This window comes from Leifsonia xyli, from assembly GCA_001647635.1.
In the GTDB taxonomy this organism is placed as follows: domain Bacteria; phylum Actinomycetota; class Actinomycetes; order Actinomycetales; family Microbacteriaceae; genus Leifsonia; species Leifsonia xyli_A.
Map to the genome: position 1 here is coordinate 2,171,301 of CP014761.1, position 57,450 is coordinate 2,228,750.

The window sequence follows — 57,450 nt, forward strand, 5'->3', positions numbered from 1 at the left end:
CAGGTGGGGGAGCGTGCGGCGGAGGGCGGCGGGGTCGCCGGACGCGGCCAGCCGTTCGCCGAGGTAGTCGCCGTGGGTTCCGGGGACGATCAGGAGGCGGGCATCCGGCAGCAGTGACGCCAGCTCCACGAAATGGGACGCCCGGACCACGTCGCGGTCGGCCCCGACGACGAGCACGGGCGCGTGGATGGACGCGAGCAGCTCGTCCGGGAAGTCCTCGAACCCGAGCATCAGCTCCCGGTCGAGCTCGAACATCCGCCGGGCGTGGTCGGGGTCCCGGCTGACGGCGCGGTCCGCATCGCGGTACGGCGCCGGCAGGTCGTCGAACGTGCCCCCAGCGAGCGCATCCCAGAACCCGTCGACCATCGCATCCCGTCGCACGGGCGTGGAGGCGGCGATCACCCGCCGAACCGCGCCGGGATGGCGTGCTGCGAGCTGCAGCGCGACCTGCCCGCCGTTGCTGAAGCCGAGGACATCCACCGGCCCGAGCCGCAGCTCGGTCAGCACCGCCGCGACGTCATCCGCCGAGCCCTCGAAGGACGCGGGCCGGTCACCGGATGCGGTGCGCCCGTGCCCCTGCAGCTCCACGCAGAGCACCGACCGCGTCGGCTCGACGAGCGGCAGCAGCAGCCCCCAGTTGGTCTCGATGGTCGAGCCGCCGCCGTGGATGAGCAGCAACGGCGGATGCGGCGAGTCGGGGTCTCCGTGCCAGCGGCGGTAGAGCGGGATGCGGTCCACGCCCCGCAGGCTAGCCGAGGGCGGGTGCGCTGTCGAGGGAGACCGTGTCGGCCACCGCGTCCCCGGCCTGGCCGAGGCGGAACGCCCCGACCGTGACGTCCGCGGCCAGGCGCTGACGCTTGCGGGGCGCGTCGCCGGCCCGCACGGCGAAGCGCAGCCGGACCGTTTCACCGGCCGCCGCCACCACCGACGCCGGCGACGGATCGCTCCACCCCTCGGGTGTCACGAGCCGGGCGACCACCTCGCGCGGCTCGTCGTACGGGTTCACGACGACGACCTCGTACTGGAGCGCCGCGCCGGGCTGAACGCGCTGGTAGAACGGCTCGACCAGCACCAGATTGCCGTCGGCCGGCGGGAGCATCCCGTCGTCCGGCAGCAGTCCGTTGTGGATGGCGGCGAGCTCGTCGCCCTGCTCGGTGAGCAGCTGCAGGTAGTCCTCATCCACCTCGCGGCCCTGCCAGTGGCCGGTGATCATCAGACCGGGAGCCACCCGGCGGTAGAGCGCCGCACTCTGGATGAAGTCATCGCGCCGGAACCGATTGCGGTACTGGTAGTTGAGGATCTCGCGCTGCACGCCGAGCCGCCCCTCGGCGGTCTGCTGGTCGCCGGTCGCGAGCACTCGGACGCCGTCGACCTCGAACTCGAAGGCGGCGGCGTAGAGCGTGTGCCCGGGCAGCTCGTGCGTGACGAACTCGTACTCGCGCCAGCGCACCGTCTCGCCGAGAGGGAGCACGCGGTCGGCCGGGATGGGCTCGAACCACTGGCAGGGCAGGTCGGTCCGCATCGGGTCGGCCATGATCGGCGCGACGTTCTCGGGCAGCCACACCTCGGTGCCCTCGACGTCGCGCAGCAGGTTCAGTCCGGCGATGTGGTCGTCGTGGTAGTGCGTGCCGAGCACGACCTCGATCGACGTCACCCCGAAGTCGCGCTTCAGCGCCGGGAGGCTGGCGAGCCACGGCCGCCTCGCCGCACGGTCGGTGCCGGCCGGCCATCCCGTCGACATGTCGTAGCCGTAGTCGATGAACAGCGCGGCTCCCGAGTCGCTGAGCAGCACGTACACGCAGGAGTTGGCGGTGCGGTTGAGCAGCAGGTGGTCGGTGAGGCGCACGAACGGCCGCTCCAGCCAGTCCCGCAGGTCCCACGGGTGCGTGCGGCGGGAGTCGACGTAGCCGGCCATCCGGTCGACCAGCTGCTCCAGCGCATCTATCGCGTCCGACATCGGCTCGCCGTGCGACGGCAGCAGGATGCCGGGCTGCTCCTCCTGCAGGATCAGGCAGGAGAGCACGTTCATCGCCGGGCCCTCGTTCTCGGTGTACGACCACTGGGTCGCCGCGAGCGACCAGACTTTGCCCGGCGCGTAGATGAGGTCGCCGGTGAAGGCGATCCGCTCGCCGTCGCGCTCGACCAGGTACGTGACCGAGCCCATGGTGTGGCCAGGAGTCGGGATGGTCTTCACGTCCACGCCGCCGAAGGTCGCGGTGCGGTACTCGGGCACCGTGCCCGCGACCGGCACGGGGTCCAGCAGCGAGAAGCGGTCCTGCCTCAGGTTGTAGTCGTTGTACAGCGCCCGCGACGACCACATCTCGTCGACGCGGGTGAAGAGGTCCTGCTCCACCGGCGGCACGTAGATCGGGATGCCGGCGGCCACCGCGCGCGGCAGGCCCTGGCCCTGGTCGCGGTGGTGGTGCGTCATCAGCACGGCGTCGAGCGTGTCGAGGCCGAGCTCGCCGAGATGGTCGAGTACGTCGCCCGACCCGAAGTCGATGGCGATGGCGCCGCCGACCGCCCCGGGCGGCGGGGTGACGACGTAGACGTTGCACGTGTCCGCGAACCGGTGGACGCCGGGGGCGACCTCGGTGAACGCGCTCATACCGTGCTCGGCTCCTTCGCGTGCTCGTCGTCGCGGGCCGCGCGGTACGCGCGCCACAGGGCGGCGATCTCGTCGAGGTCGCCGTCGGTGACATCTTCGCGGCTGTTGTCGATGGATTCCACGTAGTAGAGCGCCGGCACGCCGAGCTCCGGCTGGATGCGCGAGTACGCGAGCCACTCCTCCCGGCTCGGCATCGGCCACTGGTCGGTGTCGATCGGGTGGCCCGGGAGCGACGCCGCGGCGATGTCGTGGCGGAAGCGCAGCTGGTCGCCGACGGGCACCGGCTCGCCGTGCACCGAGTCCTCGAGGACGTCGTTGAGCCGCACCATGTCGGTGACGTCGGAGAACGAGGGATGCACGGTGTGCGTCACCACGAGCGCGTCGGGCTTCGCGGCCTTGGCGGCGTCGTGGATGGTGCGGACGATCGCGTGCAGGGCGCTGATGCCCCAGACGCCGTCGTCGTGCGTGCGGAGGGTGACGCCGGAGGGCGCGCGCTGCGTGAAGTCGACCTTGAAGCCGTCGGCGTCCAGACCGTCAGGGGACACTATCCGCGTCACCTGCTCGGCGAGCGCGTCGAGGTAGGCCGGATTCGACGGGTCGACGGCGACCGGGCGGCCGAACGCGTCGCGGACCGTCAGCTCCGGAGGGAGGCCGCTCGGGTCCCAGGCCTTGAACCACAGGAGGACGCGCTGGCCGGCGGCGTGCCGCTCGTCGATCCAGCCGCGCAGGTCGGGCCACTTCTCGGTGTCGACCGTGTTGGTGCCGTAGTCGGCCTGCCAACGGTCGTCGATGACGACGGTTCCCGGGTGGATGTCGCGCTCGGCGAGGCGGCGCAGCCACCGGTCGTAGAGGTACTGCCGGGCCAGGTCGGGAGCGAAGGCGGCACCGGAGGGCAGCACGAAGCCGTCGGCGTTGTCGGTGGCGAGCGCCTCGCCCTCGTGGCTCATGCGGACGGCGAGCGCGCACTGGGCGCCCCAGCCGCAGAAGATCGGCTCGTGCCACCATCCCACGGGCTCGGGAGCGGGAGCCGCCCATCCACGCGCCGCGAGGTCGTCGCGGTAGTCGCGGATGAGGGTGAGCGGGGCGCCGCCCGGCCGCAGCACGAACTCGGGCGAGACCCAGCCGCCCGCGCGGACGCGGGTGTGGCCCTCGTAGGTGAGCCGGAACAGGAAGCCCCCGTCGAGCACGTCGTAGCGGAAGGTCGTGAAGCCGAGCTGGGCGATCGGCGCGACGACCGAGACGCCGAGCCAGTCGCCGACGGGCATGTCGGTCGGTCCGTGCGGCGCGTCGGCCGCGATGGACGGACGCCCCAGCCCGAACACGAGCGGCGGCGGCGAGAAGATGCCGTGGAGGCGTCCGGGCTCCGCATCGCCCACGACGCCGAGCTGCGCCTGCGTGTTGGACGGCCGGACGACCTGGATGGGCTCGGTCGGCGTCGGTACGAACAGCGAGGGGAAGCGGATGCCCGAGCGGAACGTGCCCGCCGCGCCGGTCGGGAGCGCCGCCTGGCCGCCGAACATCGTCAGGTCGGTGATCCGCGCGTCGTCCTCCTCGGTGGTCACCTCGACGCGCGCACGGACCTCGGTGGGCGTGCAGTGCAGCACGATCGCCTTCGTCGCCCACGCGCTGGAGTCGGTGAGCACGGTGACGCGCACCGAGCCGTCGTCCTCCTCCTCGACCGTCACCGCCGTCGGGCCGGACGACTCGTCGGGCACGCCGAGTCGGTCGACGCTCGCGAGCAGGGAGAGGTCGCTCCACAGCTCGCCGTCCGGGCCGGCGATGGTCGCGCGCGGGCGTGCGAGGGCGACGCCGAGCGCGTAGGCGGGGGCGACGAGCACGACCTCGGTCGCGCTGCGGGTGACGGTGATGTCCTGGGTGGTCTGCATGGTCCTCGGGGGTGGGGGAAGGGTGAGGTCGCGGGTGGTTCAGAGGGCGGCGAGCGCGGCGACGGAGTCGGCGGTGAGCGGTCCGTCGACTCCCTCGAGGTGGATGCGGAAGCGCGGTTCGGGGGCGAACGCGACCTCGAGCGTGGCGCGCTCGTCGCCGAGCGTCCACTCGAGCACGAGCGCATCCGCCTCCACACGGTAGCCGAACTCGCCGGAGAAGGCGGGATGCGCCGACCGGAGCCGGACGAGCGCGAGCTGGGCGCGGGTCACGTCGCTCGCCATCGCCGCGTCGAACTCCTGCGGCGTGTAGACGTGCCGATTGACGTCGCGGCCCTGGCCGGTGCGCTGGAACAGGGCGACGTCGTCCAGGCCGCCGAGCAGTCCGACGTAGTACAGCTGCGGGCGCCCGGGCAGCCAGAGCTGGACGGCGCGGCACAGCAGGTAGGCGTCCGCGTCGGCGCCGAGGGCGGAGAAGAAGGTCGCGTTGATCTGGTGCGGCAGGCTCATCCACGCCGGGATGACAGAGGCGATGGTCGAGTGGCCGTGCGTGGCCTCTGCGGCGCGGGCGAAGATCGCGGCCATGTCGTCCTGGCTGATGAGGCCCGGGCGGTCGCCGGACGGACCCGCGTCGATGATGCCGATCCCGTCGTGAGTGTCGAGCACGGTGATCGCGTTCTGCGGGCGGATGCGCAGCCACTCCTCCAGGCGGTCGGAGGTGCCGGTGCCGAGGCTGTGCAGCAGCAGCGGCGCGAGCGCGAAGTCGTAGACGAGGTCGACGAGCGGCGCGATGGCGAGCTGCTGCGTGTAGTGCGCGTGCACCTCCACGAGCACCCGAAGGCCCTCCTCGCGGGCGAGCGCGACGATCTCCCGCACGAACTCCAGCGTTTCGGGCGTCATGAAGCTGTCCGAGCCGGGTGTCTTCACCGCGTAGCCCACCGCGTCCAGCCGGACCGTCGTCACCCCGCCGTCGTGCAGGGCGGCGAGGATGCGGCGGAGGTACGCGCGGGCGCGGTCGTTCGCGACGTCGAGGTCGACCTGGCTGGGCATGAAGGTGGTCCAGACCAGGCGGCGGCGGCCGTCCGCCATCCGGTACGCGGTGAACGGCAGTCCGGGTCGGGGGCGGTAGAAGGCGGTGATGTCGTCCTCGGAGGCCCGATCGGGGAAGACCGTGTCGAAGGTGAGGAACATGCCGTCGTGGGCGGACTCCTCCCCGAGCGCCAGCCAGTCCACGAACTCGGCGGACTCGCTCGAGACGTGGTTCACGATCAGGTCGGCGGTGACTTCCCGGTTCGCCGAGATGGCGCGGACGTCGTCCCAGGTGCCCAGCCGGGGGTCGACGGCACCGTGGTCGATCGGGTCGAAGCCCGCGTCGGCGCCGTCGAAGGGCACGAAGAACGGCAGGGTGTGCACGCCCGCGAAGTCGCGGAGCGGGCCGTCGAGAAGGGCACGCAGGCGCGGAAGGTCGCCGCCGAGGCGGTCAGCGTAGGCGAGGAGGTCGACGCCGGTCATGAGGTCGCTCCGTTCTCTGAGGAGGTTCCGCCGGATCCGGGGGCGGCCGCACGGTTCGCGCTGGCGTCCGGCGTCCCCGGATCCGACGGGGTCAAGGCCTCCGCGAGACGGGCGACGCCGCCCGCCGGGGAGGTGAGTACGGGGAGGGCGACGCCGGCGGACTCGGCGGCGGCCGCCATCGAGGCCTGGGCGAGGACGAGGACGGCGGCCGCGGCCCCGTCGTCGGCGGGGTTCGCGGCGGCACGGACGGCGTCGGCGATGAGACGGTCGTGAGCCGCCTGGTCTCCGGAGGCGCGGGCGGCCGCGGCGCCGTCGACGACGGTCGCGGTCACGGTTGCGGCGACACCCTGGGCCGCCGCCTCGCGCTCGATCAGCCGGGTGGTCGGGCCGAGGGTGGCCGTGTTGGTCGCGAGCACCGCGATGCGGGCCGGGGCACCGGAGCCGCGCGACGCGTCGGCGGCGAGGCGAGCGGCCTCGCCGGCCATGGCCGCATCCACCCGGATGACCGGCACCGCGAGGTCGGCCGCGGCCTCCTCGGCAGCCTCGCCGATCGAAGAGCAGGTGACCAGGATCGCGTCCACGCCCGAGTCAGCCAGGTGGCGCAGGTGGACGGCGACGCGGTCTCGCACGGCCGGGGTGACGCCCTCGGCGATGGCGGTCTCGAGCATCCACGCGTCGACGACGTGCTCGCGGTTCGTGCCTGCGATCGCGTCGGCGACCAGCGCGTCGAAGGTCGGCGCGAGAGCGGGGACGGTGTGCAGCAGTCCGGCGATCATCACGCCTCCCGCCAGGGACGCGCCTCGCGGTCGACGACGTCGATCAGGGCTTCCAGCCGCGGCACCGAGAGCTCGCGCAGTGCGCCGGCCACGTCATCGCGGCCGACCACATCGCTCCACAGCGCGCGGCCGGCGAGGAAGCCGCTCGCGCCGGCCCGGCACGCCGCCTCGACGGCGGGGAGGAACGCCGGACGGTCGACACCCTGCGAGAGCACCACCCAGGGCCCTGTGATGCTCGCGTTCAGCCGCTCGCTCGCCTCCCGCTGGGCGGCCGCGTCGCCGGTGCCCGACATCGGCACCTGGACCTTGTAGAGACTCTGGCCGGATGGGGACAGCTCGGCGGCGGCCTCGCGGATGGCGACGTCCAGGTCCCAGGTGCCGGCGTCCAGCTCCTCGGGCGTCGCTCGGACCACCGGCTCCAGCACCGACAGCACACCGCGAGCGCGGCACTCGGCGACGAACCGATGCACGAGCTGGACGCGCTGCTCGCGCTTGGCGTCGCGACGCCAGATGACGAGCAGCTTCAGCGCCGAGACGCCGTCGAGGTCCGTCTCGGTCAGCACGACCTCGTCAAGCGCGGTCTCCTCGACCGGACCGCCGTCCTCCTGGGTGAGGTCGTCGGCGGCCAGGATGAGGCCGGTGCCCGACGGCAGCGTGTCGCGGACCGCCTCCCAGCCGAAGTGCCGGTCGATCAGGAAACCGGATGCCAGCGGGCCGAGCGCCGCGGCGACGTCCAGCTTGAAGCGGATGAGGACGTCGTCGGCCGGTCGTCCGGCGCCGGCGAGGTCGAACATGTGGCGGAGGCTCTCGCGCTGATCCATCGCGACCATCGCAAGGGCGCCGGTCGTGCGGGCGATGGCGTCGAGGTCGAGTGCGGGACGGGAGGCGGTGTCGGTCATGCGGGTTCCTTGCTTCGGAGCGTCGCCGCCTCCACGAAGGCGTCCAGCAGGGCCGGATCGCCCGCGGAGGCGACGCTGTCGGCGCTGCCCGTATCGTGCGGGCGCACGGGCAGCGAGGTCGTGAGGCCGGCCACGCGGTGCGCGGCGAGCAGGGCGGCGCCGGTGGCCACCGGCTCGGCGGCGTCGACACGGCGCAGTCGGCCGGGGAGGAGGCGCTGCTTGAGGCGCCACCAGGCGGCGTTAGCGGCTCCGGGGCCGCCGAGCACGGTGAGGTCGAGATGACGCGCGCCGGTGAGTCCGGTCTGGGCCGCGTCCATCCAGGCGAGCTGGAGGGCGAGACCGGTCAGGACGGCGGTGAGCGTCGCGGCGGGGTCGGCGAGCGGGCCGGAGGAGTCTGCGGCCCGCTGCACCAGGCGGACGGAGGCCGTCCGGTCCGGGGCCGGGGACTGGCGACCCCGCAGGTAGGGGAGGAGGAACGTGTCGAGCGGACCGTCCGCGAGCGACCGGGCGCCCTCGAGCGCGGCGTGCCGGTCGGCACCGGGGATGAGCTCGGCGAACGCCCACTCGACCAGCCCCCCGGCCGTCGGATTGCCGGCCAACACCGTCTCGTACCGGCCGTCGACGCTCCGGGCGAGGCTCATCCCCTGGCGCCGGGCGGCATCGCGCGGCACACGCGCGGCGATCCGGAGCAGGGCCTCGGCGGTCCCGACGGAGTCGGCCGCGTCTCCCGGCTCGCGCACGCCGGCGGCCCAGGCGCCGACCGCGTGGTCGTGTCCGGCCGCGACCACGGGGATGCCCGCCGGCAGGCCGAGGGCGGCGGCCGCGTCCGCAGCGAGCGGGCCGGCGGTCTCCCCCGGGAGCGCCACCCGCGGGAAGCGGTCCGCCGTCAGCCCGACCAGCCCGACGAGGTCGCGGTCGAACTCGCGCGCGAGCGTCTCGCCCGGCGCCGGAAGCCGGTAGGCCATGGTGCGGGCAGCGAGCGTGTGGTCGGTCACCGCCTCGCCGGTCAGCGCCGCGATCACCAGCGCGTCGACGCCGAGCCAGCGGGCGTCGTCGAGCCGCGCATCCTGCTGGTCGGCCAGCCGCTGCCAGTGCACCAGCGGAGACTTGCGCGGCGCGGGCACGCCGGTCGCCTCGTAGAGGGCCTCGGCCCCGGTGGCCGCGACGAGCGTGTCGGCGGTGCCCGTGTCGCCGTCCGCCCAGCGCAACAGCTCGCCGCGGGGATGCCCGTCCGGTCCGGCGAGCGAGCCGGTCTCGCCCATCGACGCGACGCCGATGGCGACGATCGGATGCGGGCTGTCGGTCACCACGTCGCGCGCCGCCTGGAGGACCACCGATTGGAGCGCCGCGCCCGACGACGGCGTCGGCACCGACAGCGTCCTCTCCTCGCGCACGCCGTCACCGAAGACGGCCAGCACCACCTTCGTGTTGGTGGTGCCGACATCCACGCCGAGAGCGGCGAGAGGAGCGGAGGTCACGGACTCCATTCTGTTCACTTCCGAACATTCGCGTCAAGATTTGTCCGTTTGTTGACAAGCGCAGCGAGCAGCCGGTTGGATGGACGCCGTGCGCTACACCGATGCCCCCGCCCGCCGCGACGAGCTGCTCCGACGGCTGTCCGTCGAGGGCTACGTGTCGTCGTCGCGCGTCGCGGAGCAGCTCGGCGTCTCCGAGATGACCATCCGGCGCGACCTGCGCCAGCTCGAGGCCGACGGTCTCGCCCGGCGCGTCGTGGGCGGCGCCAGCCTCCCGAACCTCGGCCACGGCCGGCCTTTCGACGAACGCGCCGTGACTGGCGGCGCCGAGAAGCGCTCCATCGCCGAAGCCTGCCTCGACCTGCTCGACGGAGCGGTCACCGTGGCCCTCGACGCCGGGACGACGGTCGCCGGCCTGGCCGGGATGCTGCACGCGGGCACCACGATCATCAGCCACTCGGCGCCGGTCATAACGGCGGCGATCGACCGCGACGACGTGGAGCTCGTCGCCGTCGGCGGCGTCTACCAGGCCGAGACCCGCAGCTTCGCCGGCGCCACCGCCCGGCGCACCATCGCCGACTACTCGATCGACGTCGCGGTGCTGTCGGCGACCGCGGTGGACACGCGCGGCATCCTCTGCGCCAACGCGCTCGACGCGGAGCTCAAGCAGGAGCTGGCCCGCGCCGCCCGCACGACCGTGCTGCTCGTCGACCACTCGAAGCTCGGCGCCCGGGCCCCGATCCGCGTGGGGGGGCTCGACCTGGTGGACGCGATCCTCACCGACGCGGGCGCCGATCCCGACGACGTCCGCACGCTGCGCGAGGCCGGTGCGACCGTGATCGTCGCCGGGGAGCCGTTCGACCCGACCCTGCTCTCCGGTCGCGCGCAGACCCCCGCATCCGACGAGCCGGGGGTCGGCGTCTCGTGATGCGGCTCGGCGCCGTCGCCGACGACGTCACCGGCGCCTGCGACCTCGCGGGCCGCGTCGTCGAGGCGGGACTCCCCGCGACCGTCCTGCTCGGGACGCCCGATGACGCTCCCGGCGACCTGTTCGAGGCCGGCTCGGGATGCACTGTCGTCGCGCTCAAGGTGCGCACCGCGCCGGACGCCGAGGCGGCATCCGCCTCCGGCGCGGCGGCCCGCTTCCTCCTCGATGCCGGCGCGACGCAGCTCTACCAGAAGTACTGCTCGACCTTCGACTCCACGCCGTCCGGCAACATCGGTCCGATCGCCGACGCGCTGGCATCCGCGGTGGGGACGACCGCGACCATCGGCACCCCGGCGACACCCGGCGCCGCCCGCACGCAGTACCAGGGGACGCTGTTCGTCGACGGCGTGCCGCTCGCGGAGTCGCCGATGCGCGACCATCCGCTGACGCCGATGCGCGACTCCGACCTCGTGCGCCTGCTGTCGCCGCAGACCCCGGCGCCGGTCGGGCTGGTGCGCTGGCAGGACGTCCAGCGCGGGGCACAGGCGGTGGCCGCGCTGGTCGATGCCGGACACGTGCTCGTGGATGCGCTGACCGAGACCGATCTGGACGTCATGGCCGAGGCGATCGGCCGAATCGCGGCCGAGCGACCCATCGTCGCGGCAGGTGGCGCGGGCGTCGCGACCGCGCTGGCCCGCGCCGCGGTGACCTCGGACCCCGAGATCGCGCCCCCCACCGCGACGCTTCCGCGCGTCCCGCTCACCGGCCGCCTCATCCTCGCCGGCAGCGCCTCGGCCGCCACGCGCAGCCAGATCGCGGCCTTCCGCGGCGAGCGCCACATCCTCGACCCGCTCGAGCTCGCCCGCGGCCCGCACGCGCTGACGCGGATCCGGGATGCGCTGGCCGCGCACGTCGACCCGCTCGCGCCGGTCCTCATCCACGCCTCTCCGGAGGTGGCCGCCGCCCAGGCCGCGCTCGGCCCCAATCGTGCCGCCGCGCTCCTCGAGGACGCGCTCGCGGAACTGGCCGCCTTCGCGGTCCACGAGCTCGGACGCAGCCACCTCCTCATCGCGGGCGGCGAGACCTCGGGCGCGGTGACCGCGCGGCTCGGACTCTCCCGGCTCCGCATCGGCGCGCAGGCGGCACCGGGCGTGCCGTGGGCCGTGTCGTCCTCGGACGCCGGCGACGGGCCGCGCCCTGTCGCCGTCCTGCTCAAGTCGGGCAACTTCGGCGGCCCCGCCCTGTTCACCGACGCCTGGGAGGTTGCGCCGTGACGACCATCCGCACCGAGGCCGAGGCCCGCGCCGCCATCGTCCGCGCCTGCCGCCACCTGTCGGCGGCGGGGCTCTCGCCCGGCAGCTCCGGCAACGTCAGTGTCCGCGTCGGCTCGCGCATCATCGCCACGCCCACCGGGTCGTCGCTGCGGGCGGTCGCCGAGGACGAGCTGGCCGCCACGCCGGCGGACCAGGAGGGCGTGCCGCGTCCCACGAAGGAGCTCCCGCTCCACGCCGCGATGTACGCCGCGCACCCCGCCGCGACCGCGGTCGTCCACCTCCACTCGCCGCACGCGACGGCGATCGCGTGCCTGCCCTCGGGGGACAGCGGGTATGCGCCGCTGCCGCCGCTCACGCCCTACCGGGTGATGCGGCTGGGCGATGTGCCGCTCGTGCCCTACGCCCCACCGGGCAGCGCCGAGTTGGCCGCAGGCGTGGCAGCCGCCGCACCCGGGCATCCCGTGCTGCTGCTGGCGAACCACGGGCCGGTCGTCGCCGCCGCCACGCTCGACGCGGCGATCGACCTGGCCGAGGAGCTCGAGACGGCCGCCCAGCTGACCCTGTTGCTGAAGCAGGCGCCCGCGGTCGCGCTCGACGCCGCCGCCGTCGCGGCGCTCACGCCGCCGGGCCGCTGAGCCGCCTCCCCCTTCTCTCTCACCGCTCGATCCCCCAGGAGCACCCACGATGTCCAGCGTCCGCGCTGCCCCCCGTCGCCGCCGCGCACCCCGCGCGGGGCGCGCATCCCCTCCGTCCGCCCTGACGAGAAGCACCTGTCGTCCGTGCCGCGGTTCCTGCTCTGGCAGGCGGCACGCCAACCCGCGACCCTCAGCGCCGGCGTGCTGTTCGGCGTCGTGTGGATGCTGTGCCAGGCGGTCTGGCCGTACCTGCTCGGCCGCGCGGTCGACGAGGGCGTCTCCGGCGACCCGTCCGCCCTGTGGACCTGGTGCGGCGCGCTGCTCCTCGTCGCCGTGATCCAGGCGGTCACCGGGATGCTGCGCCACCGGATGGCCGTGTCCAACTGGCTGCGGTCGTCGCTCGGCGTCGCGCGGCTGATCGGCTACCACTCGGCCGAGACCGGACCGGCCATCACGGCGACCACCTCGTCGGGCGAGATCGTCGCGACCGTGAGCACCGACTCCCTCCGCCTCGGGGCGATGTTCGACGTGACTGCACGGCTCGGCGGCGGCGTCGTCGCATTCGTCGCGGTGTCGGTCATCATGCTCAACGCCTCCCTCCCGCTCGGCCTCGCCGTGGTGATCGGCGTGCCCGCCGTCGCGCTCGTGCTCGCGCTGCTGCTGCGTCCGCTCCGGACACGCCAGGCGGTGTGGCGCGAGGAGGCCGGCGGCCTGACGACGCTCGGCGCCGACACCGTGGTGGGCCTGCGCGTGCTGCGCGGGATCGGCGGCGAGCACGAGTTCGTCGACCGCTACGCGACGCAGTCGCGGCGGGTGCGCGCCGCGGGCGTCGGGGTCGCGAAGACACAGAGCTGGCTCGATGGGCTCCAAGTGCTGCTGCCCGGCGCCTTCCTCGTGTTCATCGTCTGGTTCGGCGCGCACCTGGCGCTCGACGGCACCATCACCCCCGGCCAGCTGACGGCGTTCTACGGGTACGCGACCTTCCTGGTGCTCCCGCTGCGCACGGCGGTCGAGGCGGCGCAGACCTTCACCGCGGGCGTCGTCTCGGCGCGACGGGTGCTGTCGGTCCTGCGCACGCAGCCTGCCGCCCGCGACGCCTCCGAGCCGGCCGAGGCGCCCGCGTGGGGTTCTGCCATCGAGGACCTCGCGTCCGGCGTCGTCATCGAGCCCGGCCGGTTCACCGCCATCGTCGACGCCGACCCGGATGAGGCGGCCGGCATCGCGACGCGCCTCGGCCGTTTCGACGACAGCGTCCACGACGAAGCGCCCGTGCTCTGGGGCGGCGTCGACCACACCCGCGTCCCGGTGCGGGAGGTCCGGGAGCGCATCGTGGTCAACGACGCCAACCCGCACCTCTTCGGCGGTCGGCTGCTCGACGGGCTGGACACCCTGCCGATCCGCGACGCGGAGTACACGGACACCTCCACCGGACGACTGCGCCGGGTCTCCGCTGCGCTCGATACCGCGGCGGCGAGCGAGACCGTCGAGGCGCTGCCGGAGGGCGTGCACGAGCGCGTCGCCGAGCGCGGCCGGACCTTCTCCGGCGGCCAGCGACAGCGGCTCAGCCTCGCCCGCGCGCTGCTCACCGACGCCGAGGTGCTGGTGCTCATCGAGCCGACGAGCGCGGTGGACGCGCACACCGAGGCGCAGATCGCCGAGCGGCTGCGCCAGGCCCGCGACGGCCGGACCACGGTCGTGGTGACCGCCAGCCCGCTGCTGCTCGACCGGATGGACACGATCGCCGTCGTCCGGAAGGGCCGCGTCGTCGGGACCGGCACCCACCAGTCCCTGCTCCGCGAGGACGACGACCTCGGCGACCTCTACCGGGCGATCGTCTCGCGGACCATCAGCGCAGCCGAGCCCGCCGACGGCGAGGAGCTCGACGCCGCGTGGACCGGCTCGATCGACGCCCTGTGGACGGCCACCCACCCGGTGACCGCGCAGCGCCCGGCCGGCGACCGCAAGCGCACGAAGAAGAACAAGAAGAAGAAGGCGAAGAAGGGGACGGACGATGCTGCTTCCGATCGCTAGCACCGCGACCGTGCGGGCGACCGGCGCCCGCCTCATCCGGCAGCACCGCGGCGGCCTCTCGGTCGTGCTCGTGCTGCACACGCTCGCCGCCGTGGCCGGCCTCGCGGGTCCCGCGCTCATCGGCCTCATCATCGACGGCATCACCGGCGGCAGCCTGTCGTCCGCGGCATCGACACCATCGCCCTAGTGCTCCTCGGCGCGATCGTCTGCCAGGCCGTCCTCATCCGCTTCGCGCAGCGGCAGTCGATGATCCTCGGCGAGGGCGTGTTCGCGCAGCTGCGGGAGGAGTTCCTGGCGACCGTCGCGCGGCTCCCGCTCTCGACGGTGGAGGCCGCCGGGACCGGCGACCTGCTCGCCCGCACGACCAACGACATCCAGTCGGTCGCCCAGACGGTGCGGTTCGGCGTGCCGCGCATCCTCGTCGCGGCGGTGACCGCGGTGCTGACCGTGGTCGCGGCGTTCCTGGTGAGTCCGCCGGTCGCCGTCGCCATGTTCGCCGGGGTGCCCATCCTGGTGTTCGCCGCGCGGTGGTACCTCCGGCGCTCCGGTCCCGGCTACCAACGGCAGCTCGCGTCGTACGCCACCCTCGGCGGCACGATCAGCGAGACCGTGGACGGCGTCCGCACGATCGAGGCGCTGAGCCTCGCGCCCGCGCAGCGCACGAAGATCGACGCCGCCCTGCGGGAGCGCCGCGAGTCCGAGTGGTACACGCTGTGGCTGCGCTCGTGGTTCTTCCCGAGCACCGACATCGCCTTCCTCCTGCCGGTCATCGTCGTGCTCGCCTGGGGCGCCTACCTCGTCGGTGCGGGCGTGGTCGGGATCGGAGCCGTGACCGCCGTCGCGCTGTACGCCATGCAGCTCGTGTCGCCGGTCGACGAGCTGATCAGCTGGCTGGACGAGATCCAGGTCGGCACGACCGCGCTCTCGCGGATCATCGGCGTGGCCGACGTGCCCGAGGACCGCCACGCGACCGGCGAGCAGCCGGCCGACGAGCACGTCGTCGCGGCGGACGTCCGCTACTCCTACCGCGAGGGCACCGAGGTGCTGCACGGCGTCTCGCTCGACCTCGCCGTCGGCGAGCGGCTGGCGATCGTCGGCCCGTCCGGATCCGGCAAGTCGACGCTGGGCCGCCTGATGGCGGGGATCACCGAACCGTCCGGCGGCCGCATCACCGTCGGCGGCGTGCGGTTGGTCGACCTCCCGCTCGACGACCTGCGCAGCCACGTCGCCCTCGTCACGCAGGAGCACCACGTCTTCGTCGGCACCATCGCCGAGAACCTGTCGCTCGCGAAGCCCGGCGCCGGACGCGACGAGCTGGCCCGCGCCCTCCGGGTCGTGGATGCGCTGCGCTGGGTCCGCTCGATGCCGAAGGGCCTCGACACGGTCGTCGGCTCGGGAGGGGTCGTCCTCACCCCGGCGCAGGCGCAGCAGCTCGCGCTGGCTCGGCTCGTACTGCTCGACCCGCACACGCTCATCCTGGACGAGGCCACCTCGCTGCTCGACCCCACCGCCGCGCGGGACCTCGAGCGGGCGATGAACCGCGTCCTCGAGGGACGCACGGTCGTGGCGATCGCTCACCGCCTCCACACCGCGCACGACGCCGACCGGATCGCGGTGGTGCGCGACGGGCACATCGACGAGCTCGGCAGCCACGAGGAGCTGGTGGCCGCGGGAGGCGCGTACGCCGAGCTGTGGTCGTCGTGGCACGGGGGCGGCCGGTGAGCGGACTCGCGTGGCGCGGCGTCGTCGAGGGCTTCTACGGCGAGCCGTGGTCGCACGCCGATCGGCTCACGTGGTTCGAGCGCGGGGGCGCCATCGGGCTGAACCACTACCTGTACGCACCGAAGGACGACCCCTGGCACCGCGACGCGTGGCGCGAGCCGTACCCGGCCGACCGCCTCGCCGCCCTCGCGCGGCTGAACCACGAGGCGGCCGCGCGCGGCGTCCGCTTCGTCTACGCGATCTCGCCCGGGCTCTCGATGAGGTTCGACGAGGACGCCGAGCACAAGGCGCTCGCGGCCAAGTGCCGACAGCTGCTCGACGCGGGTATCCGGTCGTTCGCGCTGCTGTTCGACGACGTGCCGATGGACGATCCTGAGGCGCTCGGACGCGCGCACGGCGCCACGGCGGCGCGGTTCCAGGAGGCGTTCCTCCGGCCTGCGGGGATCGACGAGCCTGTGCTGTTCTGCCCCACCGACTATGCGGGACTCGCGCGCACGCCCTACCGCGTCGGGCTCTCGGAGACGCTGCCCGTCGACGCGCGGGTGCTGTGGACCGGCCCCGACATCGTCGTCGGCGCGGTGACCGCCGACGATGTCGCGCAGGCCGCGCGCAGCTTCGGCCGCGACCTCGTGCTCTGGGACAACTTCCCGGTGAACGACTTCGACCGCTCCCGGCTGTTCCTCGGCCCGCTGTCCGGGCGGGAGGCGGCACCGGGTCTGGTCGGCATCGTCGCGAACCCGATGGTGGAGGCCGCGCCCTCCCGCTTCGCGCTGGATACGGTCGCGGAGTGGGCGGCGGATCCCGCTGCCTACGATCCGGCCACAGCGGCTTCGCGCGCGTACGCGGCGGTTGCCGGGACCGACGCCGGCCTGCGCACGCTCGTGGACGCGTGCAGCGCGTGGCCGCCCGGTGCACCGCGCTGGCCGCGACTCGACGACCTTGTCGCGACGGAACGCTGGCGCGAGGCGGCGGACCTGCTCGCCCGCCTGGCCGACACCCACCCCGGGCCCACGACGCCGGCCGACCTCGCCGCGCAGCTCGCGCCGTGGATCGCCGCGGCGCGAGCGGCCGGAGCCTCGGGCGTACTCGCCTGCCGCGTGCTCGCCGGCGACGAGCCGGCAGCGAGCGCCGACCGCCTCCTCGCCGCCCGCCGGGCCCTCGAGGCCGAGTTCGCCGACGTCGCGCGCGGCGCCGTGCTCGCCCTCGTCGATACGGCCCTCGAGGGCCTCGGCGTCGCGCCGCACCGCCTGCTGGGCGACGGCGCTCTCATCGCCGTCCTCACCGGCGCGAACCCCGCGCCGGGCGACCGTGAGCTGGTCGAATTCCTCGGCGGGGCCGGGATGCGTGCGCAGCTCGGCGACGATCCGGATGCCGACCTGATCATCGTCACACGCCAGGCATCCGAGGCGGTCGCGCGCGCCGCGGGCTTGCGCCCGGTGCCGCTGCTCGCGTGGGCGCACCTCGTGCCGCTGGGTCTGGCTTCCGCCGCCGCCGTCCCGCTCTCGGTGGACCGCGTCCACATCGCCGACCCCGCGCATCCGGTAGCCGCCGGGCTGTCCGGGGAGGTCGTCGTCTACCGCGGCCGGTCGAAGCTGACCGTCGCCGATCCGTCCGTGGAGACGGCGGTCGTCGCGCGCGAGCCGGAGTCGGGGCGGGCCGTCATCGGCCTGACGCCCGCCGGCGCGCGGATGGCCGACGGGACCGTGGCACCCGCCGCGCGCGCCACGTTCTTCCTTGCCGCCGACGGGTTCGCGCCGTGGCTGGTGACGCCGGAGGCGCGCTCGCTGCTGCTCGCGACGATCCGGGAGCTGCTCGGCTGACCCCGGCTGCCGGACCTCGGGCGGGCAGCGCGGCGCAAGCGGCCTAGAGTTAGGCATGTAATGGCTGAGCTTCCTCCCGCATCCCTGTCCGACCAGCCCGAGCCCGTCGTCGTCACCAGCGACACCGGCATCGGCGTGCGCCGGTTCGTCCGCGACGACATCGTGCTCCGAAAAGGGCTTTACACGCTGGTCAGCGGCCCGTTCACGCCGCGGGAGTCGATGATCGAGGACCTCCTCGCCGTGCGCGACGCCCTCGACGAGGCGCGGCTGGAGTACCTGCTGGTCCGCGACGACGACAACCGTCTGATCGTCGCCCTCGACCGCCGCAACCGCAAGCAGGCGGCCGTCGCGCTCGCGGAGGCGTTCGCCGACGAGCCGTTCTACGCGCGCAGCATCGACCCCGAGAAGGGCACCGACGACGGCGACCTCCTCATCGCCGACGGACGCCTCTCGCGCCGCAAGGCCGACATCCTGCGCATCTACCGCCCGCGCCTGGAGCCGATCGGCCGTCTCCGCTACGGCGCCGACACCGCGTTCCAGCTCGAGTTCTGGAAGTTCGGCGACGACGAGATCACCGCGCCGTGCCCCAACGCGCTGATGCGTCCGCGACTCCCCCGCAGCGAGGCCGTCGAGGCCGAGGTCGAGCTGTACGGTCGGCGCTGGCGCACGCTGCAGCACATGTTCGACCCGCTCTCCAGCGACGTCGCCTTCGACATCGACATCGTGTTCTCGTGGGTCGACGGCTCCGACACCGAGTTCCAGCGCCGGCGCGCGGCCCGGATGGCGTCGTACGTGGTCGGCGAGGGCGACGACAACGAGGCCCGCTACCGGCAGATCGACGAGCTCAAGTACGCGCTCCGCAGCGTCCACATGTTCGCGCCGTGGATCCGCAACATCTACATCGCGACCGACTCCCCCGTGCCGCCATGGCTGGATGCGCAGCACCCGCGCATCCACATCATGCGGAGCGAGGACTTCTTCTCCGACCAGTCCGGCCTGCCGACGCACAACTCGCACGCCGTCGAGAGCCAGCTGCACCACATCCCGGGGCTGTCGGAGCACTTCCTGTACTCCAACGACGACATGTTCATCGGGCGGCCGCTCTCACCCGACGTGTTCTTCTCGCCGGGCGGCGTGACCAAGTTCGTGGAGGCGGGCACGCGCATCGGCCTCGGCGAGACCGACCCGACACGGAGTGGGTTCGAGAACGCGGCGCGCGTCAACCGCCGCCTGCTCTGGGAGCGGTTCGGCGCGGTCACCACTCGGCACCTGGAGCATTGCGCGGCGCCGCTGCGGATCAGCGTGCTGCGCGAGATGGAGCAGGAGTTCCCCGAGGACTTCCGCCGGACGGCGACGAGCCCGTTCCGCTCGGCGACCGACATCTCGGTGACGAACTCGCTGTACCACTACTACGCGCTGATGACCGGCCGCGCGGTGACGCAGACGCAGGCGAAGGTGCTCTACATCGAGACGACGCTGCGCCAGGCGCCGGACATGATGCGCCGCCTGCTCAAGAAGCGCGACCAGGACATGTTCTGCCTCAACGACGGCTCCAAGCCCGAGATCGACCCCGAAGAGCGCACGCAGATCGTGACCGACTTCCTCGAGCGCTACTTCCCGTTCCCCGCCCCCTGGGAACTCCCCACCTGACCCCGCCCGACTCGGTCAGGCGAGGATGCTGATCGGCTCCGTCGGGGCCTCGCGGCGGGCGGCCGGCGGGATGCGGATGCCGTCGGCGGCCAGCCGGCGCGCCGACTCCTCCGCGTCGATGTAGTCGAGCGCCGGGTACTGGCCGAGCGGCACGACCGAGTGCAGCACCGTGTTCGGGTAGACGTGCACGAGGTTGAACGCCGCGGCGCCGTCGCGGCCGCGCGTGCCTCCGACGGGAACGTTGAGGTCCTGCGTGTAGCAGCTGGCCGACGCGACCGACACCGGGATGCCGGCGAACATCGCCGTCGACGAGTAGTGCAGGTGACCGGCCAGGATGCTGCGCACGTCGCTGCCCTCGAGCACCTCGCGCAGCTGGGACTGGTCGCGCAGCTCCACCGACACCGCGAGGTCGAGCACGCTCGGGATGGGCGGGTGGTGCATCGCGAGGATGGTGCCCTCGGGCGCCGCGGTCGCGAGTTCCGCCGCCAGCCAATCGAGCTGCGACTCGCTCACATCGCCGTAGTGGCGACCGGGGACGGTGGAGTCGAGCACGATGATCCGCAGGCCCCCGATCCAGTACACGTCGTCGACCGGCGAGACGTCGGGCAGCTCGTCGCGCAGGCCCTCGCGGAACGCCGCGCGCTCGTCGTGGTTGCCCATCACCCAGATGACGCGGGCGCCCATCCGCTCGGCCGCCGGATCGACGAGTGCACGGATGCGCTGATACGCGTCGGGCTGACCGCGATCGGCCAGATCGCCCGTGAACACGATGGCCTCCGGGCGCCCGCCGGACGCCTCGACCTCGTCGAGCAGGGCACGCAGGTGGTGCTCGCTGTCGACGGAGCCGTAGAGGCGTTCGCCACCCGCGAGCAGGTGGGTGTCGCTGATGTGCAGAAGGAAGTGGTCCGGCCGCGGGTACTCCGCGATTCGCGTCTTCACGGGGATATCTCACCACCCCGATCTGAACGCGCCGTGAACGGACGCGGTGTGCCGCCTGGATCGGCGGGATGCGCGTTCCACGTCTCCACCCGCACAGGGATGCCCGCCGACGCCGCCAGCCGCCGTGATTCTCCGGGCAGCAGGGGACGCGGATCGCCGCTCACGGACAGGATGCCGGGCTGGACGGACGGCCGCGCATCCACCACCCGAAGCGTCAGAGCGGCCACCCCACCGGTATTGCGGACCACCACCGTCCCGTCCTCCTCGCGGCCCGTCGCGAGGGTGGGCGCGGGCACGTCGAACAGGGCGGCGAAGTCGGACGTCGCCGTCGCGATCATCCGTTCGAGGTCGATCACAGCGTCAGCATGCCGCCATTCGCCCTCCCAGAGAAAGACCCCGTTCAGGGCGCTGACCGGCACCTCCAGGGTCCCGACCGGGATCGGATAGCCGACCGACGGCGCGACGACCACCTGCTCTGCCAGCACCGACCCGTCGAGCGAGCGGGCACGCAGCACGACGGTCGATTCGGCCCCGACCGGGTCCTCCGCCCACAGCCACGCCTCGACCGACGCGGAGGCCTCGCCGGCCCACACCGCTCGCGACACCTTCAGCGTCACGCGGCGCCGCTCGAACGCGCGCGCCACCGCGAAGAACGCCGGCTTCGGGTCGCCGCGGAAGTCGACCGCCGCGGTGCACCACGCGTTCGGGAAGCTCTCGTTCAGCTGCCACGGCAGCACCATGCTGCAGCGCGGCGAGCGCCGCCGGTCCGCCTCCACCGCGTACTGCAGCCCGGTCGCCTGGAGCAGCTGGGAGGCGCGGTTCAGGGTCTCGAGCGTATCGGGGCGACCGCCGAACAGCTCCACCACCTGGTCGGCGTTGTTCCACCACTCGCCGAGGTGCCGGTAGACCGGGTTGGTGCGGTCGGCGGGCCAGCGGTCGTCCGCGGGGACGAGCGCCTCGAGTGATCGCAGGTTCGTCATCCCCTCGACGCCGAACTCGGTGTGGGCGAGGCTCGTCCCGGCGTTCGCGAGCGTGTACTGCCCGACGAGTCCCTGGTGCTCCCACGGCCCGTGCACGTCGTGCTGACCGTCCGGGTCCGCGTGGATGCGGTCGAGCCGGTTGTGGAACTCCGGCCCCGTCGGCGACGTCGGCAGCCAGCCGCGGTCCGGGTCGAGGCGGCCGACGGTCTCGGACAACGCCGCGAGCACCGGCGACCGGTCGTCGGAGAGCGGGACGCCGGCCTCGTCGAGCTCGTTCCCTCCGCCCCAGAGGAGCAGCGACGGATGGTGCGCCCGCGTCGGCACCAGCGCCTCTGCCTCCGCTCGCATCAGGGCGACGAACGCGGCGTCCGTGCTCGGTGCGCTCTGCATCCCGGAGCTCGATTGCGAGAACTCCTGCCACACCAGCAGGCCGAGGCGATCGCAGGTGTCGTAGAAGTGCTCGGTCTCGATCAGCCCGCCGCCCCAGACGCGCATCAGGCGAGCGCCGGACGCGGCGGCCAGCTCGAGCAGGTGCTCCACCTTCGCCTCGTCGATCGAGCCGAAGAGGGTGTCGGCCGGGGTCCAGTTCCAGCCGACCAGGTCGACCGGCCGTCCGTTGACGACGGCGGTGTACGGGAGGGATCCGGCCGGAGCGCCGGGATTCGGCACCAGCTCCGCGGTGCGGAAGCCGACCGTGCGAGTGGTCGCGTCGGCGTCCCCGAGCGCGACCGTCACCTCGTAGAGCGGCTGGCCGCCGACGGTGTTCGGCCACCACAGCTCCGGGTCCGGGATGCGCACCTCCGCGGCCCCGTCGGACGCGGGGACGGACACCTCGGCGACCGCCCGCCCCTCCCGCGAGACGGTCACAGTGACGCCGTCGTCGTCGACGGCCCCCAACGGCGCCGCCCACGACACCTCCACCACACCGAGTGGTGACACCTGGTCGCCACTCGTCCCCGATGGGAGCATCGGCTCACCACTCGACGCCGTGAGGCGGGAGCGGACGACGACGTCGGCGAGCAGGGCGCGGGCGAATCGCACGCGAACGCCCTTCCACACTCCCTGGTGCCGCAGCCGCGGCGAGAAGTCCCAGCCGTAGCCGAGCCGCGGGGTGTGGACGCGCACGCGCTCCGTCCGCCCGACCTGCGGTTCCGAAACCGGCGCGGGATGCACGCGCAGTGCGAGCTTGTGCCGCCCCGCGGCCCGCTGCTCCGGCGTCAGCGCGAACCGGCCGCGGCGGTACAGCCCGTCGACCGAGCCGAGCCGCTCGCCGTCCCAGTACACGTCGGCGCCCGGGTCGACGCCGTCGAGCTCCAGCACCGCCACGCCCTCCGCAGCGGACGCGTCGAGGTCGACGGCGCGCCGATAGACCCACGACCGCTCGGCGACCCACTCGGACGCGCGGCTGTTCCGCCCCACCCGCGGGTCGGGCACCTCGCCGGCCCGGTGGAGGTCGTCGATCACCGCCCCCGGCACCCGCGCCGCCAGCCACCCGGGTGCCGCCGCGATCGCCGCGGACGCCTCCGCCACGTTGTTGCCGGCCTCCGGCAGCGGTGCCCCGAGGTACCACTCGGCGGTGTCGCCGAGGGCCTCGCGGATGGTCCAGTCGTCGCCGTCGAGCGGCATCGTCGCAGTGCACACCCCTCGATCATGGCTGATCTGGGAACGATTCCAGAAATTCCGCCTAGAGTCTTTCGACTGCTCCGGAGCAGAAGATACGCTGGCCGGGTTCGCGCGCATCGAATTCATCTGGCAAGGAGGCCTTGACAGGCATGTCCCCCCATCTCGCTGTCGCAGCGATCGGCTTCTGGCACGTCCACGCGGGCGACTACGCGCGCAACGTCCAGCAGCACCCCGACACCACCCTCGTCGCCGTCTGGGACGACGACGCCGACCGCGGCCGCGCCGCCGCCGACGAGTTCGGCGTGGAGTTCGTCGCCGACCTCGACGAGCTGCTCGCGCGTCCGGAGCTCGACGCCGTCACCATCACGACGGCGACCGACCAGCACCGTGACGTCATCGGCCGCGCCATCGCGGCGGGCAAGCACGTGTTCACCGAGAAGATCCTCGCCCCCACCGTGGCGGGAGCGGAGGAGCTGGTCGACCTCGCCCGCGAGGCTGGCGTCGCGCTCGTCGTCTCGCTCCCGCGCCTCTACGACGACTACACGGTCGCCATCGAGCGCGTGCTCGACGAGGGGACGCTGGGCGAGCTCACCTACTCGCGGGTGCGGCTGGCGCACGACGGCTGGGTCGCCGGCTGGCTGCCCGAGCGGTTCGCCGATCCGGACGCCGCGATCGGCGGCGCCCTCACCGACCTCGGCTGCCACCCGGCCTACCTCACCCGGCTCTACCACCGGGCCGAGCCGCTCAGCATCTCAGCGAGCTACGGCAGCGTCACCGGGCGCGCGGTCGAGGACAACGCGGTGGTCACGGCCGCCTTCCCCGGCGGTCGACTCGGCGTCTTCGAGGCGAGCGTCGCCACCACCCCGGGCGCCTTCACCGTGGAGCTGCGCGGGACGCAGGCCACGCTGACGTTCGGCTTCGGCGGCGAGCGCCTGCTCGCCAAGGGCGGCGCGTTCGGGAGGACTGGCAGGAGCTCCCGCTCCCCGAGCCGCGGCCGGGCGCCTTCGCGCAGTGGGTGCAGCACATCCACGACGGCACGACCGCCGACGACAACCTGCGTCACGCCGTCGAGCTGACCCGCACGATCGTCGCCTCCAACGAATCGGCCGCCTCCGGTCGCGTCGTCGAGCTCGCCCCCGCACCGGTCGCCTGACCCCTTTTCTCTCACCTTCTTCCTCTGAGGAGCACGTTCACCATGTCCACTGACACCATCCGCATCGGCCTCATCGGAGCAGGCGGCATCGCCGGCGCCCACGTCGCCGGGTACCTGCGCAACCCCGAGACGGTCACCTTCGCCGCCGTCGCCGACCCGGTCCGCGCGTCGGCGGAGAGCCGCGCGGGCGACTCCGGCGCCGCGATCTACGCCGACTACGCGACCATGCTCGCCGAGGCCGACATCGATGCCGTCGACATCTGCCTGCCTCACCACCTGCACAAGGACGCGATCGTCGCCGCCGCCCGTGCGGGCAAGCACATCCTGTGCGAGAAGCCGCTCTGCCTGAGCCCGGAGGAGGCCGCCGAGGTGGATGCCGCGGTCGCCGAGGCCGGCGTCACCCTGATGTGCGCGCACAACCAGCTGTTCCTCCCCGCCGTGGCGAAGGCGAAGGAGCTCATCGACGCCGGGGCGCTCGGCCGGATCTACGAGGTGCGCACAACCGACAGCTTCTTCAACGACTTCGACCCGTCGAACATGGGATGGCGTGCCCACGCCTCCACCAGCGGCGGCGGCGAGCTGATCGACACCGGCTACCACCCCACCTACCTGCTGCTGCATCTCGCGGGAGGTTCGCCGGTCGAGGTCACGGCGATGCTCGCGACGCACCGCCTGTCGTTCATGGAGGGCGAGGACTCCGCGCAGGTGCTCGTGCGCTTCGACAACGGCGTGATCGGCAGCCTGGTCACGAGCTGGGCGTACCAGCCGGCGGACGGCACCGAGAAGTTCTCGGTGGTCGGCGAGCGGGGCAGCCTGACCAGCGACGGCACGTCCCTCACCCTCCGCGGCCGCGGCGACGACGAACCGACCGTGTACGAGCTGGAGCCGGTGCACGAGTTCGGCGAGGAGATCGCCCACTTCGCGCGCAGCATCCTGGACGGGACGCGACCGCTGCACACGCAGAAGGAGGGCATCGAGGTGCTCGGCATCATCCTCGCCGCCTACGAGTCGGCGGAGCGCCGGACGATCGCGCCGGTCCGCTCCGCTCGCGAGCTGGTGACCGCGTCGGGCGAGTGACACCCAGGGGGCGTCTTCCCTGACGCGGGAATCGGGGGTATATCCAGCGGGCCTGCGCCGGAGTTACAGTTCGCACATGAGCATGCAGCGGACGGGGGCCCGCAGCGCACCGGAGCCCCACCGTCAAGATGATTTCGTCGCGGTCCCGTACCTGCGCCAGGGCCAGCTCATCTCCCTGATCCGATGGAATCTGGTCAACGGGGAGTGGAAGTACACCACCATCCTCGCCGAGTACCTCCATCGCGACGAAGGCTCGTGGTACCTCATCATCAACGGCAACCGCGCCCGGCTGGACCGATCGGAGTGGGCGATCTTCAACTGAGGTCGCCCACTCTCTGGGTACTCTGCCGATGTGACCCAGACCGAGAAGAGAGAGCGGACGGCGGAGCCTGAGCATCGCTGGCCCGCCGTGATCGCCACCATCGTCGCCCTCGCCGCCTACGCGTTCCTGCCGAGCGTCGTGCCGGCGATCGAGCGCTACGCGGTTGTCGGCATCTGCCTGCTCATGGTGATCGCCCTGGTGATCTACAACCCGCACCACCTGACGCGGGAGTCGGCGTGGTCGCGGCGCGCGGAGATCGCGCTCGCGATCTTCATCCTCGTCGCCAATCAGATCGCGTTCGCCGAGACGATCGTCCGGCTGCTCAACAAGAACGGGAACGGGTACGAGCTGCTGCTGGCCTCGCTGCAGGTGTGGGTCACGAACGTGATCGCGTACGCCCTCATTTTCTGGGTGCTGGACCGCGGCGGCCCGGTGGCGCGGGCGATGGTCCCGCGGCCGAAGCTGGCGCTGGCCGACTTCCGCTTCCCGCAGGACGAGGACCACGACGCGGTCGACGAGGTCGCCCGCGGGTCGAGCAAGAAGGCCGACTGGGTGCCGAACTACATCGACTACTTCTACTTCTCGCTGTCCAACTCGATGGCCTTCAGCCCGACGGACACCATGCCGCTCACGCACCGGGCGAAGCTCCTGATGGCGCTGGAGTCGTTCGCCGGCTTCGTCCTGCTCGCGCTGGTCATCGCCCGGGCGGTGTCCCTCATCGGCTGATGCGCACCATCCGGAGCACACGGGCCACGCGGGCGACCGCCGCGGCGATCATGGCCAGTGCCGTTCTGTGCCTGACCGCCTGCTGGGCGGAGAGCCCGCCGACGCCCGCTCCCTCCATCCCGGCAGGCCGGCAGTCCAAACCGGCAGCGAACTCGGGATGACGGGCGCCCACCGGTCCGAGCATCGTCTTCCGCAACACCGCCGCGGGCGCCGACTTCGGCAAGGTGTCGTCGGTCGCCCTGTCGGCGCCGGGTGGCGCGCGTACCGTCTCACCGCTCATCTGCGAGCGCGTCGCCGCTACCCGCAAGGCACTCTCCTGCCTGAGCCGGCTCGACACCGACCCGGTGGGGTATCGCGAGACGCTCTACGAGGCGGACGGATCCGAGAACGTCTTCTGGTCGCTCCCCGGGCCGCCGAGCCGCACGCGCCTGTCGCCTGACTCCCAGCTCGCGGCCTGGACCGGCTTCGTCGACGGGGAATCGTACGGGGGCGTCGCCTTCTCGACGCAGACGATCATCACCCGGGTGCACGGCACCTACTACGGCCCGCTCGACGCCTTCACTTTCCTGGTGGATGCGAAACCCTACGCCGCCGCCGACCTCAACTTCTGGGGCGTGACGTTCGCCGACGACGGCAACTCCTTCTACGCGACGGCCGCCTCCGCCGGACGCACGTGGCTGGTCCGCGGCAACCTCCGTGCGCGGACGCTCGTCGCGGTGCGCGAGGGCGCCGAGTGCCCGTCCCTGTCGCCGGATGGCACGCGGGTCGCCTACAAGAAGAACCTCGGCACGGTCGACGCTCCGCGGTGGACGCTCGCGGTCTACGACCTCGGGTCGAAGACCGAGACCGTCCTGCCGCTGAGGGGGAACGTGGACGACCAGGCGGAGTGGCTGGACGACCGGACCCTGCTCTTCGGCCTCCCGGTGGCCGGCTCCGACGGCGACTTCACCGTGTACTCGGCGCCGGCGGACGGTTCGGCGGCCGAGTCGCCGTTCCTCGAGCACGCGTGGTCGCCGTCGGTCGTTCACTGAACTCACCGGGGACCTCGCTGACCTGCGGGCTCCGACCGTCTTTGCCGCAGGACCGGACGCCTCACTCGCGGAGAGCACCATCGTCTGGACGAGGACGGCCGCCACGAACGCCACCACGACGACGATCCGACGCGTCGTCCTTCACGCCGAAGGATCGATCGCCCCGGCACCCCTCGGGCGCGACGAAGGTCGTGCGGTGCGTCGTACGTTCCGTCGGGATGCGTGGCGTCGCCGGCATCGCCCTCCTTCGCGGGCTCGCGTTTCACGTGTTCACCCACGTAGACGGAGGCGTCCACCGATCGTGACGCGAGTCGGCCAGAAGCGGCGGCGGCGGGAGCCGGCGGGTCCGTCATGCCCGAAAGGCGGGCCCGCCGACCTGCATCCGTCCCGCGCCGGATGAGGGGAGAGCAGCGGGGACGATGTCCTTGTATTGCAGCAGGTCCGAGGCGGTTGCGATAGACAGCGAGGGTGCCTACAGACGGCGCCAGTCATCCGACGTCAGGTGCGAGCCGGCCTGCGGACCCATCTGCAGCATCCCGCCATCGACCGCCCACGACGCGCCCGTGACGTAGGACGCTGCCGGCGAGGCGAGGAAGGCGATCACGGACGCGATCTCGCGCGCGTCTCCCGGACGGCCGAGCGGCACGCCGGGGCGGTGCACCTCGCGCGGGTCCTCGTCCTCGGCGTCGTTCATCGGCGTCGAGATCTCGCCCGGCGCCACCGCGTTGGCGGTGATCCCGTACTCGCCGAGCTCGAGGGCCAGGGTCTTCAACAGACCGCCGAGCCCGTGCTTCGCGGCGTCGTAGGCGGCGGACCCGACCCGCGGCTGGTGCTCGTGGACGCTCGTCACACCGATGATGCGGCCGCCGCGTCCTGCATCCACCATCCGCCTGGCCATGCGCTGGATGCAGACGAACGCGCCGTCGAGGTCGCCGCAGATGGTCTTCCGCCAGGTCTCCCAGTCGGTGTCGAAGAACATCGTGCCGCCGTTGATGCCGGCGTTGTTGACGAAGACGTCGCAGCCGCCGAGCTCGTCGGCCAGCCGGTCGACGACGTCCCCGCACGCGGGGGCGTCCGTGGTGTCCAGCTGAGTGACGACCGCGCGGCGGCCTTTCTCGCGCACGAGCCGCGCGGTCTCCTCCGCGCCCTCCTCGTCGGAGTGCCAGGTGATGCCGACATCCATGCCCGCCTCCGCGAGGGCGACGGCCGTGGCGCGTCCGATGCCGGAGTCGGACCCGGTCACGATGGCGGTGCGCGGGTCGGTGAGCTCGGGGTAGGTGTGATCGGCCATGTCCGGCACGGTGCACCCCATCCCGCCGCCGCGCAAGGGTGGTAGTCGTGGAGCCATGACCATCTCCGCAGTGCTCTTCGACGTCGACGGCACGCTCGTGGACTCCAACTTCCTGCACGTCGACGCGTGGAGCCGCGCGTTCGCCGAGATGGGCACGCCGGTCGACTCCTGGCGCATCCACCGGGCCATCGGGCAGGACTCCGCCCGGCTGCTGGAGCAGCTGGTCGGCGAGCGCGACGACGAGTGGATCACGCGCGCGAAGGACCTGCACTCGCAGCACTACACGGAGCAGTCGGGCCGCTTGCGCGCGTTCGCCGAGGCGGCGGACCTGCTGCGCCAGCTGTCGGGTCGCGGCATCCGGGTGGTGCTGGCGACGTCGGCGCCCGAAGACGAGCTGAAGATGCTGATGGACGTGCTGGATGCGGAGGACGCCATCCACGCGACCACGAACGCGGACGACGTGGCGACGGCCAAGCCCGAACCCGGCATCATCGAGGTCGCCCTGGATCGCGCCGGGGCTCAGCCGTCGGACGCGCTCTTCATCGGCGACTCGGTGTGGGACATGATGGCGGCCGCGCGGGCGCACGTGCGCTCCGCCGGTCTGCTCTCCGGCGGGGTCGGTCCGTCCGAGCTCTTGGAGGCGGGCGCGGTGTCGGTCTTCGACGACCCCGCCGACCTGCTGGCCCGCATTGACGGCGTGCTCAGCGGGCGCCGTTCCGCCTGAGCCCGGCCGGACGCCCTCTTGCCAAGCCGCAGCGCGCGGCGTTCCATAGGACCGACGGCCCAGGAGAGGAGTCGCCATGTCGGCGAGCGAGCTCGAGATGTCCAGCGTGCGGTACCCGTATCGGGACCGCATCTTCCACGTGGAGAAGAAGTCGCCGGGGGTGTGGGTCGTCCTCGACGAATCGCACGCCGAACTCGGGACGCTGGTGCGCGTCGCGGTCGAGGGCGAGGAGCACGAGCCGGTGTTCGGCGCCGTGCCGCCCGGGTACACCGAGACGCTGCACGAAGGGTCGGACTGGCGGATGCTGGTCGCCTCCCTCATCAACGAGTCGCTGGACGCGGAGACCGCGGCGACCGGGAACCAGGGCGAGGCATGACCATCCACCTCAACAAGAAGGCCCTCGAGCACGCCAGGAAGCTGGTCGAGCAGGGGAAGGTCGTCCACGACGAGCGCGACGACTGGAGCGAGCACGCACCCAGCGCCGACGACGAGAACCGCTTCATCGAGAAGAACGGCTGGGACGACTACGCGCTGTGGCACCTCGGTGAAGACCCGGACAAGTCCGAGGAGACGAAGGGCCGCTTCAGCTTCCCGTACGGCGATTTCTCGAAGGTGCACCGGTGTGCGGCCATCTCGTTGGAGAGCCGCGCAGCCCAGAACGACCACGACGACATCGCCCGCGAGACGAAGCGCCTGCTCGAGCTGATCGACGGGGAGTAGCGGCCGGGATACGATTCCCGGGATGAACGCGACGCTGCGCACGGCGCTCGGCTGGGTCGCCGCCGTGCTGCTGAACGTCGGCGCGTTCCTCGTCGTCGTCGGACTGCTGCTGCCGCGGGCGGGCGGAGACGTCTCCGTGCTGCTCGTCGGCGCGGTCTGCTGCGCCGTGGGCCTGGGCGCCGGCGCGGGATGGCTGATGGGCCGGGGCCGCTGACACAGCAACGACCCCGCCCTGGGATGAAGGGGGCGGGGTCGTCCGTGCACCGGCGCAGAGCCGGTGGCTGGGTGGGACCGATCAGTCCGGCGGCTCGCTGGCTCCGGTGCCGCTGACCAGGTCCGGGTTGGACGGGTGCTCGGCCGGGTCGAAGTCGGCGGGCGGAGGCTCGGCGCCGTCGGAGCCGCCCCCGGCGTCCGCGGTCGTCACATCCTCGGCCCCTTCCGGCGCGATCCCCGTCTCGCCGGGCGCCGAGACGTCTCCCGACTGGCCCGGTTCGGTCTCCGCGGGCTCCGCAGCCTGGGCGTCGTTGTCACCGCCGCCCTGCTCGAAGCGCTCCGGCTTGTCCTCGGCGGGCACGCCCTCGGAGTCGGTGTTCGGCAGTCCGCTCGTGTCGCTCATGCTTCGCTCCTTCCCGGCAGCCTCACGGCTTGCCCTCTTCGCTGTACGAGGTCGCGGAGTCCGCATCCTCGTCCGCGTCCGCGCCCGCCGCGAGGCGGTCGCCATCCGGGTCGCCGATCACCTCGTCGAAGAGGCTGCGGTTCCCGCCGGGCTCGACGGCACCGCCGTCGTCGCCCTCGAGATCACCGGCCAGCCCGTTGGTGGGGTCAGAGCCGGTGATCGGCTCCTGTTCGTCACGCGAATCCGTCATGCGGCACAGAGAACGCCCGGTCCGCCCGACCCGCAAGGGGTTACCGGGGCGGTGGGCCCGGCGTACGGTGAAGCCGCTCGATCACATCCAGGAGCGCCACCCGGTACTGCGGGGCGGACTGGTAGTCGGGATGCGTCGCCACCTTCACCAGGTAGCGCGGCGGCCCGAACTCGTCGGCGCCGCGGTCGAGATCGTCGGGCCGCCGGTCGTCCAGGCGGTAGCTGTTGATCGGGAAGCCCAGGTAGTCCGTGCGGCGCCACAGGTTCACCCACGCGACCGACCCGTCCGGCTGCGTCAGCAGTTGCACGAGGGACGGGTCGTCTGCTCCGGAGGTGTCCACGACGACCGGGTCGCCGTCCTGGTCGAGCTCGACCTGTGTGAACCACGGGTCGCCTTTGCCGAGCAGGGGACGCCGGGACCCGAGCGTGCCGAGCGCATCCGGGCCGAAGAGCTCCGGGAAGAAGCGGCCGAAGTACACGCGCAGCTGGGCGCCGTAGGTGAGCAGGCCCACGTTGTGGAGGCGGTCGGCGTCGGCGGGGCGGAGGGTGAACAGGGTCGATACCGCCAGCACCGCGCCGAGGCTGTGGGCCGACACCACCACGCTGAACGGGCGGTCGCGCCCCAGCGCCTCCTCCTCCTGGGCGTCGCGCCAGCTGAGCCGGGCGGCGAGGTCCATGCCCTCGGGCGGCACGAGATCGTGCGTGAGCCAGTCGGTGACCCGGTCGCGCACCTCCGGGACCACGCGCTCGGCGTAACAGGGCGGACCGAAGGGATGGCCGGCGCGCGGCAGGAAGCACATGAGGTCCCACATCACGCTGATCGGGCGCTCCTTCGCGGTGAGCGCGTTCTCGACGATGACAGCCAGGATGGCCGCGGCGATGACGGCGAGCGCCGGTCCGACGAGCGCGTCGATCGCGCGGAACGGCGCCGAGTACGACACGGCGAGCGCCACGACGAACCCCAGGGCGAGCAGCCCGGCCAGGATGCCGAGGATGGGCTCCCCGCGGTGGACGAGGGCGGCCATCCGTCGGGCGCGGAGGATCTTGAGCGCCAGTCGGTCGGCGGTCGTGCTCGCGGCGATGCGGCCGTCGCGGTACGAGTCGACCTGCTCCAGCAGCGGACGGCGCCCGTCGCGGGTGCGCGGGGTCGTGAGGAGCGGCATCCACCGCAGCAGCGACAGTGCGATGCCCGCGGCGACGAGCACCAGGGCGAGGGCGATGAACGGGAGCACGTCGCCGAAGTTGTGGTAGACGATCGGCGGGCGAAGGACGGTGTGCGGCCCGGCGGACGCGCACCCGCACGGCGGCGACCCGCTGACCAACCAGCCCTGCACGCCGAGGACCAGCAGCGTGGACAGGATCATCGCGGCGCCGAGCGAGAGCAGCATGATGATCCCCGGTCCCATGCCGGCCCAGCCCTCCGCGTGGAAGCGCTCCGGGGGTCCCGCGCGGCGCCCCGCCCGCGAGCGCGGCCACCACCACACGAAGAACAGCTGCAGGGCGGTGGCCACGGCCGCCACCGCGAACAGCGGGAGGCGCAGCGGGCCGGGAGTGCCATCCTGCGTCGGCGGGTTCTGCGCAACCCCGGCGAGGAACGCCAGCCCGGCGATCGTCATGAGCACGATCGACAGCCAGTGGGGAACTCCGCGGCGCCAGCCGAGGGCCGAGATGCAGATCGCGACCAGCACCCCGAGGATGATGGACGGCGCGGTCGCCAGCCCGAGGAAGGTGCTCCCTCCTGCCGCGTCGTACTGGCCGCCGAACCACAGCGACGCGCCGACGAACACGTACACGAGGACGGCTGCGACGAGGATCCAGGCGGTCACGGTGCCCGTGCGGCGGAGTCGATCGCGCAGGAACTCGTCCACCGCCACCTGCCCAGGGCTCGTCGTCTCGGCGAGAGCGCCGACGCAGGTGATGGCGACCACCAGCCCGGCGGCGGCGACCAGGCCGCCGATGAGGACCGGCAGGCTCCCCATCCGCGCCGCCGTGCCCAGGCACTCCCCGGACACGAAGGTCTGCAGCTTGGCGCAGGCCTCGGCCGCCGAGAACATCCGGTCCCAGGCCAGGAGCAGTGCGACGAGCAGGAAGGTCGCCGCGAGGTGCAGCCGCTCGGTGGGCGAGCCGACCCGGGCGGTGCGCCAGAATCCTTCGGAGGCGAGCGGACGCAGTCTGCCGGTCCGCTTGATACCGCGGCCGCCCATGCGGTCGGCCGCGTCGAAGATGGCGGCCTCATAGCGGACACGCGCACGCCGCGACACGAGGAAGAGCAGCAGCACGCCCGCGATCGGGATCAGCGACAGGATCGCGAGCTGCGGGCCGCGCCAGCTGAGCGGCGGGAGGCTGAAGAAGTCCGCGAACCCGCTCGGCAGCGCTGTGCAGGCGGTGCCGCTGATGCACTGGACGCCCAGGTCGAGGCTCACCGATCCGAGCGCGCAGACGTAGAGCAGGGTGAGGCCGAGCGCGAAGATGCGGAGGGACGCGCCGCCCACTCCCGACTCCCACTCCCCGCCGGGCCGCTGAGTCGGGATGCGCCGGGTCCAGTAGGCCGTGTTCGCCAGCCCGAAGGGGGCAAGCAGCAGCCACGCCAGCTGGACGAACAGCTGGCCGATGAACAGGAGGGGACCTGATCCGAAGCGTGCCAGCCGGCCCCACGAGTACGCCTCGGTGCGCACATCCGGCGGCGGGACGGCCGGGTCGATCGTACCGGGGGCGTCGTCCGGGTCGCGGTCGGGCTCGTCCTGCTTCGGGGCCCACCAGAAGCCGCCGTTCTCATCGCCCTGGGTCTGTCGCAGCTCGCTCTGCTCGCGCCCGAGGATCTCGGTCGGCGGCGTGTTCTTGATGCCGTGGATCCGCAGCTCCAGCACGTGGTGCGGCCACGCGTCCGGCTGTGCGTCTTCGCTCATGGGTCCGCCCATCGTCGTCACGACGCGCAGAGACTACTCCGCCGTACGCGTGCGCGGCTACGGCGCCTCCACCTGTAGCCGTCGGCGGCGGTACGGCGTAGTGTCCGTCGTATGAGCAACCCAGAGCAGCCGATCGGCGACGCACGCGACAACCTCGAGGGCAGCTACACCGAGGCCGACGGCGAGGCGCCGCACGAGCGCACGGTCCACGGCCAGTACACGGAGACGGACGGCGTCGGCCCCGAGACCGCGACCGAGGGCACGTACACGGACTCCGACGAGCCCGTCGACGCACCCGAGGGCGAGTACACCGAGGGCGACTACGACGAGCCGTGAGCTCGTCGGCCGTCAGGCGTAGCGCTTGCGCGCCTTCTCGGCCTGCGCCTTGGCCTTCTTGCGCGCCTTCTTGACGTCGGGCGAGTTCCAGAAGGAGGTCACCGCTTCGGTGATCTGCTCGTAGCGCTCGCGGCCTGCGCGTGCGCCGAGGAGGTACGCCGCCGCGACGACGACGAGGATGACGAGAGTCTTGGGTCGCATGTCTCGACGGTATACCTCAGGCCGCGGTCTGCGAAGGTCCGTACACCAGCCTGTGGATGAGCGCGTGGAGCGGTCCGGCGAGGAACAGCAGAAACAGCCAGAACATGTTCACGGCCGGAATCAGGACAGCGAGGACCAGGGCCACCGCCATGAGGATGAGCTCTGCTATGCCGGCCGTCCGGTCGATGGTCGCGCGGCCTTCCTCCGTCATCAGTTCCGGATGCCGCCACAGCTCCATCCCGATCAAACGCATAGCGAGGGAGGCGACGATCATGTTCCCGATGTACAGCGCGTACACGTCGGGACGTTCCCCTGCGCCGTTGGACAGCACGTTCGCGCTGAACGGGATGGCCACGATCGCCAGCAGCCAGAGGAAGTTGTACCAGACCATCGCGCCGTCGTAGGAGCTCACCGCCTCGAAGACGCGGTGGTGGACCACCCAGAACCGGGCGATCACCGCGAACGAGATCACGAACGCCAGGATCTCCCAGAAGTTCTCACCGACGAAGTCGCCGAAACTCTGGCGCCCGATCTGCGATGCCGCATCCACCAGGGGCAGGATGAGCAGCGTTATCGCGATCGCGACCGTCGCGTCGGAGAAGTTGACGAGCCGGTCAAGCCCGCGCTCGGTCCTGATCGGCGCCATGCGGACATTCTGCCGCACCGGTCAGCCGCGCAGGGCGACCCACTCCGGCCGCAGGCGCTCGACGCCGTCGAGGATGAGGTCGAGCCCGGTCTCGAACTCCTCGTCGTAGTCGTACCCGGCGCTGCCCAGTTCGGAGACGACCTCGAGCAGGTGCGGGAACATCGCCGCGAGCTCGGGCGGCGTGGCCTCGAGCTTCTCGGCCGCGGCCTCCCCGGACTCCTCGGCCGTCGCGAACGGCAGCGTCTTCTCCTGCAGCGCGAAGCCGTAGACGTAGGCGTCGAGCATCGACGTGACGTGAACGGTCGTGCGGAACGAGAAGCCGGCGTTGCGCAGGCAGCCCATCATCGCGTTGTGCTGCCGCAGGTTGGCGAAGCCGGGACGCATCCGCCCCTCCATCAGGCCGACGGCCCAGCGGTGGCGCAGCATCGCGCCGCGCAGCGAGATCGAGCGGCGGCGCACCGCCTCACGCCACGGCAGCTCCGGCTCGGGCGCCTGCACCTCTGCCCAGACGCTGTCGACCATGCCGTCGATCAGCTCCTCCTTGTTGGCCACGTGCTTGTACAGCGCCATCGGGACGACGCCGAGCCGCTGGGCGAGCGTGCGCATGCTGAGGCCGTCGAGGCCGTCGGCGTCGGCGAGCTCGATGGCGGTCCGGACGACACGCTCGACGGTCAGCGTCCGGCGCGGCGCCGACGAGGGGCTTGACATGGTGTACAGCGTACACCTATCGTCGGAGCCAGCAGGTGTACGCCGTACACCTCATCCCGAAAGGATCCGATCATGGACGACGACCGTCGCCGCTCCCTCGCCACCGGCGTGCTCTTCCTCCTGACTTTCGCCACCTCCATCCCCGGCGCGCTGCTCTACGGGCCGGTGCTGAGCGACCCCGGCTTCGTGGGGCGCCACGCCGGATCGGGGTCGGTGCTCGCCGGCGCGCTGCTCGAGATCGCGCTCATCATCGCCAACCTGGGCACCGCGTTAGTCCTCTACCCGATGCTGCGGCGCACGACTCCGTCGCTCGCGCTCGCGTACGTCGTCGCCCGCGTCATGGAGTCGACGCTGATCGCCGTCGGCATCCTGAGCCTGCTCACCGTGGTCACCCTGCAGCAGGACGGCGTCGCCGGTGCCGGCCCGGTGGCGTCCGCGCTCGTGGCGCTGCACGGCTGGACCTTCCTGCTCGGCCCCGGCTTCGTCGTCGGGCTCGGCAACGGGCTGATTCTCGGCTGCGCGCTGTACCGCTCGGGCCTGGTGCCGCGCGGCTGGGCGGTGCTCGGGATGGTCGCCGGTCCGCTCGTGTCGCTGTCCGGAGTCGCGGTACTGCTCGGCGCGTACGGCCAGGTGTCGCCGTGGTCGGCGCTGCTGACACTGCCGGAGGTGGTGTGGGAGCTGTTCCTCGGCGCCTACCTCACGGTGCACGGTTTCCGCCGGGCCGCGGCGAGCGCCGGCGCGACGCTCAGAGCCCGAGCGACTTCTTGATGAGCGCCTCGGCGTCGTCGGTGCCCGCGGCGCGCTCGGTCGCCTCCTGATTGGCCTCGGTGACGGCCTTGACGACCTCGTCGCGCTGGATGCGGATGCCACGCGGCGCGTCGATGCCGATGCGGACGCCGTCCCCACGCGCATCGAGGATCGTCACGACGATGTCGTCGCCGATGAGCACCCGCTCCCCCGCCTTGCGCGTCAGTACCAGCATCGTCCCAGCCTATCCGGCGGGCGGCGCCTCCAGCCAGAGGACGGGCAGACCGAGAGCGTGGACGGAGTCGGGGGAGACGGTGAGGGAGGCTCCGGTGGCGACGATCGCGTCCACCGCGAGCACCGCATCCACCGCCTCCACCCAGAGCGCGGTGTCGTCGTGCTTGCGCGAGACATCGACCACGACCCAGACCTGATCCGGGGCGGTCGCGGCGAGATCGGCCGCCACGTCGGGGACGGACGCGGGGCCCGCGAGGGGGAACGCGGCGACGATCGGGATCTCGCGGCGGACGCCGTCCGCCCGGGCGGCGAGGGCGTCGCGCCGGTCGGCGACGGCCTGCACCTCGGCGTTCGCGTCGGCGGAGGCAGCGAGGATGCGCGCGGCCTCGTGCACGTCGCCGCCGAGGCCGACGACCAGGGTGAGGTCGCCGCGACCCCGGAGGCGGGCCGGCGGCGGGCCAACCGGGCGGGGCACGTCGGGGACCACCTGATCGAGTGGTGACAGCTGGTCGCCGCCCGGCTCGGATTCGAGCCACGGCTCACCACCAGCCGAGGTGAAGGGAGTGGACGGGACTGTCACCGCCAGTTCAGGCGCGTCGACCGCACGCACGAGGTCGTCCAGCACCGCCTGGAACGCCAGCGACGACGTCGACACCGCCGGCAGCACCTCCTCCTCGGCGCCGCCGCCCAGCCACTCAGGCCGCGATCGACTCCGCACCGCGGACCACCCCCACGGTCTCGATCGCCGCCTGCACGGCCGTCACCTCCTGGTACGACAGCACCGCGAGTCCCGCGATCTGCCCCGCGACGAGCCGCCGGATCGCCGGACGCAGCGCCGGCGCGCACACCAGCACCGCCGTCACCCCGGCGTCGTCGAGCCGCCCGGCCGTGTCGCGGATGGATGCCAGCACCGCCTCCAGCCGCACGGGGTCGAGCACGATCTGGGTGCCGTTCTCGGACGGCCGCAGCCCCTCGAGCATCGACTGCTCCAGCCCCGGGTCGATCATGATGACACGCAGCGTCCCGGCGTCGAGGTGCGGCGCGACGACCGCGGGCCCGAGCGCCGACCGCGCCGCCTCCACGAGCCCCTCCGGGTCGTTCGACAGCTTCGCCCGCAGGGTGAGCGCCTCGAGGATGCGCGGCAGGTCGTTGATCGGCACCTGCTCCGCGAGCAGCCCCTGCAGCACCCGTTGCACCTCGGCGAGCGAGAGCAGGTTCGGGACGAGCTCCTCCACCGCGGGCGGGTTCACCTGCTTGACGCCCTCGGTGAGCAGGCGGACGTCTTCTCGGGTGAGCAGGCGTCCGGCGTTCGACGTGATGATCGACGACAGGTGCGTGATGAGCACCGAGACGCGGTCGATGACCGTCGCGCCGCCGAGTTCGGCGCTGTGCCGCATCTCCGAGGGAATCCATTTCGCGGGCAGCCCGAACACCGGCTCCACCGTGGGCGTACCCGGCAGGTTGTCGAGTGCGTCGCCGAGGGCGAGCACGCGGCCGGACGGCGCCTGGCCGCGTCCGGCCTCCACGCCCGCGATCTTGATGACGTAGGTCGCCGGCGGCAGCTCGGCGCTGTCGCGGGTGCGCACCGGCGGGACGATGATGCCGAGCTCCAGCGCGATCTTCCGCCGCAGCGCCCGCACTCGGGCGAGCAGGTCGTCCGACGCACCGCTCACGATGTCGACCAGGTCCGGCGCCAGCGTGATCTCGAGGGCGTGGACGCGCATCTGCTCGATGAGGTCTTCCGTCGTCTCGTTCTTGGTGGCGCTGGCCACCGCGTTCTTCGCGGCCTCCGCCTTCTTCTGGGCGGCCTGCGCGGTCTTGATCCGCTGCGAGGCGAGGATGAGGAACGCCCCGACGAGCACGAACGGGATGGGCGGCATGCCGGGGATGAGCGCGAGCACGATCGCGGCGCATCCCGCGATCATCAGTGCGTTGCGCGACTGGCTGAGCTGGTTGCTGGCGGTCGTGCCCATCTCGGACTCGGCGTTGGACCGGGTCACGATCATGCCGGTCGAGACCGCCATGAGCAGCGCCGGGATCTGGGACACCAGGCCGTCGCCGATGGTCAGCAGCGTGTAGTGGCTGACCGCGTCGGCGATGTCCATGCCGCGCTGGATCATGCCGATCGCGATGCCGCCGACCACGTTGATGATGATGATCAGGATGCCCGCGATCGCGTCGCCCTTGACGAACTTCGAGGCGCCGTCCATCGCGCCGTAGAAGTCAGCCTCGGCCGACACCTCGGCGCGGCGGGCGCGGGCCTGCTCCTCGGTGATAAGGCCGGCGTTCAGGTCGGCGTCGATCGCCATCTGCTTGCCCGGCATGGCGTCGAGGGTGAACCGCGCCCCGACCTCGGCCACGCGCTCGGCGCCCTTGGTGACCACGATGAACTGGATGACGACGAGGATGAGGAACACCACCGCGCCGATGATGATCGACCCGCCCACGGCGACATGACCGAACGCCTGGATGACCTGACCGGCGAATCCGTCCCCCAGCACCAGGCGCGTGGACGCGACGTTGAGCCCCAGTCGGAACAGCGTCGCCACGAGGAGCAGCGACGGGAAGACGGAGAAGTCGAGCGGCTTCTTGACGAACATCGTGGTGAGCAGGATGACCAGCGCCAGCATGATGTTGACGATGATGAGGAGGTCGAGGATCCAGGCGGGCACCGGCACGACCAGCAGCATGATGATGCCGACGACGCCGATCGGCACCGCGATCTTCGCGGCGAGACCCTTGTTCTGCTTCACGACAGCCCTCCCAGCTGGGGACGCATGGTGTGGATTCCGGCGGACGAGCCGCGCTTCTTGAGCGACATCACGAAGGCGAGCACCCGCGCCACGGCGTTGTAGAGCTCGACGGGGATCTCGTCCCCGATCTCGCAGCCGGCGTGCAGCGCCCGCGCGAGCGGGATGTCCTTGACGATCGGCACGCGCTCCTCCTCCGCCTTCTCGCGGATGCGCAGCGCGATCGCGCCCGCGCCCTTCGCGACGACGCGCGGCGCCGACTTGCCCGGCTCGTACTTCACGGCGACGGCGATGTGGGTCGGGTTCACGAGCACGACATCCGAGCCTCCGATCGCGGCGATCATGCGGTTGCGGCTCATCGCCAGCTGGCGGGAGCGCCGCTGCGAGCGCACCAGCGGGTCGCCCTCGGTGTTCTTGTTCTCGTCGCGGACTTCCTGCTTGCTCATGCGCGTGTGCTTGCGGTTGCGGCGCATCACGACGAGCACGTCGAGCCCGGCCAGCACGAGTCCGGCGCCCACCGCCGCCTGCAACAGCCCCGCGGTGCCGCCGGAGGCGGCGGACAGCAGCGACGCGAGCGGCATGGAGCCGGAGGTCAGCAGCACCGGCATCAGGCCCTGCACGACGAGGTACAGCCCGACCGCGACCACCGCCGACTTGAGCAGTGTCTTCGCGCCCTCCCAGAGCGCGCGCATCCCGAACACCCGGCTGAGCCCCTGGACCAGGTTGAACTGCTCGTACTTGCCCTCGAGCTTCTTGAAGTGGATGCCGCCCTGCACCGCCGCCGCGCCCACCACCGCGAGCGCACCCACGGCGAGCAGCGGTCCGATGGTCGCCATGATGCTGCCGAAGCCGTCTCCGAGGGCGGCGACCGCCTTGGCGGGGTCCGGGCTCTCGATCACCGAGCGCACCGAGAACAGCTGGTCGATCGCCGCAGTGGTCCCCTGCTGCAACGTGAACGGGAGCATGACCGCCGCGGCGCCGACGCCGACCCAGGCGGTGAGGTCCATCGACTTGGAGAGACGGCCCTTGGAGCGGGCCTCCTTCATCCGCTTGTCGGTCGCCTTCTCGGTGCGTTCCTGCGCGTCGCTCATCGGCCCACCCCCAGCATGGTCTTGACGGCGGTGTCGGTGAGCCCCGAGACGACGCCGGGCAGCGCGACGAACACGATCGCCGAGAGCACGACGGTCAGCATGATCTTGAGTGGGAAGCCGAGCGAGAACGCGTTGAGCGCGGGCGCCACGCGGGTGAGGAGGCCGAGGCCGACATCCGCCAGGAACAGGACGACGATCAGGGGCCCGGCGATCTGCAGCGCCGCGAGGAACATCTGGGTGACCCCGTTCACCATCTCCTTCGCCGGGTCGGCCATGCTGAGCGCGGAGGCGAGCGGGATGGCGTCGAACGACCGCACGAGTCCGCCGATGATGAGCTGGTAGCCGCCCGATGCGAACAGCAGCGCGAGCGCGGTGAGCTGGAACATCCGGGTGAACTGCGCGCCGTTGATCATGGCCTGCGGGTCGAACGCCTGCGCGAGCTGGAACCCGCCGAACAGGTCGATGAAGCTGCCCGCCGACTGGATGGCCGCGAACACGAGGAAGACGAGGAACCCGAGGGTCGCCCCGACCGCGAGCTCGCGCACGAGGTCCAGCAGGAACGCCCCCGTGTCGCCCGAGTGGTAGCCGGAGCCGACGCGGGGCGCGACCGCGATCGCGAGGCCGATCGCGAGCATCCCCTTCACTTGAGCCGGGAACCCGTTGTACGAGAAGGGCGGCGCGATGACGAGGAACGCCACCATCCGCAGCGACGCGAGCGCCACGGCCTCGATGGCCGCGATGTCGATGGGGATGTTCATCACCCACCGCCCAGGAGCAGGGGGATCTTGTCGAACAGCACGTGCGTGAAGGAGACCAGCTCGGAGATCATCCACTGGCCGCAGATGATGAGCGCCACCGCGACCGCCGCGGCCTTCGGCACGAACGAGAGCGTGACCTCCTGGATCTGCGTGATCGACTGCACGAGCGAGATCGCGAAGCCGACGACCAGCGCCGTGACGACGATCGGCGCGGCCAGCTTCGCGGTGACCATGAGTCCCTGCATGGCGATGTCGAGGACGGCGGACGGGTTCATCCGCTGCTCCCGTAACTCGTGATCAGGCTCTGGATGATGAGCCCCCAGCCGTCGACCAGCACGAAGAGCAGGATCTTGAACGGCAGCGAGATCATCACCGGCGGAAGCATCATCATGCCCATCGACATCAGCGCCGCGGACACCACCATGTCGATGACGAGGAACGGCACGAAGATGACGAAGCCGATGATGAACGCGGCGCGCAGCTCCGAGATCATGAACGCCGGGATGAGCGTGAGCATCGGGACGCTGTTGACGTTCTCCGGGTTCGGGCGACCGGCGGCGCGCGTCATGAGCGCGATGTCCTCCTCGCGGGTGTGCGCCGCCATGAAGTGCCGGAGCGGTCCCTCGGCGGCGTGCACCGCGCCGGTGAAGTCGATGTGGCCGGCCAGGTAGGGCTGCACGGCCGAGTTGTTGATGTCCACCAGCACCGGGCTCATGATGAACAGGCTCAGGAACAGGGCGAGGCCGGCGAGCACCTGGTTGGGCGGGATGGACGGAAGCGCGAGCGCGTTCCGGGTGATCGCGAGCACCACGAAGATCTTGGTGAACGACGACATCATCAGCAGCAGCGCCGGCGCCACCGACAGGACGGTGATTCCGACGAGGGTGAGGATGGCCGCGTTGGGCGTGCCGTTCGGGCCGTTGATGTCGACCGTGATGCCGCCGGTGCCCCCGGGACCGGCCGGGCCGGACGGAGTCGGGACGGGCGTGGGGACGGCGTGGGCGGCGTTCGCGCCGAGCAGCACGATCGCGACGGCGACCACGGCCACGAGCGCGCCGGCGACGGCCAGACGGGGAAGCCTCCCCGTTCCCGCCGTCACTTCTTGTGCCGCACCGCCGAACTCGCCTGCCGCCAGGTGGCCGGGGACAGGATCGAGCCTTTGAGTGCCTCGTCGAAGAGCGAGGCGCGTCCCTGCGCCGTGAGGAAGTCGGCATCCTGCCTGGTGGTCGTGGTGGTGCTGGTGCTGCTGCTCGCGGTGATCGCGGGTGCGTCGTCCGTCCCGGTGCGGGCCTCGGTCTGCACCTCGGCCGCGGCCTCGGGCACGCGGACGAGCGGGGTGACGTCCGCATCCTGCGGACGGTCGGAGGTGTGGAGCACGGACACCTGGCGCTCGGTCACGCCGAGCACGAACCGGTTGCCGTCCACATCCACGACGACCACCGACGCCTTCGGCCCGACACCCTGCCGCCCGACGACGGTCACCGCGTTGCCGCGGCGCCTCCGCGCGGAGGTGCGCCCCTTGGTGACGCGACGCTGCACGAACCACAGCAGCGCCACCATCACGCCGAGCACGACGAGCACGCGCAGGGCGATGAACAGGGTCTCCACGAAGCCCTCTATCGGCCGGTGCGCCCGTGCCGTTAGCGCGTTCCCACACGCGAAGTGCAGCTTGTCGCGCATCGCTCCGGCGCGTCGTCCGCAACTACCTGCACTTCACGGGAGATGGGAGAACCGTGACAGGCTGGAGAGGTGGACATCGAGCTGGCGCGCATCCCGGCGGGCACCGTGCAACTGCACGACGCCCGGCGCAAGCGGCGCTGGACCGTCGAGCTGGAGCCGTTCGAGCTCGGGGTCTTCGCCGTGACGGAGGCCGAGGTCGCCGAGCTGATCGGCGAGCCGTCGACCCGAACGCGCCGCCCGGCGACCGGCATCAGCTGGCAGCGCGCCATCCGACTCTGCAATGCGGCGTCGGAGTGGGAGGGACTCGATCCCGCCTACACGTTCGACGGCGAGGACGTCACCTGGCACGTGGACGCGGACGGCTATCGCCTGCCGACCGAGGCCGAGTGGGAGTTCGCCTGCCGCGCGGGCTCGACCGGTCCCCACTACGGCCCGCTGCCCGAGGTCGCCTGGACGAGCGCGGACGGACTCAGCGCGCCGGCGGACGTCGGACTCCGCCTGCCCAACCTGAACGGCCTGTTCGACACGCTCGGCAACGTCTGGGAGTGGTGCTGGGACCTCCTCGACCCCGGACGCTACGGCGACTACCGCGTGTTCCGCGGCGGCGGCTTCGCCGACGACGCCTGGAGCGTCCGGGCCTCCGTCCGTCGCGGCGGCCCTCCGCGCGCGCAGCATCCGGATGTGGGTGTGCGGTTGGCGCGCGGTGGCTTCGACGCGGAGGGCGCGGCCCAGGGATGGTCGGCGGCCGCGGACGCGGAGCGCGCGGGCCTCGACGGACCGCTGCCACCCGGATGGACGCCGCTGCGCTGAACCGGGTCAGTCCAGGTCTTCGGCGGTGTCGAGGATCTTCGTGATCCGCACCGCGTAGTCCTGGTCGATGACCACGATCTCGCCGTGCGCGATCAGGCGGCCGTTGAGGAGGACGTCCGCGGGCGAGCCGGCGGAGCGGTCCAGCTCGATGACCGCGCCGGGCTCCATCGCGAGCACGTCGCGGACCGCCATGCGCGTCCGGCCGATCTCGACCGTGAGCGCCATCTCCACGTTGCTGATGCGCGCCAGCTTGCCGCCGAGGGCGCCGCCGCCCGGGCGCTCGGAGACGGAGGCACGGCCGTGGACCGCGAACCATCCCGCGACCCCGGCGCCGCCGGACAGGGCGAAGACCGTCGTCGCCGGGTCGGCGAACAGGGCGGCGGCGTCCTCCGCGCGTGCGTCGTCCAGCACGCCGGCGCCGAGGGTGTCGCTCGCCGCCTCGAGGGCCGGCTGGAGCACATCCTGAAGCGCCACGACCGGCGAGCCGTCCGCGCCCTCGTCGACGAGGTGCGGCACCTCGAGCAGCACCACCGCGAGGTCGGCCGAGACGGCGCCGACGAAGGTCGCCACGACCGCCTGCACGCCGACGGGCACATCCGCCCCCTGCGCGATGAGCGGCGTCAGCGGCGTGCCCGTCGGGAGCACGCGGGCGAGCGCCTCGGCGGCGGCCTGTGCCTGCCCGAGGGAGAGTCCGGAGGCGTTGGCGATGCTGGTCATGCTCATGGTTCAGTCCTCTGTGTCGATGATCACGCAGGCGAGACGGGAGCCGCTCGAGCCGAGGCCGGCCGAGGCGACGGTCTGTCCGCCGACGGTGAGGTCGAAGGGTCGGTGCTGCGGATGGGGCAGCGGCAGGAGGTCGCCCACCGACAGGCCCAGCACCACGCTGGGGCGTACGGTCGCGGGGGCGAGCCGCAGGGCCACCTCCACCGGGACGTGCGCGAGCTGTGCGTCGACCAGCTCCCGGGCGTTCTCTGTGCTGTGGGTCGGGTTGGTCTCGCCGAGCTGCGGCAACAGGGCCACGGCCGGGAGCGCGACGGTCGCGCGCGCCGTGTTCTCGCCCACGCGGAGTTCGAAGCCGGCGACGATCATCAGCTCGTTGGTTGCCGCTGCCTGCGCGAACTGCGAGTTGTACTGGATGGCGTCCACGCCGATCGCGGTCGTCAGCAGGGAGCCGAGCGAGTAATGCAGGTCCTCCAGCGCGTCGTCCATCAGCCGCCGCACCAGCGCGTGCTCGATCTGGGTGAACGTGCGCTCGTGGTCCACGGGCGTGCCCTGTCCGCCGAGCATCGCGTTCACCCACGAGAGCGCGGCGATGGTCGGGAACTGGATGACCGCCTTCGGTACGATGCCCTCCAGCTCGCACAGCACCATGGCGGTCGTGGCCGGCAGCGACGCCGCGTACTCGTCGTACGTCTGCATCTGCACGGTGTCGCACTCGACCTGGCTGAGGACGCGGACCTTGGCGGTCAGCTGCGTGCCCCACTGCCGCGCGAACGTCTCGAACGCCAGCTCCAGCACCCGCGAGTGCTCGCGCGCGAGCGTGGTCGGCCGCCGGAAGTCGTAGACGGGCGCCTCGGGGGCGTCCGGCGCGGGGGCCTGCAGGATGGTCACGGATGGGTCTATCGGCAGGTGCGGCCGTCCCGTTAGCGGTCGCGCGAGGATACTCGGTCCCCCTAACGACCGACCGCGGCGCGCCGATAGTGGACTTGTGACGGCTCACCCGGAGCCGAGACCAGGATTCGCGCCCATGATCGTCGTCACCCGATTGAACGACACCCAGTTCGCGGTCAACCCCGACCTCATCGAGCGCATCCACGCCAGTCCGGACACCACTCTCGTCATGGTCGACGGGGCGAAGTTCATCGTCACCGAGTCCATGTCCGAAGTGATCGAGAAGATCGCCGCGTACCGGGCGCGTGTGATCGCACTCGCCCACGACCTCCCCGCCGCCGGCCCGCGTCCCGTGCCCGCGCCGCCGTTGGGACTCGTGACGCTGACCGGTCTGGAAGACGACGAAGCGGTTCAGGCTCATCCCGAGGCCCGCGCCGTCCCCCTCCGAGCAAGGAAGAAGTAATGGACCCGGCAACCATCATCGGCATCGTCCTCGCGTTCGGCGCCGTCGTCGCGATGGTGACGATGGAGGGCGCGCATCTCAGCTCGCTCCTCCTCCCCGCCCCCATGGTGCTCGTCTTCGGGGCGACCATCGCCGTCGGGATCGCGAGCGGAACGATCAAGGACTTCCTGACCGCGGTGAAGTCGCTCCCCCGCGCCTTCCGCGGCAAGATCGAGCCGCCGCAGCAGGTCATCGACCAGGTCGTCGGGCTCGCGGAGAAGGCGCGCGCCAACGGTCTTCTCGCCATGGAGCAGGAGGCGGAGAATGTCGATGACCCGTTCCTCAAGCGCGCGCTGCAGAACATCGCCGACGGCACCGACGGCGACGAGCTGCGCGTGCTGCTGGAGGACGAGATCGCGACCCGCTCGAAGAAGGACCGCGTCGCGGCCAAGTTCTTCAGCGCGATGGGCGGCTACGCCCCACCATCGGCATCATCGGAACCGTCGTCTCGCTCACCCACGTGCTCGAGAACCTCGCCGACCCGGGCGAGCTCGGCCCGATGATCGCGAGCGCCTTCGTGGCGACGCTGTGGGGCCTCCTGTCGGCCAACTTCCTGTGGCTTCCGCTGGGCGCGCGCCTGCGCCGGCTCTCGGAGCTGGACGTGGAGCGGATGAACCTGCTGATGGAGGGCGTGCTCGCCGTGCAGTCCGGAAGCCAGCCGCGCCTCCTCGGCGAGCGCCTGCGCGCGATGATCCCCGGCGGCGACGCCGAGAAGGCCGGCGCCAAGCCCGCCAAGGCGTCCCGCCGGTCGAAGGATCCCGTCGAGGAAGCCGCCTGACATGGCCGCCCGCCGTCGCAAGAAGCACGAGGAGCCCGAGGAGCACGAGAACGAGGAGCGCTGGATGGCCTCCTACATGGACATGGTCACCGTGCTCATGTGCATGTTCATCGTGCTGTTCGCCATGTCGACGGTGGACGCGAAGAAGTTCGAGCAGCTCAAGGACTCCCTCGCGACGGGGTTCGGGCAGGTCAAGACGCAGAAGGTGGACACCGCGAAGGGCGTCGTCGTGCCCCCCAAGCACGTCGACGAGTCGGGCAAGTCGACCGAGTTCGCGCTCGCGCAGCAGGAGGCGCAGAACCTGAAGCACCTGAAGGACCAGATCCAGGCCGCCCTCACCCGCGACGGGCTGCAGGACGCGGTGGAGCTGAAGATCGACTCCCGCGGCCTGACCATCGGCCTGGTCGGCAACTCCACGTTCTTCGACTCGAACCGCGCGGAACTGAGCGCGCGCGCCCTCGCCGTGCTCAACGACATCGGCCCGGTGCTCGCGCCCGCGTCGTACGACGTGTCGGTGGAGGGCCACGCCGATCTCCGACAGCCGGGGGCGCCCTATCCCACCAACTGGGAGCTGTCGGCGGGACGCGCGACGAGCGTCCTGCGTCACCTGGTCGAGGTGAACGGCTTCCCGCAGAACCGTATCGCCGCGGTCAGCTTCGGCTCGGCCCGCCCGGTCGACGGCTTCACGGGCACGACCGACAACGACCTCGCCCAGAACCGGCGGGTGGATGTGGTGGTGCTGTCGGCGCAGGCCGATGCGATCCGCAAGCTGATTCCGCAGGCGCTGCAGTCGCCCGAGCCGGGCACCGCCCCGGCCTCGGCCGAGAGGGGCTGAGCGGCCGTGATCGCCTTCAGCGGCAAGTCGCCAGGCGGTCGATCGCTCCGGACAGGGTCGCCGTCCCGCCGATGACGATGGCCTGTTGTGCGCCGATCTCCTGCATCGCTCTGAGCGCGTCCGGGGGAACGCACCCAGTGGCGGCGAGCAGGAGGGGCGCCCCCACCTTCCCCGCCAACGCCGCGCCGGCGAGTGCGTCCGGGAAGTTGAGTCCCGAGGCGACGACGGCGGTCTCCGAGAGGTGAAGAGCGCCGATCGCGCCGTCGGCAGCCAGGCGGACCCCTGGGAACGCATCGTCGGTGACGGCCACAGAGGTGGCGAATCGATCAGTGCCCGAGACGCGAGTGACGCTGAAGCCCGCCGCTGTCAGGCCTTCCGCGAATCCCGGGGAGATGGCGGCGGGGCCACCGACGATCTCGACGCTCGTGACGCTCGAACGCTTCAGCTGTGTGACGGTCTCGACATCGGGCGAGCGAAGGCGACCGTCGACCAGAAGCACACCCCCGCGCTTGGCGGATGCCGCCGCGCCGGCCGAGAGCGCGTCCGGGAAGGTCCAGGCCGACGCGAGCAGCATCGTGCCCGTTCCGTGCGGGAAGCCGAACTCGGTCAAGGCACGCGAGGTGGCAAAGCGGTCAGCGCCCGCGACACGCACGACGTCCGAGGGGGAACCGACGAAGTCGCGAAGCCTCCGCAGGACCGAGTCCGAGATGATCGCCGGGCCACCGACCACGACGATCCGCCGTGGGTGCAGGCGTGACAGCTCGCCGGCAACGGAGGCCGGGACCTCGTCCCCCTTCACGAGGAGCAGAGGCGCGGAGAGGGACGCGGCGACGGGCACCGTCGACAAGGCATCGGGAAAGTTCAGGCCGCTTGCCACGAAGACCGTGTCGAGTCCGGGATCGAAGCGCGAGGTGGGAGTGAGCGTGTTGGCCGAGATGACCGCCGACGTGTCGAAGCGATCGGAGCCGGCCAGCCGTGCGGTGGTGGGATTACTCAGGTCATCGGGCCAGGTTTGCTGTTGGCCCTCGTCCAACGTGACCGGCGAAGTAAGGATTGCTCCCGCCTCCGGCACGCCGGGGAACGTGACCGCAGCGCGGTACGTGCCGGGGAATACCGTGAAGTAGTAGGAGCCGTAGTCGCCGTTCTGGCCGAAGAACTCGCCCCCCGACTGCAGGAGCGTCTGGCCGCCGTCCGGCTCCACCCGGATGAGGTAGGACTTGACGATCTCGTACGCGGACGCATCGCACGAAGGACACCGGAAGTGCCCGAATACCGAGGCCAGCGCGTACGCGATCTGATCAGCGACGGCGACATCGCCCGTGCGGGTGTCGACGGGGAACGGTCGGGTTGCGGACGGCGGGAAGCTCCAGGTTGCCCCATCCCACACCGCGCCGGACCCTTCGAACGAGACGCTGTACCTTCCGGGGAGCAGGCCGGTGATCCTGTATGTCCCGTCCGACGATGTCTTCACATAAGGCGACTGGTCCAGATCGTGCGAGTAGTTCTGCTGGACATCGCTGCGCGTCGCCACGAGCTGTCCGTTCGCGGCGACGCCGGCTGTGGTCACGACCCTGCCGGTGATGGTGGTCGGCCGTGGGAGCGTCTGGTCGAAGACGATGTCCTCGCCGAGCTCGACCGGCAGCCAGTCTCCTTCACCCGGGAGTCCGACGAACTGGGTGCGGTTGCCGTACACCGACAAGAAGCCACCCGAGCCGAGGTACTCCACGTGGAGGACGTACTCTTCGATCCCCTTCGAGCCATGCGTGGTCAGGGCGTAGTGACCGCTCGCATCCGTGAGGACCGGCACCCCGACCTTCGTCGGGCTCGCCTGCGGACTGACGTAGACGAGTCCGACGCGCGCCTCCCCCGCCCCAGCGGCATGGCCGGTGTCGCCGAGCGTGATCGTTCCCCGGATCGTGATCTCCGTCGCCGCGGTCGCTGCAGGCGCGGCGACGCCGACGCCCCCTCCGACAGCCACGAGTGCGGCGAGCACCGCCGTCACGCGCTTCGCGATCCTCACCGGGCTCCTTCCGTGGTGAGCCGCGTCACGCACGATTCAATGCTAGCGCGCTCATGAGAGTTCTCACAGGAGAGACCGACAGCCTTTCACCTGGGCCGACGCCTCGCCGGACTCCTTACCGCCCGGTTCCTCGCGAGCGCGGACCGTCAACCCAGGGAGACGGCCGTCCAGGAGACGGGCGGCAGCTCGAGGGTGAGGGTGCCGTCGACGAGGTCCGCCCGCGGGGTCGGGCGAAGGCCGACGCGGGTCTGGTCCTGCAGCGTGTTCTTCGCGTAGACGTCGTTATCCCACAGCGACTGCGCCTCGCGGACGGTCGTGACGCCGAGGTCGCGCACGTCCACGGTCACGGTCTGCGTCTCGGTGAGGCTGCGGTTGACCACGAACAGCGCGGCCGTGCCGCTCGCCTCGTCGAAGGTCGCGACCGCGTCCACCAGGTCCGCCTCGCCGTAGACCGCGGTCTCGTACGTGCCCGTCGCGATCGTCGGGCGCAGCACCTCGCCGGCCGCAAGGCGACTGGTGACCGAGAACGGGAAGAACGTGGTCTGGCGCCAGGCGTCTCCGCCCGGCTCGGTCATGATCGGCGCGATCACGTTGACGAGCTGGGCGAGGGAAGCGCTGGTCACCCGGTCGTGGTTCTTGAGCAGCGTGATCATCAGGTTGCCGAGCACGACCGCATCCGCGACCGAGTAGACGTCCTCCAGCTGGCGCGGCGCGTAGCGCCACTCGTCGTTGACCTCCTCCGAGGCCTGGTGCTCGTCGAGGTACCAGATGTTCCACTCGTCGAACGAGATCTGGATGCGCTTCTTCTTCTTCAGCTTGTTGCCCACGTGGTCGGCCGTGGTGACGACGGTGTCGATGAAGTACTGCATGTCCACCGACGAGGCGAGGAACGAGCCGAGGTCGCCGCCGCGCTCCTGGTAGTAGGCGTGGGCGGAGATGTAGTCGACGTGGTCGTACGAGTGCTCGAGCACGGTGCGCTCCCAGTCGCCGAAGGTCGGCATCCCGGAGCCGGACGAGCCGCAGACCACGAGTTCGAGGTCCTTGTCGGCCATCTTCATCGCCGCGGCGGTGCGGGCGGCGAGCTTGCCGTAGTCGTCGGCGGTCATGTAGCCGGTCTGCCAGGGGCCGTCCATCTCGTTGCCGAGGCACCACATCCGGATGTCGTGCGGCTCGGGCGTCCCGTTCGCGATGCGCTGGTCGCTCAGCGCGGTGCCGGACGGGTGGTTGGCGTATTCGAGGAGGTCGAGGGCCGCCTGGATGCCGCGCGTGCCGAGGTTGACGGCGAGCATCAGCTCCGAGCCGGTCAGCTTCAGCCAGCGCGAGAACTCGTCGAGGCCGACCTGGTTCGACTCCAGCGAGTGCCAGGCCAGGTCGCGGCGCACCGGGCGCTGGTCGCGCGGGCCGACCGAGTCCTCCCACCGGAAGCCGGAGACGAAGTTGCCGCCCGGGTAGCGGATGGTCGTGGAGCCGAGCTCGCGCACGAGCTCGACGACGTCGAGGCGGAAGCCGTCCTCGTTCGCGGTCGGATGGCCGGGCTCGTAGATGCCGTCGTAGACGCAGCGTCCGAGGTGCTCGACGAACGAGCCGAAGATGCGGCGGTTGAGGGGCGCGACGCGCGCGGAGCGATCGAGGGCGATACGGGTGTCAGACATGGGTCTCCTGGTTGTGCGTGGTTCCGACGGGTGAAGAACGGTGGATGCTCACTTGACGCTGCCGATCGACAGCCCGCCCTGCCAGTAACGCTGGAGGGTGAGGAACGAGACGATCAGCGGGACGATCGAGATCAGCGCACCGGTGATGACGAGGTTCCACAGCGACTGGCCGCCGGTGTTCACCTGGGCCTGCGCCTGCAGGGCGCCGAGGCCGACCGTCACCGGGAACAGCTGCGGATTCGAGAACATCACCAGCGGCAGGAAGAAGTTGTTCCAGGTGCCGACGACCGACAGCAGCAGCACGGTCACGACGGCCGGGCGCATCAACGGCAGGGCGACCCGGGCGAAGATCCGGATCTCGCCGGCGCCGTCGACGCGGGCGGCATCCACCATCTCCGGCGGGATCGCCTCGTCGGTGTAGACCTTCATCAGGTAGACGGCGAACGGATTGAGCATCGACGGCAGGATGACCGCCCACATCGTGTTCGTCAGGTGCGCGCCGCTCATGAGCACGAACAGCGGGATGACGAGCACCGTCGCCGGCACCATCACCGATCCGAGCACGATGGCGAAGAACAGCCTGCGGCCGCGGAACCCGTACATGGAGAAGCCGTACCCGGCCAGCACCGACAGCACGGTCGCACCGACACCCCCGGCGATCGCGTAAAGGAACGAATTGCCCAGCCAGTGCGCGTACAGACCGCCCGAGTAGGTGAACAGCGACGAGATGTTCGCGAACAGGTCGAAGTTCCCGCCGAACCACAGCGGGCTCGTCTTGCCGTCGAACAGCGTCTGCTGGCTCTTGGTGCTGGCGACGATCAGCCACCAGAACGGCAGAGCGAAGTAGACGATGAACGCGGCCAGGATGATGTGCGGGATGACCTGGCGGCCGGTGCGGCGTCCCGCCGGCGCGTCCCGGCGGGCGCGGGCAGGGCGTCCGGTGCGGATGCTGCGGGTGTCGGCAGCGGGGTCGACGAGCTGAGCGGTCATTTCATGAGTCCACTTCTCTTGCGAGTGGCGAACATGAACACGTACGACCCGACGAAGATCACCAGGCCGAGGGCGAAGGCTATCGCCGAGGCGTAGTTGAACTGGTGGTACGAGAACGCGACCGTGTACGCGTAGATGTTCGGCGTGTAGTTGGAGGTGATGGAGCCGGACGCCATCCCGCGGAGCATCTGCGGCTCGTTGAAGAACTGCAGCGTTCCGATGAGCGCGAAGACCAGCACCAGGAGCAGCGAGGACGCCACCATCGGGATCTTGATCCGCAACGCGATCTGCCAGGCGTTGGCCCCGTCCACGCGCGCCGCCTCGTAGATCGACGGGTCGACGCCCTGGAGGGCCGCGTAGATGATGATCATGTAGTAGCCGGCCCACTGCCAGGTCACGATGTTGACCAGGGACCCGAAGACGTTCTGGTCCGAGAAGAAGTTCGGCGCCTGGAGTCCGATCGCCCCGAAGAGCTCCTGCGCCGGGCCGAAGCTCGGGCTGTAGAGGAAGCCCCACATCAGCGCGCCGATCACGACCGGCACGGCGTACGGCACGAAGATCAGGAGGCGCGAGATCTTGGCGAACCGGGTGGTCAGCGCGTCGATCAGCAGCGCCGCGATGAGTGCGACGACCATCTGCGCCGGGATCATGATGACGGCGAACAACAGTACCCGCCAGACGCCGTCGAGGAAGAGCGGATCGGTGAACGCCTTCACGTAGTTGGCGAAGCCGACCCACGAGGTGCCGCCGGCCAGCGTCGTGTTCTGCAGGCTCAGCACGAACGCGTAGACGAGCGGGATCAGCAGGAACGCGATCAGGAAGACGGCGAACGGGGCGGTGAACGCCCAGCCCCAGCGCGCGCGCCGGAGACTGACGATATCGCGGCGGCGAGCGGGGCGCGCGCCGCGCTCGGTGCGCTGCCGCGGCGGTGCGACGGCGGTCTGGGTCATCGGTGAACCCCTTCGGAGAGTGGAGCGGGTGGAACGGGTGGGATGCGGTGCCCGGCGTGATGCGCGCGGCACCGCATCCCCTCGGCTACTTGACGGTGTAGCCCTGCTGCTTGGCGTAGCTCACGACCGCCTGCTGGTAGGTCTTGAGTGCGGCCTCCGGGCTCGACTTGCCCTTGTTCGTCGCGTTCACCGCGTCGGTCAGCTTGTCGTAGACCAGGTTCTGGAACGGGCTGAACTGGAAGCCCTTGTAGTCCTTGGCCGCGGTGAGGAAGACGTCCTTGTTGATCTGCTGGCCGCCGAAGAACGGGTACGCCTTCGTCGTGAAGTAGTCGGACTCGAGGATCGGCTTCCAGAGCGGGAACAGCGCCGCCTTCTCGATGCCGATCTTCCAGGCCTCCTCCGTGCCGAAGATCTCGGTCGCGACCTTCGCCGCCGCCTTCTGGTCCTGCGCCTGCTTGCTCACCGCGAAGGCGGAGCCGCCGATGTTGATCTGCACAGGGTTTGCCGGGTCCCACTGCGGGACCGGCGCGACGGCCCACTGCGCCGTCTTGTCGGCGCCGGTGAAGCCCTGCAGGTAGCCGGGGAGCCAGGCCGCGGCGATGACGGACGCGTACGTGCCGTTGACGAGGTGGGTGTTGTAGTCGGTGGTCGACGAGTCCTCCGTGCCGACCTCCTTCTTCTGGACGAGGTCGTTCCAGTAGGTGAGAACCTTCTGGCTGGCCTGGTCGTTCAGGTCGATGGAGATGTCCTGCTTGCCGCTCAGCTCGAACGGGGCGGCGCCCGCCTGCGCGAACAGCGCCGTCTGGTAGGCGCGCCCGTTGCCCGGGAAGTCGGTCATCAGCGTCTTGCCGCCGGTCGCCTGCTTGATCTTCTCAGCGTCGGCCGCGTACTCGTCCCACGTGGTCGGGACGGTCAGGCCGTACTTGTCGAAGAGGTCCTTGCGGTAGAGCAGGCCCACGGGGCCGCCGTCGACCGGGATGGCGTAAGCGTCGCCACCGTTGCTCACGTCGCTCCAGGCGCCCTCGGAGTAGTTCGTCTTGACCTTGTCGGCGCCGAGCTTGCTGAGGTTCACGATGGAGCCGTCGGCGATGTAGCTGGGGACGACCTCGCTCTCGAGCATGACGACATCGGGAGCGCCGGAGCCGGCCTGGATGGCGGTCGAGAACTTCGTGTACTCGTCGTTGCCCGCGCCGGTGTTCGTCCAGCAGATCTGGACGTCCTTGTGCGTCTTGTTGAACTGGTCGACGACCGGCTCGAAGTTCGGATACCAGGCCCACATGGTGACCTGTTTGGCGTCGGAGTTCACGATCGTGTTCTGGCAGCCGGCTGCAGCGCCGCCGCCTCCGGAACATCCGGTGAGCGCCGCGACCGCAACCGCGATCACGCCGCCCGCTGCAAGGAGCTTCTTCATTGGATTCCCTTCGCGGTGTGTGACACCCTTGTCTACAACGTTGTACTACAACGTTGTAGAGACCATGATGCGCGACGGATGTGACCGTGTCAAATGCTTTTTCTCACTCCCCGGTGGACTCGCGCTCGACCAGGCGGAACGGCACGGCGATCTCCTCCGGCACGAACACCTCCTGCGCGCCCTCGATGCGTCGGAGCAGCAGGTCGACCGCCGTGCGGGCGATCTCCTCTCGGCCCGGGTCCACCGTCGAGAGGGTCGGCATCGAGTACTGGGTCTCGTCGATGTCGTCGAACCCGATGACGGCGACGTCCTCCGGGATGCGCCTGCCCTGCTCCTGCAGCACGCGCAAAGCGCCCAGGGCGATCGCGTCGTTGAAGGCCACCACGCCGTCGAAGTCCGTTCCGGCGGCGAGGAAGTCGCGCATCCCCTCGGCGCCGTTGCGGCGATGCCACGAGCCGACCGGAACGACCAGCGACTCGTCGTACGGCAGGCCGGCCGCCTCGATCGCTTCGCGGTAGCCTTGGAGGCGCAACGCGGCCGAGCCGATCTCCTCGCCGGGGTGAGCGCCGAGGGCGACGATGCGCCGCCGGCCCGCCCTCAGGAGGTGCTCCGTCGCCGCGCGCGCGGCCTCGGTGTTGCGCATGGTCACGTGATCGCGCGGACCGCCAAGGTCACGGTCGCCGAGGAGCACGACCGGCGTGGTCAGCTCGGCGATCAGGTCCACGTCCGACTGGTCCAGGGTGAGGACGCTGTAGAGCACGCCGTCGACCATCCGCGCCCGCGGCTGCCGCAGCACGTCGATCTCATGCTGCCGGTCGTCGCCGAACTGCTCGATCAGCACAGCGAGCCCGCGTTCCGCGGCTGCGCGCATGACGGAGTCGGCCAGCTCGGCGAAGTAGGCATTGCGCAGGTCGGGGATCATCAGCGAGATGACGTTGGTCCTCCCCGACCGCAGGCTGCGGGCCGACAGGTTCGGGGTGTAGCCGAGGGTGTCGATGGCGTCGAGCACCTTGCGGCGCGTCTCCTCGCGGACGTACGGGTAGTCGTTGATGACGTTCGACACGGTCTTGATCGACACGCCGGCGAGCCGGCTGACGTCGTGCATCGTCGCAGCCATGGATGCTCCCCTCTTGCGTGCGTCACCTGACTTTACAACGTTGGAAGCGCGTCCCTCGGCGGGAGCTCAGCGCAGCGCGGCGGGCTTGACCCGCACCGGCGCGAGCCAGGCGGAGACGATCACCGCGGTGATCGCCCCGGCCGCCATGATCGCCGCGAGCACGACGACCTGGAACCGCCCGGCCTCCAGCGGCGACACACCACCGAAGATCGCGCCGACGAACGCGCCCGGCAGCGTGACGAGGCCGGTCGTCTTGGTCTGGTCCACCGACGGGATGAGCGCCGAGTACACGGCGGTGCGCGCCTGTTCCAGCGTCGACTGCCGGGGCGTCGCGCCCAGCGCGAGCCAGCCCTCCACCTCGTCCCAGTGGTCGCCGACCGCCTCGGTGAACCGGCGACCGGCCAGCGTGGCGATGCTCATCGAGTTGCCGATGACGATGCCGCCGATCGCGAGGGCGTACCGCGCGTTGAAGGCGATGGCGCCGGTGAGGAAGACGACGGAGAACGACACGATCACGCCGGTCGCCATCGCGGTGGCCATCATGAGCGCGTGCTCGCGCGACCATCCGATCCGGTGGGTGGCGGTGGATGCGGCGACCGAGAACATGACGAGCAGCGCGAGCGCCACCCACAGCGGGTCGGTGATGACCCCGGCGAGGATGACGCTGATGATCGCGAGCTGCGCCGCGCCACGCAGGATGGCCAGCGCCGGGGCCCACCGGTGCGGGACGCGGTACGCGGCGAGAACCCCGACCGCCACGAGCGCAAGCAGGGCCACGCCGAGCAGCGTCGGCGTGAGCTCTCGCAGAATAGGCACCCTCCGAGCCTAGAACCCGCAAGCGTCCAGCCTCGCGAAGTGCAGCTTGTTGCGGTCGACACGCCGGGTCGCAGCGCAACAAGCTGCACCTCGGCGGGTCAGCGCTTGAGGTTGGTGAGCTCCTGCAGCACCTCGTCGGAGGTGGTGATGATGCGGGCGTTCGCCTGGAAGCCGCGCTGCGCGACGATCAGGTTCGTGAACTCCTGCGAGAGGTCGACGTTCGACATCTCGAGCGAGCCGCCCTGGAGCTGGCCGAGGCCGTCCTCGCCCGGTCCGCCGAGCTGGGCGGCGCCGGAGTTGACGGTCGCGCGGTAGGTCGAGCCGCCGGCCTTCTCGAGGCCGCCCGGGTTGACGAAGGTCGCCAGCGCGATGCGGCCGACGGCCTGCTTGTCGCCGTTCGAGAACAGGCCGGTGATGGTGCCGTCCTTGTCCAAGGTGAAGGACTCCAGGGTGCCCGCGGCGCGGCCGTTCTGGTCCTTGAAGGCGACGCTGGTGATGCCGGAGTAGCCGGTCACCGAGCCGAGGTTCACGCCGACGCCGCCGACGGTGAGCGCACCGCCGCCGGTGAGGACGCCGTTCGTGAAGGTGAGCGACGTGTTGCCGGTCGCTCCCGCAGCATCCGTTCCCGCGACATCCCAGCCGGTGCCGGTCTTCGTGAAGGTGAGGGTGAGCTTGCGGGCGGTGCCGTTGGCGTCGAACACCGAGACGTCGCGCACCAGCTGGTCGCCGTTGGCGGCGTCCGACGGGAGGTTGCCGGTCACGTTGGCGGTCGTCGTCGCCGACGCGGGGGTGACCGCCTTCAACGGGATGGTGATGTCGCTGAGCGCGCCGCCCTGCTGCACGACGCCGTTCACTGCGTTCCAGCCCTGCAGGATGGCGCCCCCGGGGCCGACCAGGCGGCCGAGGGAGTCCGGGTCGAGCGAACCGGCGCGCGTGTAGACGGTCTCGCCGCCGACCTTCATGACGAAGAAGCCGTCGCCGTTGATCATCATGTCGGTCGAGCGACCGGTCGCCTGCGCGGCGCCCTGCGTGAAGTTGGTCGAGATGCCGGCGACCAGCACGCCGAGACCGATCTGGGCCGGGTTGGTGCCGCCGGTCTCGGCCTGTGCGCCGCCGGCGCCCTTGACCAGCTGGGACAGCGTGTCCTGGAACTGCACGGCCGACGACTTGAACGCCGTGGTGTTGACGTTGGCGATGTTGTTGCCGGTGACGTCGAGCATGGTCTGGTGCGAGCGGA

The 57,450-nt window shown here is 71.4% G+C and carries 50 protein-coding genes and 6 pseudogenes (2 of these 56 running past the window's edge); 22 read left to right on the forward strand and 34 right to left on the reverse strand.

Annotated features, from left to right (window positions below):
* The 7 genes in view from A0130_10645 to A0130_10675 are tightly spaced (at most 39 nt apart) and all read right to left on the reverse strand, a layout consistent with a single transcriptional unit that may run on beyond the window.
* Window positions 1–738, reverse strand: the 5' portion of a protein-coding gene (locus A0130_10645) for an alpha/beta hydrolase (GenBank protein ANF32070.1). 24 nt of this gene lie to the left of the window's left edge; the window shows 738 of its 762 coding nt (coding positions 1–738); its start codon is at window positions 736–738; its stop codon lies beyond the left edge, outside the window.
* Between the two features lie 10 nt (window positions 739–748).
* Window positions 749–2,608 (reverse strand): hypothetical protein, encoded by a 1,860-nt coding sequence (locus tag A0130_10650; GenBank protein ANF32071.1) that lies wholly within the window; start codon window positions 2,606–2,608, stop codon window positions 749–751.
* On the reverse strand, window positions 2,605–4,494 hold the full coding sequence (locus A0130_10655) for a hypothetical protein (GenBank protein ID ANF32072.1): 1,890 nt from the start codon (window positions 4,492–4,494) through the stop codon (window positions 2,605–2,607). Before A0130_10655 ends, A0130_10650 begins: the two co-directional genes overlap by 4 nt.
* A gap of 39 nt (window positions 4,495–4,533) precedes the next feature.
* Window positions 4,534–6,003 (reverse strand): sucrose phosphorylase, encoded by a 1,470-nt coding sequence (locus A0130_10660; GenBank protein ANF32073.1) that lies wholly within the window; start codon window positions 6,001–6,003, stop codon window positions 4,534–4,536.
* Window positions 6,000–6,794, reverse strand: a complete 795-nt coding sequence (locus A0130_10665) for a hypothetical protein (GenBank protein ANF32074.1) — start codon at window positions 6,792–6,794, stop codon at window positions 6,000–6,002. Before A0130_10665 ends, A0130_10660 begins: the two co-directional genes overlap by 4 nt.
* The gene (locus A0130_10670) at window positions 6,779–7,678 is read right to left on the reverse strand and encodes a hypothetical protein (GenBank protein ID ANF32075.1); all 900 of its coding nucleotides are present in this window, start codon (window positions 7,676–7,678) and stop codon (window positions 6,779–6,781) included. The genes A0130_10665 and A0130_10670 overlap by 16 nt, the downstream gene beginning before the upstream one ends.
* Window positions 7,675–9,165 (reverse strand): hypothetical protein, encoded by a 1,491-nt coding sequence (locus A0130_10675; GenBank protein ANF32076.1) that lies wholly within the window; start codon window positions 9,163–9,165, stop codon window positions 7,675–7,677. The genes A0130_10670 and A0130_10675 overlap by 4 nt, the downstream gene beginning before the upstream one ends.
* Before the next feature lie 79 nt (window positions 9,166–9,244).
* Between A0130_10675 and A0130_10680 the strand changes: the two genes are divergently transcribed.
* From A0130_10680 to A0130_10710, 7 genes and pseudogenes are all read left to right on the forward strand, one after another.
* A complete protein-coding gene (locus A0130_10680) occupies window positions 9,245–10,081 on the forward strand; it encodes a hypothetical protein (GenBank protein ID ANF32077.1) in 837 nt (278 codons plus the stop codon).
* On the forward strand, window positions 10,081–11,355 hold the full coding sequence (locus tag A0130_10685; protein ANF32078.1) for a hypothetical protein: 1,275 nt from the start codon (window positions 10,081–10,083) through the stop codon (window positions 11,353–11,355). The genes A0130_10680 and A0130_10685 overlap by 1 nt, the downstream gene beginning before the upstream one ends.
* Window positions 11,337–11,990, forward strand: coding sequence for a hypothetical protein (locus A0130_10690; GenBank protein ID ANF33396.1), 654 nt, complete (start codon window positions 11,337–11,339; stop codon window positions 11,988–11,990). The genes A0130_10685 and A0130_10690 overlap by 19 nt, the downstream gene beginning before the upstream one ends.
* 144 nt (window positions 11,991–12,134) lie before the next feature.
* Window positions 12,135–14,021, forward strand: coding sequence for a hypothetical protein (locus A0130_10695; GenBank protein ANF32079.1), 1,887 nt, complete (start codon window positions 12,135–12,137; stop codon window positions 14,019–14,021).
* A pseudogene (locus A0130_10700) lies at window positions 14,002–15,743 on the forward strand (multidrug ABC transporter ATP-binding protein). Before A0130_10695 ends, A0130_10700 begins: the two are co-directional and overlap by 20 nt.
* Window positions 15,713–17,563: a hypothetical protein gene (locus A0130_10705; protein ID ANF32080.1), complete on the forward strand. Its 1,851-nt coding sequence runs from the start codon at window positions 15,713–15,715 to the stop codon at window positions 17,561–17,563. Before A0130_10700 ends, A0130_10705 begins: the two are co-directional and overlap by 31 nt.
* 60 nt (window positions 17,564–17,623) lie before the next feature.
* Complete coding sequence (locus tag A0130_10710) at window positions 17,624–19,213, forward strand: sugar phosphotransferase (GenBank protein ANF32081.1); 1,590 nt, start codon at window positions 17,624–17,626, stop codon at window positions 19,211–19,213.
* A gap of 15 nt (window positions 19,214–19,228) precedes the next feature.
* Here A0130_10710 and A0130_10715 read toward each other — a convergent pair whose 3' ends face one another.
* Together A0130_10715 and A0130_10720 are read right to left on the reverse strand one after the other, a co-directional pair.
* Window positions 19,229–20,152 (reverse strand): phosphodiesterase, encoded by a 924-nt coding sequence (locus A0130_10715; GenBank protein ANF32082.1) that lies wholly within the window; start codon window positions 20,150–20,152, stop codon window positions 19,229–19,231.
* Between the two features lie 59 nt (window positions 20,153–20,211).
* A pseudogene (locus tag A0130_10720) lies at window positions 20,212–22,773 on the reverse strand (hypothetical protein).
* Window positions 22,774–22,904: 131 nt separating this feature from the next.
* On the opposite strand from A0130_10720, the pseudogene A0130_10725 reads away from it, so the two are divergent.
* The 5 genes and pseudogenes from A0130_10725 to A0130_10745 all read left to right on the forward strand — a co-directional run bounded on the left by A0130_10725 (window position 22,905) and on the right by A0130_10745 (window position 27,064).
* Window positions 22,905–23,908 (forward strand): annotated as a pseudogene (locus A0130_10725) (oxidoreductase).
* A 42-nt stretch (window positions 23,909–23,950) separates the two neighbouring features.
* On the forward strand, window positions 23,951–24,985 hold the full coding sequence (locus A0130_10730; GenBank protein ANF32083.1) for a dehydrogenase: 1,035 nt from the start codon (window positions 23,951–23,953) through the stop codon (window positions 24,983–24,985).
* A gap of 76 nt (window positions 24,986–25,061) precedes the next feature.
* Window positions 25,062–25,307 (forward strand): hypothetical protein, encoded by a 246-nt coding sequence (locus tag A0130_10735; GenBank protein ID ANF32084.1) that lies wholly within the window; start codon window positions 25,062–25,064, stop codon window positions 25,305–25,307.
* Window positions 25,308–25,337: 30 nt separating this feature from the next.
* The gene (locus A0130_10740) at window positions 25,338–26,033 is read left to right on the forward strand and encodes a hypothetical protein (protein ID ANF32085.1); all 696 of its coding nucleotides are present in this window, start codon (window positions 25,338–25,340) and stop codon (window positions 26,031–26,033) included.
* Window positions 26,033–27,064: pseudogene (locus A0130_10745) on the forward strand (hypothetical protein). Before A0130_10740 ends, A0130_10745 begins: the two are co-directional and overlap by 1 nt.
* A 472-nt stretch (window positions 27,065–27,536) precedes the next feature.
* Here A0130_10745 and A0130_10750 read toward each other — a convergent pair.
* Window positions 27,537–28,355 carry a hypothetical protein gene (locus A0130_10750; protein ID ANF32086.1) on the reverse strand — a complete coding sequence of 273 codons (819 nt, stop codon included), beginning with the start codon at window positions 28,353–28,355 and terminating at the stop codon, window positions 27,537–27,539.
* A gap of 55 nt (window positions 28,356–28,410) precedes the next feature.
* Here A0130_10750 and A0130_10755 point away from each other — a divergent pair, with 55 nt between their 5' ends.
* The 4 genes from A0130_10755 to A0130_10770 all read left to right on the forward strand — a co-directional run bounded on the left by A0130_10755 (window position 28,411) and on the right by A0130_10770 (window position 30,013).
* Window positions 28,411–29,079 carry an HAD family hydrolase gene (locus A0130_10755; protein ANF32087.1) on the forward strand — a complete coding sequence of 223 codons (669 nt, stop codon included), beginning with the start codon at window positions 28,411–28,413 and terminating at the stop codon, window positions 29,077–29,079.
* Window positions 29,080–29,155: 76 nt separating this feature from the next.
* Window positions 29,156–29,455 carry a hypothetical protein gene (locus A0130_10760; GenBank protein ID ANF32088.1) on the forward strand — a complete coding sequence of 100 codons (300 nt, stop codon included), beginning with the start codon at window positions 29,156–29,158 and terminating at the stop codon, window positions 29,453–29,455.
* On the forward strand, window positions 29,452–29,799 hold the full coding sequence (locus A0130_10765) for a hypothetical protein (protein ANF32089.1): 348 nt from the start codon (window positions 29,452–29,454) through the stop codon (window positions 29,797–29,799). Before A0130_10760 ends, A0130_10765 begins: the two co-directional genes overlap by 4 nt.
* Before the next feature lie 22 nt (window positions 29,800–29,821).
* Entirely contained in the window at window positions 29,822–30,013 is a 192-nt protein-coding gene (locus A0130_10770; protein ANF32090.1) for a hypothetical protein, read from the forward strand.
* Window positions 30,014–30,094: 81 nt separating this feature from the next.
* Here the strand turns inward: A0130_10770 and A0130_10775 are convergent, their stop codons facing one another.
* From A0130_10775 to A0130_10785, 3 genes are read right to left on the reverse strand one after another with little or no spacing between them, the layout of a single operon-like run.
* Window positions 30,095–30,415: a hypothetical protein gene (locus A0130_10775; GenBank protein ID ANF32091.1), complete on the reverse strand. Its 321-nt coding sequence runs from the start codon at window positions 30,413–30,415 to the stop codon at window positions 30,095–30,097.
* Between the two features lie 22 nt (window positions 30,416–30,437).
* Complete coding sequence (locus A0130_10780; protein ID ANF32092.1) at window positions 30,438–30,665, reverse strand: hypothetical protein; 228 nt, start codon at window positions 30,663–30,665, stop codon at window positions 30,438–30,440.
* A gap of 40 nt (window positions 30,666–30,705) precedes the next feature.
* The gene (locus A0130_10785; GenBank protein ANF32093.1) at window positions 30,706–33,570 is read right to left on the reverse strand and encodes a hypothetical protein; all 2,865 of its coding nucleotides are present in this window, start codon (window positions 33,568–33,570) and stop codon (window positions 30,706–30,708) included.
* A gap of 111 nt (window positions 33,571–33,681) precedes the next feature.
* Here A0130_10785 and A0130_10790 point away from each other — a divergent pair, with 111 nt between their 5' ends.
* Window positions 33,682–33,906: a hypothetical protein gene (locus A0130_10790; protein ANF32094.1), complete on the forward strand. Its 225-nt coding sequence runs from the start codon at window positions 33,682–33,684 to the stop codon at window positions 33,904–33,906.
* A 12-nt stretch (window positions 33,907–33,918) separates the two neighbouring features.
* Here A0130_10790 and A0130_10795 read toward each other — a convergent pair whose 3' ends face one another.
* From A0130_10795 to A0130_10805, 3 genes are read right to left on the reverse strand one after another with little or no spacing between them, the layout of a single operon-like run.
* Window positions 33,919–34,107: a hypothetical protein gene (locus A0130_10795; protein ANF32095.1), complete on the reverse strand. Its 189-nt coding sequence runs from the start codon at window positions 34,105–34,107 to the stop codon at window positions 33,919–33,921.
* A 16-nt stretch (window positions 34,108–34,123) separates the two neighbouring features.
* Window positions 34,124–34,753 carry a hypothetical protein gene (locus tag A0130_10800; GenBank protein ANF32096.1) on the reverse strand — a complete coding sequence of 210 codons (630 nt, stop codon included), beginning with the start codon at window positions 34,751–34,753 and terminating at the stop codon, window positions 34,124–34,126.
* A gap of 21 nt (window positions 34,754–34,774) precedes the next feature.
* Window positions 34,775–35,461, reverse strand: coding sequence for an AcrR family transcriptional regulator (locus tag A0130_10805; GenBank protein ID ANF32097.1), 687 nt, complete (start codon window positions 35,459–35,461; stop codon window positions 34,775–34,777).
* Window positions 35,462–35,533: 72 nt separating this feature from the next.
* On the opposite strand from A0130_10805, the pseudogene A0130_10810 reads away from it, so the two are divergent.
* A pseudogene (locus tag A0130_10810) lies at window positions 35,534–36,229 on the forward strand (hypothetical protein).
* Here the strand turns inward: A0130_10810 and A0130_10815 are convergent.
* From A0130_10815 to A0130_10850, 8 genes are read right to left on the reverse strand one after another with little or no spacing between them, the layout of a single operon-like run.
* Complete coding sequence (locus A0130_10815) at window positions 36,207–36,443, reverse strand: carbon storage regulator CsrA (protein ID ANF32098.1); 237 nt, start codon at window positions 36,441–36,443, stop codon at window positions 36,207–36,209. The pseudogene A0130_10810 and the gene A0130_10815 overlap by 23 nt on opposite strands.
* A 9-nt stretch (window positions 36,444–36,452) precedes the next feature.
* Window positions 36,453–37,160: a hypothetical protein gene (locus A0130_10820; protein ID ANF32099.1), complete on the reverse strand. Its 708-nt coding sequence runs from the start codon at window positions 37,158–37,160 to the stop codon at window positions 36,453–36,455.
* Complete coding sequence (flhA, locus tag A0130_10825) at window positions 37,138–39,195, reverse strand: EscV/YscV/HrcV family type III secretion system export apparatus protein (GenBank protein ANF32100.1); 2,058 nt, start codon at window positions 39,193–39,195, stop codon at window positions 37,138–37,140. Before flhA ends, A0130_10820 begins: the two co-directional genes overlap by 23 nt.
* Entirely contained in the window at window positions 39,192–40,283 is a 1,092-nt protein-coding gene (locus tag A0130_10830; protein ANF32101.1) for a type III secretion protein, read from the reverse strand. The genes flhA and A0130_10830 overlap by 4 nt, the downstream gene beginning before the upstream one ends.
* Window positions 40,280–41,041, reverse strand: a complete 762-nt coding sequence (locus tag A0130_10835; GenBank protein ID ANF32102.1) for a flagellar biosynthetic protein FliR — start codon at window positions 41,039–41,041, stop codon at window positions 40,280–40,282. The genes A0130_10830 and A0130_10835 overlap by 4 nt, the downstream gene beginning before the upstream one ends.
* The gene (gene fliQ, locus A0130_10840) at window positions 41,041–41,316 is read right to left on the reverse strand and encodes a flagellar biosynthetic protein FliQ (protein ID ANF32103.1); all 276 of its coding nucleotides are present in this window, start codon (window positions 41,314–41,316) and stop codon (window positions 41,041–41,043) included. The genes A0130_10835 and fliQ overlap by 1 nt, the downstream gene beginning before the upstream one ends.
* A complete protein-coding gene (locus A0130_10845; protein ID ANF32104.1) occupies window positions 41,313–42,140 on the reverse strand; it encodes an EscR/YscR/HrcR family type III secretion system export apparatus protein in 828 nt (275 codons plus the stop codon). Before A0130_10845 ends, fliQ begins: the two co-directional genes overlap by 4 nt.
* On the reverse strand, window positions 42,137–42,649 hold the full coding sequence (locus A0130_10850) for a flagellar biosynthetic protein FliO (GenBank protein ANF32105.1): 513 nt from the start codon (window positions 42,647–42,649) through the stop codon (window positions 42,137–42,139). The genes A0130_10845 and A0130_10850 overlap by 4 nt, the downstream gene beginning before the upstream one ends.
* A 141-nt stretch (window positions 42,650–42,790) precedes the next feature.
* Here A0130_10850 and A0130_10855 point away from each other — a divergent pair, with 141 nt between their 5' ends.
* On the forward strand, window positions 42,791–43,531 hold the full coding sequence (locus A0130_10855) for a sulfatase-modifying factor protein (protein ID ANF32106.1): 741 nt from the start codon (window positions 42,791–42,793) through the stop codon (window positions 43,529–43,531).
* A 6-nt stretch (window positions 43,532–43,537) separates the two neighbouring features.
* Here A0130_10855 and A0130_10860 read toward each other — a convergent pair whose 3' ends face one another.
* Together A0130_10860 and A0130_10865 are read right to left on the reverse strand one after the other, a co-directional pair.
* A complete protein-coding gene (locus tag A0130_10860; GenBank protein ID ANF32107.1) occupies window positions 43,538–44,254 on the reverse strand; it encodes a flagellar motor switch protein FliN in 717 nt (238 codons plus the stop codon).
* Window positions 44,255–44,257: 3 nt separating this feature from the next.
* Window positions 44,258–45,142 (reverse strand): hypothetical protein, encoded by an 885-nt coding sequence (locus A0130_10865; GenBank protein ANF32108.1) that lies wholly within the window; start codon window positions 45,140–45,142, stop codon window positions 44,258–44,260.
* A gap of 136 nt (window positions 45,143–45,278) precedes the next feature.
* Here A0130_10865 and A0130_10870 point away from each other — a divergent pair, with 136 nt between their 5' ends.
* From A0130_10870 to A0130_10880, 3 genes and pseudogenes are all read left to right on the forward strand, one after another.
* A complete protein-coding gene (locus A0130_10870; GenBank protein ANF32109.1) occupies window positions 45,279–45,605 on the forward strand; it encodes a hypothetical protein in 327 nt (108 codons plus the stop codon).
* Window positions 45,605–46,422 (forward strand): annotated as a pseudogene (locus tag A0130_10875) (flagellar motor protein MotA). Before A0130_10870 ends, A0130_10875 begins: the two are co-directional and overlap by 1 nt.
* Window position 46,423: 1 nt before the next feature.
* Window positions 46,424–47,257 (forward strand): hypothetical protein, encoded by an 834-nt coding sequence (locus A0130_10880; GenBank protein ANF32110.1) that lies wholly within the window; start codon window positions 46,424–46,426, stop codon window positions 47,255–47,257.
* Window positions 47,258–47,273: 16 nt separating this feature from the next.
* Here A0130_10880 and A0130_10885 read toward each other — a convergent pair whose 3' ends face one another.
* From A0130_10885 to A0130_10920, 8 genes are all read right to left on the reverse strand, one after another.
* A complete protein-coding gene (locus tag A0130_10885) occupies window positions 47,274–49,277 on the reverse strand; it encodes a hypothetical protein (GenBank protein ID ANF32111.1) in 2,004 nt (667 codons plus the stop codon).
* A gap of 146 nt (window positions 49,278–49,423) precedes the next feature.
* On the reverse strand, window positions 49,424–50,929 hold the full coding sequence (locus A0130_10890; protein ID ANF32112.1) for an alpha-L-arabinofuranosidase: 1,506 nt from the start codon (window positions 50,927–50,929) through the stop codon (window positions 49,424–49,426).
* A gap of 48 nt (window positions 50,930–50,977) precedes the next feature.
* Complete coding sequence (locus A0130_10895) at window positions 50,978–51,919, reverse strand: ABC transporter permease (GenBank protein ID ANF32113.1); 942 nt, start codon at window positions 51,917–51,919, stop codon at window positions 50,978–50,980.
* The gene (locus A0130_10900; protein ID ANF32114.1) at window positions 51,916–52,869 is read right to left on the reverse strand and encodes an ABC transporter permease; all 954 of its coding nucleotides are present in this window, start codon (window positions 52,867–52,869) and stop codon (window positions 51,916–51,918) included. The genes A0130_10895 and A0130_10900 overlap by 4 nt, the downstream gene beginning before the upstream one ends.
* 85 nt (window positions 52,870–52,954) lie before the next feature.
* A complete protein-coding gene (locus A0130_10905) occupies window positions 52,955–54,280 on the reverse strand; it encodes a hypothetical protein (GenBank protein ID ANF32115.1) in 1,326 nt (441 codons plus the stop codon).
* A 103-nt stretch (window positions 54,281–54,383) separates the two neighbouring features.
* Window positions 54,384–55,397 carry a LacI family transcriptional regulator gene (locus tag A0130_10910; GenBank protein ID ANF32116.1) on the reverse strand — a complete coding sequence of 338 codons (1,014 nt, stop codon included), beginning with the start codon at window positions 55,395–55,397 and terminating at the stop codon, window positions 54,384–54,386.
* A 66-nt stretch (window positions 55,398–55,463) separates the two neighbouring features.
* Window positions 55,464–56,213 carry a hypothetical protein gene (locus A0130_10915; protein ANF32117.1) on the reverse strand — a complete coding sequence of 250 codons (750 nt, stop codon included), beginning with the start codon at window positions 56,211–56,213 and terminating at the stop codon, window positions 55,464–55,466.
* 98 nt (window positions 56,214–56,311) lie between these two features.
* Window positions 56,312–57,450, reverse strand: the 3' portion of a protein-coding gene (locus tag A0130_10920) for a flagellar hook protein (GenBank protein ID ANF32118.1). It continues 34 nt past the right edge of the window; the window shows 1,139 of its 1,173 coding nt (coding positions 35–1,173); its start codon lies beyond the right edge, outside the window; its stop codon occupies window positions 56,312–56,314.

Coding starts and splice junctions, on each gene's coding strand:
- A0130_10730 (ANF32083.1), top strand. CDS start 23,951: ATGTCCACTGACACCATCCGCATCGGCCTCATCGGAGCAGGCGGCATC.
- A0130_10785 (ANF32093.1), bottom strand. CDS start 33,570: ATGAGCGAAGACGCACAGCCGGACGCGTGGCCGCACCACGTGCTGGAG.
- A0130_10910 (ANF32116.1), bottom strand. CDS start 55,397: ATGGCTGCGACGATGCACGACGTCAGCCGGCTCGCCGGCGTGTCGATC.
- A0130_10830 (ANF32101.1), bottom strand. CDS start 40,283: ATGAGCGACGCGCAGGAACGCACCGAGAAGGCGACCGACAAGCGGATG.
- A0130_10880 (ANF32110.1), top strand. CDS start 46,424: ATGGCCGCCCGCCGTCGCAAGAAGCACGAGGAGCCCGAGGAGCACGAG.
- A0130_10790 (ANF32094.1), top strand. CDS start 33,682: ATGAGCAACCCAGAGCAGCCGATCGGCGACGCACGCGACAACCTCGAG.
- A0130_10675 (ANF32076.1), bottom strand. CDS start 9,165: ATGGAGTCCGTGACCTCCGCTCCTCTCGCCGCTCTCGGCGTGGATGTC.
- A0130_10755 (ANF32087.1), top strand. CDS start 28,411: ATGACCATCTCCGCAGTGCTCTTCGACGTCGACGGCACGCTCGTGGAC.
- A0130_10710 (ANF32081.1), top strand. CDS start 17,624: ATGGCTGAGCTTCCTCCCGCATCCCTGTCCGACCAGCCCGAGCCCGTC.
- A0130_10795 (ANF32095.1), bottom strand. CDS start 34,107: ATGCGACCCAAGACTCTCGTCATCCTCGTCGTCGTCGCGGCGGCGTAC.
- A0130_10670 (ANF32075.1), bottom strand. CDS start 7,678: ATGACCGACACCGCCTCCCGTCCCGCACTCGACCTCGACGCCATCGCC.
- A0130_10900 (ANF32114.1), bottom strand. CDS start 52,869: ATGACCCAGACCGCCGTCGCACCGCCGCGGCAGCGCACCGAGCGCGGC.
- A0130_10650 (ANF32071.1), bottom strand. CDS start 2,608: ATGAGCGCGTTCACCGAGGTCGCCCCCGGCGTCCACCGGTTCGCGGAC.
- A0130_10660 (ANF32073.1), bottom strand. CDS start 6,003: ATGACCGGCGTCGACCTCCTCGCCTACGCTGACCGCCTCGGCGGCGAC.
- A0130_10685 (ANF32078.1), top strand. CDS start 10,081: ATGCGGCTCGGCGCCGTCGCCGACGACGTCACCGGCGCCTGCGACCTC.
- A0130_10895 (ANF32113.1), bottom strand. CDS start 51,919: ATGACCGCTCAGCTCGTCGACCCCGCTGCCGACACCCGCAGCATCCGC.
- A0130_10735 (ANF32084.1), top strand. CDS start 25,062: ATGAGCATGCAGCGGACGGGGGCCCGCAGCGCACCGGAGCCCCACCGT.
- A0130_10775 (ANF32091.1), bottom strand. CDS start 30,415: ATGAGCGACACGAGCGGACTGCCGAACACCGACTCCGAGGGCGTGCCC.
- fliQ (ANF32103.1), bottom strand. CDS start 41,316: ATGAACCCGTCCGCCGTCCTCGACATCGCCATGCAGGGACTCATGGTC.
- A0130_10780 (ANF32092.1), bottom strand. CDS start 30,665: ATGACGGATTCGCGTGACGAACAGGAGCCGATCACCGGCTCTGACCCC.
- A0130_10815 (ANF32098.1), bottom strand. CDS start 36,443: ATGCTGGTACTGACGCGCAAGGCGGGGGAGCGGGTGCTCATCGGCGAC.
- A0130_10750 (ANF32086.1), bottom strand. CDS start 28,355: ATGGCCGATCACACCTACCCCGAGCTCACCGACCCGCGCACCGCCATC.
- A0130_10890 (ANF32112.1), bottom strand. CDS start 50,929: ATGTCTGACACCCGTATCGCCCTCGATCGCTCCGCGCGCGTCGCGCCC.
- A0130_10905 (ANF32115.1), bottom strand. CDS start 54,280: ATGAAGAAGCTCCTTGCAGCGGGCGGCGTGATCGCGGTTGCGGTCGCG.
- A0130_10860 (ANF32107.1), bottom strand. CDS start 44,254: ATGAGCATGACCAGCATCGCCAACGCCTCCGGACTCTCCCTCGGGCAG.
- A0130_10835 (ANF32102.1), bottom strand. CDS start 41,041: ATGAACATCCCCATCGACATCGCGGCCATCGAGGCCGTGGCGCTCGCG.
- A0130_10805 (ANF32097.1), bottom strand. CDS start 35,461: ATGTCAAGCCCCTCGTCGGCGCCGCGCCGGACGCTGACCGTCGAGCGT.
- A0130_10655 (ANF32072.1), bottom strand. CDS start 4,494: ATGCAGACCACCCAGGACATCACCGTCACCCGCAGCGCGACCGAGGTC.
- A0130_10760 (ANF32088.1), top strand. CDS start 29,156: ATGTCGGCGAGCGAGCTCGAGATGTCCAGCGTGCGGTACCCGTATCGG.
- A0130_10765 (ANF32089.1), top strand. CDS start 29,452: ATGACCATCCACCTCAACAAGAAGGCCCTCGAGCACGCCAGGAAGCTG.
- A0130_10770 (ANF32090.1), top strand. CDS start 29,822: ATGAACGCGACGCTGCGCACGGCGCTCGGCTGGGTCGCCGCCGTGCTG.
- A0130_10800 (ANF32096.1), bottom strand. CDS start 34,753: ATGGCGCCGATCAGGACCGAGCGCGGGCTTGACCGGCTCGTCAACTTC.
- A0130_10870 (ANF32109.1), top strand. CDS start 45,279: ATGATCGTCGTCACCCGATTGAACGACACCCAGTTCGCGGTCAACCCC.